The sequence below is a fragment of the Nostoc sp. genome (genome assembly GCF_036916985.1).
Taxonomy (GTDB): domain Bacteria; phylum Cyanobacteriota; class Cyanobacteriia; order Cyanobacteriales; family Nostocaceae; genus Nostoc.
Window position 1 is genome coordinate 1 of sequence record NZ_JBALFD010000019.1, and the last position, 57,671, is coordinate 57,671.

Genomic DNA, 57,671 nt, shown 5'->3' on the forward strand with positions numbered 1-57,671 from the left:
GATGATTTTTGCGTCATATCTCATATTCTATAACCCAGTGTGTACCAATTTAAATTCTGATTTTTTGTTTCTACCCCGATTTACCGAGCGGATACCATAATATTTAGGTTGAAAATACTCAGCATCAAATCGATCGCTCTCTACAGTTTCACTAAAATTTGCTACATAAGTTTTCTGTGTAGACAAGTCCAAGTTATCTAGACCAAGTTCGTGCAGCAATAAAGCCTCGGCTTCAGCATAAATATTTTCACTGTCCCTATATCGACTGAGTGCAACAAAGACTTGTTTTCTAATTTCTGCTTGAAGGCTATAAGGTATGAACGGTATCTTTAGCCTTTTTAGTCCTTCCAAATTAATTCTTTGCTGAATTCCACCCTGGCTTTCGCGCTCTCTTAAAGCAATTCCTATTTTTGACTCAAGATATGCAGCAACAAAATACGGATCAAATTTAGAATCTTCTTCGATTCTAATTATTGCAATTGCTCGATTCGCTGTTAATATATCAAAGCTTTCTGGAACAATTGCAATATTACCAATTGTTCCCATAATAGACAACAATATATCATGTGGCTGAATATGTGAACGTTTAATAGTTCTAAAATAATCGTCTGAAACGTAAATAGGATCGGAGTTATCAATACGAAAGTTTTTTAGATCCTTAGCACGTAGATATCTTTTTCCTGAATCAAAAAGCTCAGGCAGTACCGCATGATCGCCGTCAGAAATCCATGCAATAGAACCTAGCTCGACATAGTTTTTCTGTTCTAAAGATGAAGAAATTTGTAGATAGAAAGGTTTATAGTACTCTGCATCTAGCCGATCAGCTCCTTCCAGTTTCGATTTGAAAACAATGCTCCAAACTGCCAATGCTCAATCCTCCTTTTGCTGAAACTGGCTCAATAACCAAGTTCCAACTTCAGACTGACTCATTTCACGGCTACGGCGTAAAGCTTCTTCTAAAATAGACATTGCCAATCCAGGCAATACCTGTGATTCTTGAATACGTTTACTGCCTTGATCTGCGATCGCATAAGCGATGATTTGAGCATTTGTCACATCCACCACCCAATATTCGGCAATACCTAATTCTTCATAGAGCGATCGCTTTGTACCCAAGTCATCCAACAGAGATGTTTTAGCAATTTCAATCACCAAATCCGGTGCAGGATACCGATCAAGTTTGACAATTCCTGTACCTGCTGGGATAACTTGGGCACGTTCTCTGAGGTAATACGCTACATCGGGCTGACAATCCTGAATACCAGTTTTACGAAAGGTAGTGGTGTCTAAACCTCTTGCCTGAATCCCTTTAAGTGCTGCAAATAGAGTCACTGCAAAAATAATTACAATATGGTCTTGACCATGATCAAAACTAACTGGTGGCATCTCCAGCCTCATATATCCTTTGTAGTAGTAACTCTTTCCCTTCTCGTCGAGCAAGTTGGTAACTATCTGCTCATACTCTTCCCAAGAGGTGTAAATCCATGTATCTGTGGGTAACTGGGTTTGTAAATCACTCATTGCTTAACCCTCCCGCCAAAACGAAAACTTTTGTTTCTTGGCAAAGTCTACAAATGCACTTGCAATCTCATTTAAATCGTGATCAATAATCATGTGTCCATGATCATCAATCATAGGCTTCCCGTCCACCCCCGGCTTGTAAACATATTCACCAGAGTTATCCTTACCACTGTTTTCACTGGTGGCAAAAAATATAGGATAGTCCTTGAGTTGAGGACAGTAGTGCTTAGAATTTGGATCATCGTTCCACTTTTGCAGGAACAAAACACTGGTTTTTGTACCAGTATGCGGTTTAAAAGTGTTCCCATGCAGCCCTACTACTGCTAAAATTCTGGCTCTCTCACTAATCCAAGAACGCACATGAGCATCAGAGATATTATTAAACCGTCCTTGAGGAAGCACAATTGCCATTCGCCCTCCCGGACATAAAAACTCTAAATTCCGTTCGATAAACAATACGTCTCGGCTTTGCTTTGTTTGCCAGCTTCCTGTATTTTCATAGCGTTTGTTAGCAATGGCACTAGCCTGTTCTTGACGTTCTTCAGGATCAGCTAGCGCCTCAACATCAATAGCTTTCCATTTCTTTGCAAGTTCATACTGATACAGAATTTTGCTATCTACAATATCTCCCGCGAATGGTGGATTGGTCATCAATACATCAAAGTTGAAGTAGCGGAAATTTTCTTTGTTCCACTCAGCATCAGCGCGATTCTCAAATTGTACTAAGCGGCGGCGTAGGGCAACTCGTATTTCGTCACTCCAATTTCTCGGATCAAGGGTATTGGCTCGATAGACGTTAGTTTTGCCATCACCTGCAATTAAATTAAGCGCTTTCGCAACCTTTACACTCCGGGCATCAAAATCAATGCCATACACCATTTCACTTGCATATTCTGCTTGATCTTTAGTGGGGCCATCTGCTGTCATTTCTCCACCCCAGACGTGAAAAATGGTATGAACTGTAAACCCACAACTTCCAGCCGCAGTGTCAATCATATACTCTTCCCATTTGGGATTGAGCATTTTGACACTCATATCAATGACATGGCGGGGAGTGAAATATTGCCCCTTCGCTCCCTTGTAAACTTGCGTTACCAAATATTCAAAGGCTTCATCAATGACTTGTAAGTTGGAGTTAAACAGCTTAATGTCTTGCAAGAACGAAACACACACAGCCAAATGGTCGGGGGTTAAATCGATGTTTTCTCCCGGTAGAAATACACCCTGCCATTTTTCTCTAGCTGCATGAAATAGCCGATTAATTTTGTCATATAATTCTTGACGAGTTTCACCAGCCGCCCGAAAATCTACAACTTTACCCGGTCGCCGCTTTGCTTGTGCCTCGTCATAGAGTTTAGCGTAAATTAACTTAAATACCTCTTCAAACTGATCAACCCCAGCGTTTGCTAGAACCAAGTTTTCCAAATCTAAAATAACATCCCGCAGAGAAAGACGTTCTACAACCAGCTTGTTACGTTTCTCAAGCTCTTGCAAAGTCACACGCTCATTAATGACTTCAGCTAGCGTTTGGTTTGCATGGGGTAAATCAGAAATACTGCGGTATATATTCGGGTCTTCCCGATGCAAAATGACAATTTCACCACCATTTGTCCAAACTGCAATGGGCGCACCTTCAGCATTACAGTAAGATTTCAGTTGTTCTAGACCATCTCGACGCTTGGGCTTCTTGACTTCCACAATAATATATGCGGTGTTGGGATGATCCTTTTCAGAAATCACGATATCTGCTCGTTTATCCCCAACACTAGAGCCAAAATAGACTCCCTTTTCTACAGCAATTCGAGCAGTTGGGTAGCCGTAGGTATGAATTAAGCGGTATAAAAACAGTTGGCGAACAATTTCCTCTGGTTTAGCCGGACGCTCTTTACCATCTACAAAATCTCGGAGATAAGGTTTCCCTTTTTTGTCAAAGAGTTCAAGTGCTGCAATTTCTTTTTCTGGATCAAATATATCTAGAGCATAATCAGTAGATTTTAAGATATCGATTAAGGTATAAATTGGAGTCGTCTTATCTGCCATGAACTTAACTTTGATTGTCAAAGCCTTCTTATTATCGACCCACAAGTGCTGAATTATCAACTTAAAGGCTCTGACTCCAAGGTTTAGGGCTACAACGGAAGTAAGAAGAACAAATGTTACATTTTTCTAAACTCAAATTTTAAGTTTTGGAACTAACTCATTAACTTTTTAATCAAGATGCAAGTACAAAATGGCAATGTGAGTGTTATTTTATTGAGTTGACTTTATAAATTTTCAACTTTTAGTAATTAAAATACCAACATTGAGCCTCTAAACTCGCAAGTCCGACCTTTTTGCTCGAACGTTGAGCCTCTGAACTCGGAAGTTGCACCTTTTTGCTCGAACGTTGAGCCTTTGAACTCGGAAGTCGCACCTTTTTGCTCGAATGTTGAGCCTCTGAACTCGGAAGTTGCACCTTTTTGCTCGAACGTTGAGCCTTTGAACTCGGAAGTTGCACCTTTTTGCTTGAACGTTGCGCCTTTGAACTCAAAAAAAGAAGCTCATAACTCGGAATGTCGTGCTTTTAACTCTAACATCCAAATTCTGAGCTTTAAAGTTACACTTTTCAAGTGCAATTACCGAGCTATTTTCTACAACGCTGCTTTTTGAGACTTGGATTTTCCAGGTTTACGAGCAAATCGTTGCCCCATTTCCACAACCACTGCATCTAAACCTGCACCTTGTCCACTAGCTTTAGCATAGTTATACACCTGCAACGCGGCTGCATAAGCCTCACTACCGACTGCAAGAGATGTATCATCGACCAACTCTTGTAACTGCGTCAACGACAACAAAACCGGATACAACGCTTCAAATAATTGCACATCCTTCCGCATCTCTTCTAAGTCAAACGATCGCGGTAAAAACTCTGGATTCTGCGCCGCCACCTCTAATGCTTTGCTGACAAATGCCCGACTCTTATCTCCCATCTTGGGTAAAGTCTTGCGATCGTCGGCACTCAAATCAACTAAAAATGGTAGCTTTTCTTTAATGGTGGCGATCGCTTGCAACACAGCATTTCTGTCTGTTGGTGCCAATGTTGCACTAATTTGGGTCGTAGACATAGAAATCACTCTCCAGTAAGTTTCTTTCATCTAGAGTGCCCAGATATACAACCAAAATTTCCATTGGCAGAGCAAAGTTGGTCATCGTCAAATAATTTTGGATTTTGAATTTTGGATTTTAGATTAAGGGATGCGATATCAATCCAAAATCTAAAATCTAAAATCTAAAATTCCCCAACAATGCCTTATTAGGCGTTAACTCGCTCTCAAAACGACTGTAAACAAGTTGGGTTGGATACCAAGAAGAAAACCAGTACAAATCTTGAATAACTTTGCCAGAACTATTCCCATCTGCAAACTCAAAGTGAACCAGACCTAAATTATTTAATCCAACTACTTCTCGCCCCTCCTGAAACCAACGAAATGTCCAAAACATCAGGGGTTGTAACCATTTCCATTTAGCATTTTCGGCTCGTTTCCAGGGAGCTACCAAGGATAATATATCTGCTGTGCAATCAGAAGTCTGAACACTGTTTCGAGGTATCCATTCCAGCACACCATGCCAGTCAGAGTTGGTCAACATCTGGCGATTATGGTGTAATTGTTTCTCTGAAATTTCTACCATATTGGGTGGGTTGATCCAGCCTATCCAATGTCGCAACTTTTCTGGTAACAGCCAATCTTTCAATCGTGTATGAATCAGCCGCGTCATAATCTCTTCATTCTTCAAGGCACTAGCGGTTAACTGCACTAATACAGACTGCAATTTGGAATGGGTGTGTGCATAAGACAAGTGAGCAACAGAACTGTAGTGGATATCTCCAGATAAAATAACTACTTGTTGACGTTCCTCAAACAAGGTGGTTAGGAATTTCGCCAGTGCTTCAACATTAATGTTCCAGGCATCTCCAACATCAGTTGAAAACACTTTCTCCTGTTTTAAATGCCAATGATGAATCCAATCAATCACTTGTAATCCAAATACATTGGTGGGTGCAATCACAAATGTAGTTTGAATCTGAGTTTGTTCAGCGATTTCTTGTAAAGGTAAAACTAGTTGTTGCTCAAAGGCTTTTGGACACAACAGCATCGGCGGCGCAATTGGTTTTTGATCGGCTGGATAACCCCGCCAAGTCCGCGTATCCAGCACAATTACTTCATGGCGATCGCTCCTAACTATATAATGCCAAGTTAGTGCTTCAGGATGTCGATCTAGAATAAATACTGGGCCGTCTCGGACTAAAATAGGTAAGTCTGTGTGGGGATCGTTGGCTGGCATACCTACATAATTAGCGATCGCTTCATCAGCCTTTGCATCTCTCCCTTGGGAAGCTGACCAAGTTTGGGCAGCCGCCAACAGCTTTTCACCTGGTTTCCCTTCTACAAATTGCTCAGGTGTATTGCCCCAAGCTTGAAACACCGTGTAAGCTAACAAGGCATTTTGGACTATGCGTCGCCCCAAGGGACGCCCCAATACTCGCAAACACCAAGCTTGGTTTAAATTCCAGTCATCAGTAACATCATGGTCATCAAAGATGCTGTACATGGGGATATTGGCAAGGGCGCGGCGCACTTTCCAAAGCGTGTAAATGAATTGTCGCAAATGCTTGACTGCCTGATTCCAGTCTTTGATAGCATGGCGATCGCGCGTTACTTGGTGTCCTTGGGGAAATGCGATCGGCCAGCACACTGGCGACCAAGCTAGTAAATAAGTGGCGTAATACTCGCCCAGGCTGAAAAGATGACTGTTAACTTTCTCGGCTTTATTATGTAATCCTGCGGTTAAGCCAGCTTGATTTGTCGCTACATCAGCCCGTTCTCCGGGGGGTAATTGCTGGGGGGTACAATACACTCCATTCACCGGAAGTTGTTCTTCCCAACCCAAAAGGGCATCCCCAAGAGTACTAGCAACCCACAACGATGGATCTGCGATATCATCTCCGTAAATTTGATCTCCCGTGAGGAACAACTGGTGAAGGCGGTTCTGGGGTTGATTCGCTGATGCTTGAATTAAACTGTCGAGAATCGGCAGTGCATCAAACCCATGACCATGAGGTTTACGACAGGAAGCATGGACAATTTGCAAATCTTGAAGATGATTTGGCGGCAGAGCAAAAGTTGGTTTTTGATGATCAAAGTAGCTAATGCTGACTGTCGGATGAGAGTTTGAGCATAATGCTTGTTGCATTTGCAGGGTTTGGTCAGCAATAGTAAATCGGAGGTCGTATGCATAGATGTGACCTCCCGTGAGGCAATGTCCAATTTTAGACCGAGCCGCGATCGCAACTACATGAAGATACTTACCCAGAGCAATAGTAGAGCGTTCTCCCTCAAATAAACAATTTCCTAGTGCTTCACCATCATTTGTTGTGTCATAAACCTTAAGTTCTACCTGACAAGACTGTTTCAGTGCTACCCATACCGTCACTGACTCAGGCTCAGTATGTTTGAGGATTGGCCCCGCTAAAATCAGTGGCAGTTGTTGTAAAAACTCGTCCCCAACTTGATACTTCATTGCAAACAGTTGACAGAATGGTAGTGTTTTGGATGATTATGCTTTATTTATAATCCAATCACCAAATGGGGACGAGTGTATTTGGAAGTCGTCAATCTGATTGTGTCTATACCCCATAGAAATTGTAAACACCGCCCAACAGCAGGAAATTATACAATTGATAGAAACGATATTAATTTACAAATTGCCGCACTTGAGTCGGGAGGAGATAGGGAAAATGTTCGGATTAAGTGAGTTAAAGCAAACTAGATTTTACCAAGAAGTTTTTGCAGAGGGTAAAGAAGAAGGTAAACAGGAAGGCAAGTTAGAAACAATACCTCAGCTATGGGCGTTAAGATTGAGCATTGAACAGATATCCCAAGCATTAGGTTTGGACGAACAAGTTGTTAGGCAAGTTGTACAACCAAAATCATAAGATGATGGAGAGTACCTAAATGGTTTGCTGGTTTTGGCAATTCACTATGGAGATTGCATAGAAGAATGTTCTGTGGGACGGGTGAGACAACCATCCCACAAGAGTCAATTTTGAATTAGTTCCGAGCAATACCTTCTTCCCGCGCTGCACGTTGTACAGCAGCAGCAACAGCAGTGACGACACGCTCATCAAAGACTGAAGGAATAATGTGTTCCCGATCTAAATCTGAGGGCTTGACTAAGGAGGCGATCGCACTTGCGGCTTCCAGGTACATTTTGATGGTAATTGTCTGTGCCCGACAATCTAAAGCACCACGGAATACCCCAGGAAAAGCTAAAACGTTATTAATTTGATTTGGGTAATCACTGCGACCGGTCGCAATGACAGCAACATCTTGACTGATTAATTCTGGCTGAATCTCTGGAATGGGATTTGCCATTGCAAACACAATAGGATCTTTCGCCATCGATTGCACCATTTCTGGTGTCAAAACTCCCGGTGCGCTGACTCCAATAAACACATCTGCCCCTTGCATTGCACCCGCTAATGTGCCCTGACCTTTCACAGCAAATTCAAGTTTTTCCTCTGTCAAATCGGTGCGACTGGTAGAGATAATCCCTTTAGAGTCGCACATCCAGATTTTTTCTGCCCCAGCTTTACGAAGTAACCGAGCGATCGCCACTCCCGCCGCCCCAGCACCGTTAATCACAATCTTGATTTCTGCTAAGGATTTATGTACCAGTTTCAAAGAATTAAATAACGCTGCCAAGGTGACAATTGCTGTACCGTGCTGGTCATCGTGAAAAACGGGGATATCTAATTCTTGGCGTAATCTCTTTTCAATTTCAAAGCAGCGAGGTGCAGCAATATCCTCTAAATTCACCCCCCCAAACACCGGAGCAATATTCTTAACTGTCTGGATAATTTCTTCTGTATCTTGGGTGGCGAGACAGATGGGAAAAGCATCTAGCCCAGCAAATTCCTTGAATAGCATTGCTTTGCCTTCCATGACTGGTAGGGCGGCGGCGGGGCCGAGATTTCCCAAACCCAAAACGGCACTACCATCGGTGACAATGGCAACAGTGTTTTGTTTGATGGTTAAGTTGTAAACTTCTTCTGGGTCTTGAGCGATCGCTGTACAAATGCGACCGACTCCGGGCGTGTAAGCCATTGCCAAATCGGAAACACTCTTCAGGGGAATTCGGCTGGTAATGCTGATTTTGCCACCACGATGTAAATTAAAGGTGCGATCGTAAACACTGAGTAACTTGATGTCTGGTAATGCTTTGACTGCTTGCACAATGGTTTCAGCGTGTTCGGTGCTAGCAGCATCCACAGTCAGATCGCGGGTGGATTCTTTGCGAGTTTGCTCGATTAAATCAATTTGACCGAGATTACCGCCAGTGGTGGCGATCGCCTGGGTTATTGATGCCAACATCCCTATCCGATTGGGAATCTGCAAGCGCAGTGTCAAACTAAAACTAGAATTCGGTGTGAGGTTTGCCATATTGATTTAGGATTTTAAGTTTTAGATTTTATATTGAATTGAGACACAAACTAAAATTTGAGCTTAGTAATCAGTGGAAACAATTTTTATTTATACCAACGCGTCTACTAATATAAATGAGTAACAATTTAGTAATTGTACCCAAATACACCAGATATTTTTTTAAAATTTTATCTCTGTAAATATTTGTACTTGGTAAAGCACTTGCTTGTATTAACGTGAGTTCGACGAACCTCTCCCTGCCTTGAACTAAAGGTTCAAGTCTGTCCCTCTCCGACTCGGAGAGGGACGGTTTTGCGTAGTAAAACCAGGGAGAGGTTTTTTGATTGAGCAAATTGGGTAGATATCATATAAGCAATGGAATTCACGTTGTATTAAGTTTTAGTCAGCTAAATGCTCAATAAACTCCGTATGTTCTTTTGAATTTAACCTTTGTTGCAGCACTGCTAAAACTGTAGTCATATCTCCTGTAATCAGTGAGGTGACAGCTAACCACAAACCTGGAAATACCCTACTTTTAATTACACCATCTGCATCCGCTACTAGTGGCAAATATTCACCATTTTGCAAACAGAACCAGTCGAGTTTATTCTCTAGAGTCTTCCAGACGATGTATTCCTGTACTCCGTTGCGGCGGTAGGCGCGTTTTTTGTCATATAAATCAATAGATGCACTACTGGCAGCTACTTCTGCTACTAATTCTGGTGCGCCCTCTATGTAATCATCTTTATCGATCTGCGCTTGTCCCTTAGCTGGTTTATCTATCAACAGCAAAACATCAGGCTGTGGTTCATTGTCTAAATCTAAGCGCACAGTAGCATTATCGCCTAGAGCTACGCCTGGGGTGAAAACTTGATACACTCCCAACCAAGTAATTAACTGTCCATGAGGTTGACCATGACTTCTAAAACGCAGAGGTGATGCCACGTAGACAACTCCTTCAATTAATTCTGCTTTTTTATTGGGCATTTCTGTATGGGACTTCCAAATAAAAAAATATTCCAAAACTGACACAAAAATCCTCTTAATCTCTCCTCTCTCTGTGTTCTCTGCGTCTCTGTGGTTCGTTTTTTAGGATAATTTATTCCTTGGAAATCCCTATAACGACGCTCGAATTCGTGGCGGGTTAAGCGATCGCCACTTTCTAAGGGAGGGATAAAAGCGCTATTATTGAAGCCATGTTCCACAGAAGTCGTCATTTCTTGATTCCTCATCCGCAGAAAGTTGTAGCTTGAATCTAACATAGCAGAGTGCGATGTCTTCTCCTGGAAAAATTGGTTTTTAGGTAAGGAATTTCCAATAAATAAATTATTACTAACTTGTGGGGTGGGTGTCTTGCCATTAGTGTCCCCTTAAGCCCAAACCCCTTTAACCTTTTCCCAAAACTAAATTCTGAGTTCAAAATGCAAAACCCAAGTAGTATTGAGCGTCGTGGCACAGCGCATCGCGTTTCGCGTCTCCCCTTGGGAGAAGAAATACGAAGTCTGTTTACAAGCCCCTAAATTTATTTATGGGAATCATTAATTTTGAATTTTGTTAGCGAGTCATCGAGCGTCATTTTGAATTCGAGCGTTCGCCCTTGGCATCTCGTAGAGAAGCGACGTGACTCCTGAATTTTGTTTCTATAAATACATTATGAAAATATTTTTTTGTTAAATAACTAACTTTTAAAAGTTTAATATTTATTATTTTGACAATTCATAAAAATTTACTTAAGCTAAAAGATAGGTTAAGCAAATCAACAAACGACAGCGATTTGATTTAGCTCCATCAAGAATTGCTGTCGCAGGCTATTGGCATAAGGAAATGAATCAAAACTAAAATTATTCCATGTAGGCAATTCAACCAGATTTGGCTACAAAAAGCTAAGACATGATTAAGCATATTGCACCGCGCAGATATTGAACAGAATCAGATCAATTATGGATGGATACTTGTGGTGGTGTTAGTGAGTGTCCATCAATTATTGAAGTTTGACTAGCGATTTTAGATTTGGGATTTTCGATTAGGGTGTTCGGATTTATCTCTCGTCAGGGACGGAATAAATCTAAAATCCAAAATTGGCACATCCAAAATCCACAATTTATTGAACAAAGTGCGGTAGATATGTCCAGGAGAAGACTATGCTTGAGTATTTTACATCTTTGAACGACCACAATTTACCTTATCCAGATACGGTTCACCCCATCGTTGTCCACTTCGTAATTGCGATGGTTTTGTTTTCCTTTGTCTGTGATGTAATTGGCTATTTTACTGGTAAATCCAGTCTTTTTGAGGTGAGTTGGTGGAATATGTTAGTTGCCACGATCGCCATCTTCGTCGCGATTATTTTTGGTCAGTTTGAAGCAGGGTTGGCACAGCCTTATAGCCTAGCAAAATCGGTGCTAAATTTGCATACGCTAATTGGTTGGTCGCTTTCAGGAATTATCACAGCGCTGACAGCTTGGCGTTATGTAATTCGTGCGCGCAATCCGCAAAAAGTACCGATTTATTATTTAGGAGCCGGACTAGTTTTAACCCTAATAGTTGGCTTACAAGTATACCTCGGCGATGAACTTGTTTGGGTATATGGATTGCATACCGTACCAGTTGTGGAAGCAGTAAAGGATGGTCTGTTGCGATGAACTCAGAATTAATTAACCAATTAACCGACTCTCTAGGCGCAAACGGATTACCTTACACAATTCCCATTCATCCCAACTTAGTCCATCTGACAATAGGTTTGTTCATCATTGGGATGACCTTTGATATTGTTGGTGTTCTGTTCCCCTTCCAAAAATGGGTCTTCAAATTTTTGGCAATTACTGTGGAACGTGACAACTTATTTGCTGTTGGCTGGTACAACATGTTAGCTGCCAGCATCATCACATTTTTCACAGTAGCAGCAGGGTTTTACGAAATGCTGTTGGCAACACCACCAGCTGATATGAAAAGTGCCTGGGGATTACAGGCAATGGAAAGTATGCTTTGGCATGGTGTAGGTGGTGTGTTCTTATTAGCGCTGATTGTTGGTATGACCATCTGGAGAGCTTGGCAGCGCTTCGTTTGGGGCAAACAAGAATATAAACAGACAGATAGAGAAGTGCAATGGATCTATCTGTTCGCAGGCATCGCAATCATGTTCATTCTGTACATCCACGGCACACTAGGAGCGCAACTAGCCGCCGAATTTGGTGTACACAATACAGCAGATAATTTGCTGCGATCGCACCAAGACCTCAATACAACACTCAAGTAAGTATTAGTCATTTGACTAATGCCCCATGCCCAATTCCCAATTCCCAAAGACCATGAAAATCCAGAAGATTTTAAATATTTTGACGCTGCTTACAGGCGCGATCGCAATCACTGTTATTAGTCTCTGGATCGGCAAGCAGGCTTACTCCTGGCTTCCTCCCCAAGCAGCAGCCGAGTCCAAACTAATCGATGATTTGATTAGCTTCTTAGTAACCCTCGGTGCCTTCATCTTCTTGGGAGTAACAAGTACTCTGATGTATTCTGTGATCTTCCATCGGGCAGTCAAAGATGACTTCACTGACGGCCCTCCGATTGAAGGTAATGTCACCTTAGAAGTTGTCTGGACAGCAATCCCAATTCTGTTAGTGTTTTGGATTGCAAGCTACAGCTACCAAGTTTATGAACAAATGGGAATTCAAGGCCCATCGGAAATGGTTCACCTGCATAATCCATTGGGAATGCAATCGGCTTATGCAGCACCAGCTAACGCCTTAGCAGAACCCGTTGAGAAAATTGACGTACTAGCTAAACAGTGGGCGTGGGTTTTTCACTACCCAGAAAGAGATATTACCAGTACTGAATTGCATTTACCAAGCGATCGCCGAATACGTTTAGCACTAAAATCACAGGATGTTTTGCACGGCTTCTATATTCCTGCATTCCGCCTCAAGCAGGATATTATTCCTAACCACGCGATCGACTTTGAATTTACTCCCATCCGCCCCGGCAAATACCGATTGACCGATTCTCAATATAGCGGCACATACTTTGCCACGATGCAAGCGAATGTAGTCGTCGAATCTCCTGAAGATTATCAGCAGTGGCTAGCCCAAGCTGCAACTCAAGAGCCAACCCCAGCAAAGAATCAAGCGGCTGCTGAGTATGCTCAAACATCCCATCAATCAGTCCAAACAGGTTGGGTTACAGTTCCACCTGCTGCACCTCCTCTAGTCAATTCTCCTGGTTGAAAGGAAAGTAACCATGACCAATGTTCCTATTGAAGGTATCCTTCTCCCAAATGAGAAGCCTAACCACGAATCTCCGGGTAACTGGAAAGAATACTTCAGCTTTAGTACTGACCATAAAGTTATTGGTATCCAGTATCTCGTTACCTCATTCTTGTTCTTTCTCGTCGGCGGTATCTTTGCGATGGTGATGCGGGGAGAACTGATGACACCCGAATCAGATTTAGTCGATCGCACCGTCTATAACGGAATGTTCACCATGCACGGCACTGTGATGCTGTTTTTGTGGACATTTCCCTCACTCGTTGGTTTTGCTAACTATCTAGTGCCTCTGATGATTGGGGCGCGAGATATGGCATTTCCCCGCCTGAATGCCGTCGCCTTTTGGATGGTACCAGTAGTTGGGATTTTGATGATGGGTAGCTTCTTTGTCCCTGGAGGCCCTGCCCAAGCCGGTTGGTGGTCTTACCCACCAGTCAGTCTCCAGAATCCCACAGGTAACTTAATTAATGGTCAAGTTATCTGGTTGCTAGCGGTAGCAATATCCGGCGTATCCTCAATTATGGGGGCAGTCAATTTTGTCACCACCATCGTCAAGATGCGGGCCCCAGGCATGGGCTTCTTCAAAATGCCCTTGTTTGTCTGGGCAGTATTTAGCGCCCAAATCATCCAACTATTTGGACTTCCAGCACTGACAGCTGGTGCGGTGATGCTGCTACTTGACCTCACTGTTGGCACCGCCTTTTTCGACCCCGCCAAAGGTGGAAATCCAGTAATGTTCCAGCATTACTTCTGGTTCTACTCCCACCCCGCCGTTTACGTGATTATTTTGCCTGTCTTCGGCATTTTCTCAGAAATCTTCCCAGTTTATTCACGTAAACCCCTATTTGGTTACAAAGTAGTTGCCATTTCATCCATCTTGATTGCCGTAGTTAGCGGCATTGTTTGGGTACACCACATGTACGTCAGTGGTACTCCTGGCTGGATGCGGTTGATTTTCATGCTGACAACGATGTGTGTATCTGTCCCCACAGGAATTAAAGTATTTGCTTGGGTGGCAACTATTTGGGGCGGTAAACTGCGGCTAAATACCGCCATGCTGTTTGCCTTGGGCGGATTAATCATGTTTGTTTTTGCTGGCATCACAGGCATCATGCTTTCCTCCGTGCCCGTTGATGTCCACGTTAACAATACTTACTTTGTGGTGGGACACTTCCACTACGTCCTTTACGGCACCGTGACGATGGGCTTATTTGCAGCCATCTATCACTGGTTCCCCAAAATGACTGGGCGGATGTACTCCGAAAGCTGGGGTAAAATCCACTTCTGGTTAGCCTTTATCGGCACCAACCTCAACTTTTTGCCCATGCACCCCTTGGGATTGCAAGGGATGTTACGCCGAGTTGCTTCCTACGCCCCAGAGTACCAATTCTGGAACATCATCGCTAGCCTCGGCGGATTCCTCTTAGGAATGTCCACCTTGCCCTTCATCTTCAACATGGTGATTTCTTGGATGCAGGGCGAGAAAGCACCTGCTAATCCTTGGCGGGCAATCGGACTAGAGTGGTTAGTTTCTTCACCCCCCCCAGTAGAAAACTTTGAAGAAACTCCCATCATCATCTCTGAACCCTACGGTTACGGCAAATCAGAACCCTTAACAGCCAACCTCCCAGAATAACGGCAACCATCGGGAAGACGCAAAAACCCTCCGCGCACCTTTGCGCTTCCCTCCGCGCACCTACCCTGCGGGAAGGCAAAGCCTATGCGTTTCAAACTCCCCCTCAAAAACCAAAATGGACAGCTATATCAATTCCCACGAATTGCCCCACACAGCCGCAGAACATACCCACGACGAAGAAGGCAACAAAATGTTTGGCTTCATCGTCTTCCTCCTCTCAGAAAGCGTTATTTTCTTGAGTTTTTTCGCCGGATATGCCATCTACAAAACAACAACACCTAACTGGCTACCAGCAGGTGTTTCTGGACTAGAAGTAAAAGAACCGGCAATCAATACAGTAATTCTTGTTGCGAGTAGCTTTGTAATTTACTTAGCAGAACGCGCCCTTCAACGCCACGACTTAGTAAAATTTCGCCTATTTCTCTTAGCGACAATGGCGATGGGAACTTACTTTTTAGTTGGCCAAGCGATTGAATGGAACGGCCTCGCCTTTGGTTTCACTTCCGGGGTATTTGGTGGAACGTTCTATCTGCTTACAGGCTTCCACGGTTTGCACGTGTTCACTGGTATCCTGTTGCAGTTGATAATTTTGGTACGTTCTTTCCTACCTGGCAACTACGATACAGGTCACTTTGGTGTCAATGCAACTTCATTATTCTGGCACTTCGTCGATGTTATCTGGATTATTTTGTTTATCCTTATCTATGTTTGGCAGTAAAGATTGATGTAAGGAAAACCCACAGAATTTATCTGGGTTGGTGTATGGGGCATTATTAATTACTTTTATGCCCCATGCACCATTTATTTTGTTATTCTGGTTGGTGCAAATGGTTGCTGTTTCAGCTACTATTTTTCAGCTACTTGTGCTTCTGCTGTTAACCGAAAGACAGATTTTGGGAATACTAAATTTAACAGCTTAGGCACTTAGTTATGAAAAAGGAGATTATGTATGGCTGCACAATACAATCATCTAACTATCAAATATCTCAAGCTAATCAATCATATTGCTTGTAAACGAAAAGAATGGTCTCATGATAAGGATGACAAGGAATTTGATTTAGGATGGGTAATAAATGAAGATAGTGGGAAATTAACAAAAGAGGACAAAATAAAACGTAAGAAAGTAGATGCCAAAAAAGCTATAAAAGGCGATCTCATACTCTTATGTCAAAACAATCACTTTCATGGTCATCATGCAACCCATATAGTTGAAATAGTAGATGAACCTCATGAGGCTAAATACAGAGATGATACGTGGACACGTCGAGTTAGGATAATATGGAGAGCCGAAAACCCCTGGGAAAAAGCACCACTCACAGAAGATGTCATTGGTAAGAAATTTTCATTTCGTAGTGGAAACTTGGTTAGCGTTGATGCAGCAACTATTGACTTGAATTTAGACAAGTTGAAATTTAAATAAGCTAGATCAAGAATAGCTAAATGTAATCAGAATCTCGTTTATTCTCTCTGTGACCTCTGTGCCTCTGCGGTTTAAAAGTAATTTATCTAACCACAGAGACGCAGAGAACACAGAGGTTAGAAGTTAAAAAGGGGTTTGATGGTGCGATTTGGCGATTTGTATCACCGGAATTTCAATCCAAAATTCTGTACCTAACCCCGGCTGAGAATCACATCTCAACACACCACCGTGTTTATCTACGACAATCTGGTAACTAATTGATAATCCTAAACCAGTGCCTTTTCCTACTGGCTTTGTTGTGAAAAATGGATCGCAAATTCTTGCCTTTAGGGATTCAGGTATTCCTGGGCCATTGTCTCTTATGCGAATGACTACACTCTTGATATTACCTTCAAGTTCTCCGAGAGCAGTACGGATAGTAATTTGACTGCTATGAGTTGTTGATTGAGATTCCCTATAATCTTCTAAAGCATCGATCGCATTGCTTAAAACATTCATAAATACTTGGTTTAGTGGCCCAGCATAGCACTCTACTAAAGGAAGGTTGCCGTATTCTTTAACTAATTTTATCGCTGGACTTTCTGGTTTTGCTTTCAAGCGATGCTGCAAAATTAGCAAGGTGCTATCAATGCCCTCATGGATATCAACAGGCTTTTTTTCTGCCTCGTCAAGGCGAGAAAAATTCCGTAAACCCAAAACAATCTGACGGATACGATCGACCCCAACTTTCATGGAAGATAGAGTTTTGGGCAAATCCTCCATCAGAAATTCTAAGTCGATTTCGAGTGCGCGATCGCGAATCTCTGGGTTAGGGTTGGGAGCATTTTGCAAATAGAGGTCTAATATACCAAGTAAATCTTGGGCGTAATTATTGACATGATTGATGTTCCCATAAATGAAGTTCACAGGGTTGTTAATTTCGTGAGCAACACCAGCTACCAGTTGACCTAATGAGGACATTTTCTCAGTTTGGATCAGTTGGGTTTGAGTTTGCTGTAAATCATGCAAAGCTTGAACCAGTTTTTCTGTCTGTTCTTTGGTTTGATTATGTAATTGGGCTTGTTGGAGTGCAACCCCAAGCTGATTAGCAATTTGAGTAATAAACTTAATTTCTGAGGCTTCCCAATGGCGGGGTGCAGAATTCTGGTAAGCTGCTAGTAAGCCCCATAGCTGTTGCCCAATAAATATGGGTGCGATCGCATAAGCCCTTGCTTGAATTTGCTCTAGAACTGCAATGTGGCATTGAGAGTGGCCAGCTTCATAGATATCATCGACTGCAAAGCTTTCATTGTGACGATATCGCCCACCTTGGGTTTCTTGTAAATAGCTATCTTGCCAAACTGTCTTAATATCTGAACCGACTAACTTTAACCAGTTATCACCTACAAACTCAGCGATATATTCACCACTCCAATCAGGCTCGAAGCGGTAGACTGCAACTCGATCTGCTTGTAATGATTTACAGATTTCCTGGGTGGTTGTCTGAAAAATTGCATCTAAGTCTAAAGATTCTCTAACTTTCGCCACAACTTCAAACAATACCCGTTGTTGTTCTGCTGCTTGTTGCAAATCTAATGTCTGTTGTCGTGTCTGAGTGAGTAAATCAGCTTGCTGGAGTGCTACGCCCATTTGAGCCGCAATCTGACTGAGAAAGTTAATTTCAGAAACTTTCCATTGTCGAGGCCCAGTGTGTTGATAAGTTGCCAACAAACCCCAAAGTTTTTGTCCAACAAAAATTGGCGCAAGCACAAAAGCGTAAATTTGAAACTGCTCTAGATTGTCGATATGACACTGAGTAAACCCCATCTTGTAGATGTCATCGACTGCAAATGTTTCATTGTGGCGGTAACGTCCTCCCTGTGTGTCTTGTAAGTAGGTGTCATTCCAAATTGTATTAATACCTAGTTCGGACTCATTCGACCAGTATGGACTAGCAGCCTCGAAATCCCCGACAAATTCACCACCCCAATTAGCATCGAAACGATAAACAGAAACGCGATCGGCTTTGATTAATTGACAAACTTCTTTAGTTGTGGTTTGAAAAATTGTATTTGTATCCAGAGATTCCCGAATTTCGGCAATAACTTTAAACACAGCCTGTTCTTGTTCAGCTGTTCTTTGTAACTCAACTGTGCGTCTTTTAACTTGTTTTTCTAAATTTTCATTGAAGACTTGTACTTGTTGCTGTAGTTCATACTGCTGAACTGCGGAAGCAAAGTGTTTGCCAAGGTTTCTAGCCAGTTCAATCTCTTCAGTTGTCCATTTTTGAGCTTGTGCTTTTTTAGATTCGCGCCAAACCTCAAAGGATCTTCGGGGGTACAGTTGCCTTTGATCGCCCTCATGCTGCCCCGCCCATAAAGTTTCTGTATCTACTTCATTGCGGAAAATACTTAAGTAGCCCAGCAATTGCTGACGATACTGGAGTGGGATCATCAACACGCTGCGAATTTTAGTTGGTTGAAAAGCTACTTGCAAACTTCGCAAGCCAGGAGTGTTATATATATCTGAAATCGGCCAAACATCGTAGTTAGTGAACTTGTAGTGTTCGTGCCAGATACTATATTGCTCGATCAGTGGATATATAGTTTGTTCTGGCATCACTGGTTGCTGTCCACAGATATAAAGCTTGATACAAGTATTTCCTGGTATTAAGCATTCTGTTAAGCTGGTCACGTTGCCATTGTGGAAATCAAAAGCTTCATTTCTAATGCACAGTCTGCCACCAACACCATTAAAGGCAGCAACAGCCGCTTCTAGGGCTGGCTGTAAGACAATCGTCGGCAGTGAATGTAGTAGGGTAGCAATGCGGTTAACGATCGCTTCTCGTTCGGCTGTTTTGCGAACTTGAGTGAGAAGGGTACTTTGAGCGATCGCGATCGACAGCTGCTCGACTACCATTTGTATTGCTTCTAATTCATATTCTGAAATCAAACGCGCTTGAGAATTATGAGACACTAGCAGCCCCCAAAGTTGGTCTTGATAGAGAATAGGCGCTATTACAGAGGATTTTACCCCCATTGCCGTCAGATATTCAATATAACAGGGGTCTACAGGGCGGTAATGGATCTCCTCTGAGACAGTTTCTCCATTATCCAAATCACGCAGGTGAATTTGACCAATCTCTTTAGTCTCAACATTCACAACCGAACGCACTCGTGATTTGATAAATAGTTCACGGGCATAAGATGGAATGTCATCGCAGGGAAAATTTAGCCCCAGTAGCGACGGCAAACAATTTTTATTAATCGATTCAGCAATCACTTGACCACTACCATCGGGATGAAATTTGTAAATCATCACTCGATCAGTTTTTAGTAGCGATCGCACCTCTGCCGTTGTCCCTGTGATAATTTCTTCTAACTCTAAGCTGCGTCGGATACGGTTTGTAATGCGGCGTAGAAAACTTTCTTCATCACGACATAAGGGAAAATCTTGTTCAGGATTGGAAGCCATTGCTATAACAAAATAAATTAATAATTTGAAAACTGACATAATTAAATCTAAAGACATTCTGAAATTTATTTCATCAATTTGTCTTCAGTAAAACTACGGTCAAATCATTAATAAAAATATTTTTTTGCCTTTTCTCAAAATTCACCAAAAAATCATAAAAACAGACGCTAAAAAAGTTGCGTCTGTACTAGCTATAAGAGAAAGTTCTTGCTTTTTAGTTTTAACTTTTTGTTGACAGACTAATGTTCAACAAAATTAAACTCTTGTGTTGTCAGCAAAGCGGATTTTTAGATAGTCATCTTCCATCTTTGCTCCGGCTGGTTGCAGTGCTGCTAAGGCTTGTGGCAAAACTAAGTTACGACGATGGTTGCCAATAGTAATGTTTAATTCGTCTCCGGTTTTACTTAGCTGAACTTGGTCTTTAGGGATACCAGGTAAGTAAAGTTCTAAGCTGTATTGGTTTTCCTCTTGCACTACTCTAAGAGTTGTTTCTTTGTAATAAACTTGAGTAGGATCTTCATCTTGATAAAGAGTTTCTTTCAGACGTTCTAAGGAAGCTAATCCACACATCTCCTCAGAAAATAGGGGAACTTCTTTCACAGGCAGAGGGTGAAAATCATCATGAATTTCCTGGCGATATTGCTCCTGACTTTCCTTCCAACGTTGAAAAAATGGGTCTTGGACTTCGCGGGGAATAATCCGATTAGCTACTACTAAATCTGTTGCAACATTATACAAACTCAGATAAGCATGGGCACGGAGAGACTCTTTAATCACCATCTTTTCAGGATTAGTTACTAGACGCACTGAAGTTTGAGTATTATCTGTTAATACTTTTTCCAGAGCTTCAATTTGTTCATAAAACTCATAAGGTGCGTCCATTACCTCTTTATCAGGTAGCGAAAAACCAGCAATTGGTCTAAAGAAAGGTTCAACCAGGGGTCTAAGCGCCACTGAGATGTTTTGAAATGGCTTGTAAAAACGCCGCATATACCAGCCACCGACTTCAGGTAAACTCAGTAACCGCAGTGCTGTGCCGGTGGGGGCTGAGTCGATAATTAAGACATCAAACTCACCTTCATCGTAATGGCGCTTCATCCTTACCAAGCCAAAAATCTCATCCATGCCTGGTAAAATTGCCAATTCTTCCGCCTGTACGCCGTCTAAACCCCTTGCCTGTAAAACTTGGGTAATATAACGTTTCACAGCACCCCAGTTTCCCTCCAGTTCTTGCAGCGCATCTAGTTCAGCACCCCAGAGATTTGGGCGAATTTTTTGGGGTGCATGTCCCAGTTCCATATCAAAACTATCTGCCAGGGAGTGGGCGGGATCGGTACTCAAAACCAATGTCTGATAGCCTAGTTCCGCACAACGGAGTCCAGTTGCAGCAGCGACGGAAGTTTTGCCCACGCCGCCTTTACCGGTCATTAAAATTACACGCATAGATGCTTCTGTCCTACCTGAGGATTTTTTACATTTATTTACATTATCGACTGTTTAAGGAAAATAAATGTTGTTTCATTGCGTCTAGGCATTAATATAAGTATTTAACCTAAATCATCCGTTGGCTTTTGCTGCAATAACCGATCCAGCTTAGTTTCCAGCGCTGAGAGTTTTTTGAGAATTGTGGGGCGATCGCCATCAAGAGAAATTAGTAAATTAGTTATCCTCTCTTGGATGTTCGCTAATTGTGCTACTGCATTCTGAATTTGGAGCATTCCTTCTCGGAGTTCTTGGCGTTCCTGACGTGCTTCCGCCATTTCATCTAACATAGCTTGGACTGTTTTAGCGTTACTCTCAATTAGATGTTTGAGTTCTTTATCAGTCATTGCGATCGCACTTTGAAGTTGAGTTTATGATGAATCATAAAAAAATTAATTAATATCCGCATTATTAACTCTTTCTCCCAACAGGATTTTCAGCTTTATAGCGGATTGATTTAGTATACCAAATATTGATACCAATTCTCCATAGGCAATAATTTTTGGGAAGTTAGTAATCAAAAAATTACCATCTCAACAAGTCAAGTTCAAGGCGATGTAGCACTACGACGAACTTTGATTAACTCAGCACAGATACTAACTGCAATTTCTTCTGGTGTTAAAGCACCAATATCTAAACCAATTGGTGCATATATTTGATGAAAAAATTCTGAATTGTAACCTTCATTTTGCAATATTTTGTACACAGTGCTTACCCGTTTATTGCTGCCAACCATGCCCATATATTTTGTTTGATATTTGCATAACAGGCGTAAAGCTTCTAAATCTTGTAGATAACCTCTAGTAACTAAAGCGACATATAAATTAGTATTTTTATTTAATATTTCTTGAATTGAAGTGATGGGTTGTGCTAGCAGCAGCAAGGCTCCAGGAAATCTTTCTTTTGTGGCAAAGTCTGAGCGATCGTCTTGTACAATAACTTGAAAACCTGCTATTTTTCCAACCTGCGCTAAAGAAACAGCAATATGCCCTGCACCAATAATCAAAAGTGTTGGTGGTGGTAGCAAAGGTTCAATTAATGCTGTAGTGTATAGAGATGGAATTACTTGTGTTTCTAATATTAAATAGGGTTTTTCATCTGTATTAAAGGGCGTGATCATGGTTCCGTAACGCCCAGATGTTAAACTATCTATAATTTGATTAACTAAGTTTAAGTGTTCACTGCCTGACCATAGCTCTAATAATACCTGCATTGTGCCACCACAAACGCCTTGAGTTTCTCGTTGCGGCGCACCAGATAAATCAATTTCTACAAATTGTTTTTTACCTGTTTGTAGTACTTGTAAAGCTTGCTGATAAACTCTTGCTTCTCCAGCACCACCACCAATTGTTCCAAAGGTTTTACCATCGGCGTTAATAAACATTTTCGCCCCTACTTCTCTGGGTGTGGAACCTTTAGTGCTGGTGACAGTGGCTAAAACTACAGCACTGTTTTTTAAGGTTTTTGCTAGTTGTTGGTAGAAGTCAAGCATCCATGATAAAGAACCGCAAAGGACATTCCCTCGACGACGCCCAGGTTTAACATCCCAGATTTTTTGGTGACTAATTTACCTAGTGTTGCCAAAATTACCTGTTTAGTTACCATTAGACTATCACTAATGATTAAGCTAATTGTTTGGATGTTCATCCTTTGTAACCATAGGTGGAGCTACTTCCGCCAAATGTTGTTCTTGGGCTTGCATTTCCAGTAATTGGGGAATCGTCACAAATCTATAACCTTGGGTCTTTAGACCTGCGATCATTTCTGGCAAAGCCTTGACAGATTTAGAACGGTTGCCACCGCCATCGTGCATCAGTACAATTGCACCTGGTTTTGCATATTTCAGCACATTTTTGATCAGCATTGGCACTTGAGGCGAACGCCGTTCGGCATCTCCCGATTCTTCTGACCACATCATGATAGCGTACTTCTCATTTTTGGCATATTCGGCTAATCCATTATTCAGAAAGCCGCCAGGGGGACGAAATAGAGTAGTTTTCTCTCCAGTAGTCTTGTAGATGATCTCTGCTGTACGATCAATTTCACTAGCCGCGGTAGCTACGTCCATACGGCGATACCAATGATGCCATGTATGATTACCAATTACGTGACCATCAGCAGCGACTTGCTTGGCAACTTGGGGAAAATATTTCACCATTTCCCCAATCATGAAGAATGTGGCCTTGATATCATTTTTCTTCAAAATTTCTAAAATCTGTGCCGTATTTTTGGGGCCTGGACCATCATCAAAGGTTAAGGCGATGACTTTCTCGTTTGCTTTTAGTTTCCCTTGATAAACGATTGTTCCCTGAAAAGACTTGGGAACTTCATTCATCGGGTCTGTAGCTGGACTGATATGTTGTGCGGATGCACTCATCAGCTTGTTCTGACTTGCTTTAGCACTCTCGCTTTTTGGCTTTACAATTCCCAATAAATGCTCAAATCCACTGGTAGTTAAAAGCAAACTGATACCCAAACTACTAGCACCAGTAACCAATGTAATGATGATTAGTTTCTGTAACCAAGATAATTTACGGCTAGACACATTAAATATCCTCAAATATTAGTTACTGGGTACTGGGTACTGGGGATTGGGTACTGGGGATTGGGTACTGGGGATTGGGTACTGGGGATTGGGTACTGGGGATTGAGATTAACTCTTCCTTAGTCCCTAGTCCCTAGTCCCCAGTCCCTAGTCCCCAGTCCCCAGCTTACGTATAAAAGTACTATCAGCTAATTATAGAGAGCTAGTCAAATAATGCGATCGCTCTTTATTTCAGCATACACTGCCAGCTATCCGGGATATATCTTGCAGGGGTGGAATTCCCGACGATTTTCTGATTCTTAATTATTTATTTAAGTCCATCAAATAACGAATGGGCAAACAAAGCGGCTTGAGTGCGATCGCGTAAACTCAACCGACTTAGAATATTAGTAACATAATTCTTGACAGTATTTTCTGAAAGAAACAAAGATTCAGCAATTTCACGGTTATTGGCTCCACAAGCAATTAACCGTAATACATCTAATTCTCTGGGTGTGAGTTGCGCCAATTCTGGAGGGGGTTGCATAGACGAGGCAGGGGCAGCAATTGGCGTGAGTGCTTTCTCAAATAATCCTGGGCCCAGTAGGGTTTGTCCCTTGTAGACGGATCTAATTGCCAACATTAATTCATCTGGTTCGGTGTCCTTGAGCAAATAGCCCTTTGCACCCAACCGCATCGCCTGAAAAACATACTCATCATCATCGAAGGTGGTAAGTACGAGAACCTTAATGTTGGGATATTGTTGAGCGATCGCTTTTGTAGTGGCAACTCCATCCATTACGGGCATTCGGATATCCATTAGCACAATATCGGGTTGCAGTGCGGCAATCTGTTCGAGTGCCCGTTGCCCATTCTCCGCCTCACCAATTACCTGCATCTCTGCATTCGACTCAAGCATACTCTTAAGTCCCTGGCGAATAAGATGCTGATCGTCAACTAATAAAATCTGAATCATCGGAGTTACTTAAAAAGCCCTAAGTAGATCATGCGTAAATAATTATCGTTGGGATAAGGCAGGGGGCAGGGGGAAGGAGAGATTGAGCCTGTTTACTTTTCTTTACACAGTTTGGTTTTATTGTGCCGACCTACTTAACAGAAGCTTTGATAGTGGCAAAGAAACAGAAATACAGCAACCTGTTCCTAGTTGACTGTGGAGATTTAACTGGCCGCCTAGTGCAACCGACCGTTCTCGCATTCCTTGCAGTCCAAACCCAGTTGTATTTTGAGTGGGGTTAAACCCTTTTCCATTATCTTCGATTGACAAATGAATCATTCCCGCGTGAGCCAGAAGTTTAACGGTGACACTTGTCGCTTGAGCATGTTTGCAAATATTTGTCAGCGATTCTTGCACAATACGGTAAAGGGCGGTGTTTACTTCTGTTGGTAAAGTATGCGGTAGATCAATTTTACACGAAGGTTCAATACCTGTGGTTTGCTGAAAATCTGTCAGCAGCTTTTCAATGGCTGATTTGAGAGATTGCCCTTGCAAAGGATTTGAACGTAAAACAGAAAGCGATCGCCGAATTTCTAGCAGCGCCTCAGCCCCCAATTCTTTCGCCTGTTTGAGAAATGTCAATGCTTTATCATTATTTGATTGCCAGAACAACAGAGTATTATTTATTTGAATGGTTTGGGCAGCGAGAGTATGTCCTAACCCATCATGAATTTCGCGGGCAATGCGGTTGCGTTCTTGCAAGGTTGCCTGATCTTCAATTCTGAGTGCATACTGACACAGTTGTTGATTGATAATCTCTAATTGCTGATGGGCAATTTCTAACTGCGCTCGACTTTGGCGCTCTGCAAGCAGGGCATTTATTAACAATAAAGCGAATACTAACGTTAAGCTAAACAATAATATATTACTTAATCGCCAATCCCAAGACATCGCGATCATCTTATCTCGCATAAAATTCTCAGGTACAATCGGTCTTAATAAAAGCAGTGTTCCATGAGAGAGCAGAGATAAACCCAAGACAACCAACTGTCCCGATCGCTTAAATATCAGACAACTCCGCATTACCAGTACCAGACACAGCAGCAAAACTGAGCGAGGAGATAAGCTATGTTGAATCGCTGGCAGCCAAATTAAAACTAATTCCAGGGCTGTATAGAGTAATTTTGTTTCTAGCTTTACCATTGGTAGTCTTAAGCCCATCAAGCTAAAAGTGGCGATCGCCATAACTCGTAGCAACAACGACCAAGACAACTCAAATGGCAACAGAATTTCCATGAACGCTGCCGTAGCTAATAACAGCCACTCTAGGTAAAGCAATAAACGAAACGATGGGTAGGTCAAGCTAACCATAGAACTATTCCAACTTAATGGTCTTTGTGATAAAACCATAGGTATTTTCACAATTTTAGAGGGAAATATTGAACTGGGGACTGGGGAGTAGGGAGGGGAAAGCAGGAGAGCAGGGGGCAGGGGGCAGGGAGAAGAGGAAATTGGGGGGAATAAAAGGAGATTTTTCTTCATCCCCCTTGCACCCCGCACCCTGCTCCCTTGCCTCTTCATCCCCCCAATCCCCAGTACCCATTCCCCAATACCCATTACTCTTCTATATAACGAATCTATCTCTGGTATTGATAGAGCCGTTCCGACTGATTAATTATTTCTAAATTAGGAAAAAAGTCACAATCACTTGAGTACTTTTTTACTGGTCAGGTTAGGAATTCTAGCTCATGTGCAAACCCATCACAGCTTTTAAGATTAGCTGGTGTGAGTCAATCAGCAATTTTTAAAACATCTTCTAAATAGTTAGAAGCTGAAATTTACTCATAACAATGGTATTACACACAATCAAAACAAGAGAAGTAAATGATTAAAAAACAGATAATTTTACCAACCATACTACTTGCGACTATCCTCATTGGGGGAATGACAGGTTGCAGCAATTCTAAATCTCCAGATGTCTCCCAAGGGGATGACTCTGGCACAAAGGTCTCTGATACTTCTACGACAAACTCTCCGGCATCGAATACGCCAGAACGCGCTCAAAAGCGCGAAGAAATTCGCAAACAAATCGAAGCAGTTCTGACCCCAGATCAGGTAAAGGAATTGTCAGGAAAATTGCAACAAGGTGAAAAAATGCGTAAAGCAGTGTTGAGCCTGAATCTAACGGCTGATCAAAAGACTAAAATTCAGGATATTTTTAAGACTGCCTATCCCCACCGCAAAGGTAAATCTCAAGATAATTCCTAATAGTTTGATCGAGACAGAATTCAGAATTCAGCCGTCAGAAGGGGCTAGACCCCGCTACGCTAACAGAAGTCATTATCTGCGACTGAACATATTCAACCCTTCATTGATTGCATTCTGAATTCTGCATTCTGAATTCTATATTCTTCTTCAAGATTTAAAGTATGCTTAAACAAAAATTTCTCGTCAAGATAGAGTTAGCTGTTATAGCAATAATGCTTTTAGTAACTAACCTCTACGCTTCCAAAGCTTTCGGTAAAGCCGAACCTAGCCCTCAAAAGCTCGTGGATGAAGTGTGGCAAATCCTAGATAAAAATTATGTTGATGTCAGCTTTAACCATCAAGATTGGAAAGCAATTCGACAGCAGTATCTTGGCCGTTCCTATAGTTCTAATCAACAGGCTTATGGGGCGATTCAAGAAATGGTGGCAAAATTAGGCGATCGCTACACTGAGTTTTTCGACCCGCAGGAATTTAAAGCTCTAAATAATGATCTTTCTGGCAACCTCAGCGGTGTAGGGTTGGAACTGGCACAGAATGAAAAAACTAAAGCCTTAACCGTTGTCGCCCCCATTGCCGGAACGCCTGCTTTTAAAGCAGGTATTTTACCAGACGATATAATTGTCCAGATTAACGGTCAAATTACTCAGGGGATGAAAATTGAGGATGCCGTGAAGCGAATTCTCGGCCCGGTGGGAACTAAGGTAGTACTCACAATTCAACGGGGTAACCAATCGCAAACTTTCAACCTTACCCGTGCAAATATTGCCATCTATCCTGTAACTTATAACACGCAAACAACGCCAGCAGGCAAGATTGGTTACATTCGTTTACCAGAGTTTACGGAAACTGCTGCCGCAGAGATGCATCGAGCAATTGAAGCATTAGAACAACAACAGGTGCAGGGCTACGTTTTGGATCTGCGTTCCGATCCAGGTGGACTGCTGGATGCAAGTTTGCAAATTGCCAGTATGTGGTTGAAGCAAGGAGCGATCGTATCTTTGGTAAATCGAGACCAAGTTAAAGATAGTTACAATGCTTCAGGACATCCTCTTACCAACAAACCCTTAGTGATACTGGTCGATAAGGGATCTGCTAGCGCCAGCGAAATTCTGTCAGGAGCGCTGCAAGACGATCATCGCGCCAGATTAGTCGGGACTCGCACCTTCGGTAAAGGTTTAGTTCAAGCCGTAGAGCCACTGGAAGATGGTTCGGGGCTGAAACTAACGATCGCTAAATACTACACACCAAAAGGTCGAGATATCAATCATGTCGGCATTGAACCAGATATTACTGTGGAGTTAACCGAGGCACAACAGAAAGCATTACTACAAAAGCAAACCTTGGGGACATTAGCCGATCCTCAGTATGCTAGCGCCGTTGCTGACCTGAGCAAATTAATTCAGTCTGGAGGCGATCATGTGAGTTTAAAGAGTGGGAAATGAAGGAGGCAGGACAATACGGTTCGGTTAACAAAGTTATCTGTTGAGGCGAGCAGGGGGAGAGAAATTGCTTAACTAATAACTTTCTTTCCTCCCCTGCCTTCCTTAATAAACACTGTCGTGAACAAGTCAGGAATCGTATCTTTCCATCATGTCAAGCCGCAAAGCCCAACGACTTCAAATTTGTGAACCAGTCCCAGGTCTGCAAATCCTGGTTAAACTCAGTAACACTCCTTTAGTGCGGACAATCATAATTACTGTTACCCACCATCAGCTAGCAATCATTGGGGTTGTATTTGTTGCTACTCTAGTTTTTTCTATGCGGGAAAATGCCCCCTGGCTGACAGTACCGAAACAGGTAGCGATTGAATTTTTTTCTGCTGTATCCCAATCCCTAGCCGCTTTATTGGGAGTGTTAATTGTTTTTCTCACCTTTACTAGTCAGTTGATTGCTCAAAGGAGATATGAAGACTACTATACACTTCAGATTCAGATTGACCAACTCATTCGTCTAACTCAGTCTCTTCCTCCCGAACTTAGTAATTTTGATGAAACTTTGATAGCCCTGATTAACTATTTAGTTCCCTTGCATTTAAAGGATTTTCCAATTTGGGCAACTAGCTCTCAAGTATTACCTTGGGACAAGCTTTTAGAGAATTTCAAGAATGAACATGAATTGATGCTGGGGCAGCAAAAATTTTCCTTAGCTACCCATCTACACCAACAACAAATTTCACTTGTCATCAATAACATGGAAGAAATACTGGAGAGATTCTCTCGGCTTTACAATCGTATTTTAGAGATGAGCCGTTTCATTCTGGCGATTGTAAAGTTGTCCTTTCTCCTGGGAGTTTCCCTTTTATTTTTGCTGTTATTTGGCATTATCGATTTGCAAAGGGAGTTTCCCGATCTCAGCCTACCTGTAATTGTCTCTTTAGCAATTTGGGTATTGATTGCTCTTTTAGAGTTAGTACTTGACACCTGGTTTTTTTATAAAAACCTCTATAGCTCTTCGAGTCAGTATTTGCGCTTTTTTCCGAATAAAAAATACCCTAACTAATAGGTAGAAGCCAACTTACCATGAGTAACTTAACATTCACACACACCAAATTTAGTAACACAGGTAAAGCATCTCAATCTACAACTGATACAGTACGTAGTTATCTTAAAGAAATTGGTCGGATACCTCTATTAACCCACGAGCAAGAAATTTATTTTGCCAAACAAGTTCAGCAGATGATAAAAATACTTGCTGAATCAGAAAAACTTACTGTTGAATTAAAGCGTACACCCACACTGGTAGAATGGGCTAACCAGATGCAGTTAAGTGAACAAGAACTACTTCAGCAGCTAAATCAAGGGAAAAAAGCCAAGCAGAAAATGATCGCGTCTAATCTCCGGCTTGTGGTGTCAATTGCCAAGCAATATCAGAGACGCAACTTAGAGCTTATGGACTTAATTCAAGAAGGTACTTTGGGTTTGGAGAGAGGAGTTGAAAAATTTAATCCGGCTTTAGGATACAGATTTTCAACCTACGTTTACTGGTGGATTCGTCAAGGAATTACCAGAGCGATCGCCCAGCAAGGACGCGCGATTAGATTACCCATTCACATCAATGAAAAGTTAAATAAAATTAAGCGTGTTCAGCGAGAATTATCTCAAAAGTTAGGTCGCATTCCCACTAGTACAGAAATTGCTAATGCACTTTCTTTAAAGCCTAGTCAGATTCGAGAGTTTCTAATTTTGTCTCGCCAAACTATCTCTCTTGATATTCGAGTTGGATCGGATAGAGATATACAATTACAAGATTTAATAGAAGATTACAGATATTCTGATAATGCCTATACCACTGGAGAATACATCAATCAAGATGTCGAAAGCTTATTGTCAAATCTGCCTCAGCAGCAACAAGAAATATTAACTTTGCACTTTGGATTAATAGACGGAAATGGACTTTCGCTAGAACAGATTGCTCAACGTATGGGTATTAGCCGAGAACGAGTTAGGCAGATAGAGAAACAAGCTCTCAGCCTTCTAAATCGACAGCTAAGTAAATAATATGACATGACATAAAGATCAGAATTCAGATTAATAAGCTAAAATCCACTGGAGGTTCTGATGAACCATGAAATTTCTAACGAGAGTTTAACTGAAAATAGTAACGAGAATTTGACTGAAAATAGTGTGGAACCGAAGCTACCACAATCGCCAAAAAAGAAAAATATTGGTTTGGTAATTTTGGGGGTGGTATTGCTGGCTGGACTGGGTTTATTTGGTATCCATGCAGGTGCAGCGAAGACAGATAAAACTGGAAAATCTGGTCGTAATAAGCAGCAAGTGACACCTGTAACTGTAGCAATGGTGACACAAAAAACTGTTCCGGTGCAATTGCAGGCGATCGGTAATGTGCAATCGGGGTCTACGGTTGCGATTACACCCCAAGCTAGCGGACGGATTATTGGAGTTTATTTCAAGAAAGGTCAAGAGGTGAAAAAGGGACAACTTTTATTTACCCTAGATGACCGATCGCAAGCTGCTGCAATCCAGCAAGCTCAAGGTACTGTAACGAAAGACCAAGCCTCAGTACAACAAGCTAGAGATGCCTTAGCTAGAGATTTGGGTCAGGTAGACCAAGCTAGAGCAACTTTAATTAAAGACCAAGCACTAGTCCGACAAGCCCAGGCGAATTTAGCCAAGGATCAAGCACAAGCAGAATTTGCTCAAGGACAGAGCGATCGCTATGGCGCATTGTATAAGAAGGGCGCGATTAGTTTAGATCAAGCACAGCAATACGTCTCCAACAGCAAATCGGCTACAGCAACCCTCCAAGCAGATCGAGAAGCGATCGCTAATGCTGAAGCAGTTTTGAAAAGCGATCGCGTGGCGCTGACTAATGCTGGTGCAGTTGTCAAAGGCGATCAAGCTGCGATCGCTAATGCTCAAGCCGTTGTCATTTCTGACCAAGGAGCATTAGACAATACCAAAGTGCAATTATCTTACGCCAAAATTTATGCGCCGATTGATGGTCTTGCTGGCAATATTCTGGTAAATCAGGGCAATGTGGTGCAAGCCAACAGCACGACTCCATTGGTAAATATCACCCAAATTCGCCCGATTCAAGTTGCTTTTTCCATTCCCGAAACAAATCTGCCCCAAGTGCAAAAGTATATGCAGAATGGCAAGCTGAAGGTAGATGTGACGTTCCCAGATAATCCATCTCGTTCGATACCAGGTACTTTGACGTTTGTCAATAATACAGTCGATAACACCACGGGTACAATTCAACTGATTGGCGACTTTGACAACACTCAGGGACATTTGTTTCCTGGTCAATTTGTCAACGCAACGCTAACGCTGACCGAAGAACCGAATGCAACGGTTGTTCCTTCCCAAGCTGTGCAGAATGGCCCCGATGGACAGTTTGTATTTGTAGTTAAGCCAGATATGACAGTGGAAAATGTTCCAGTTACAGTTAGCAGCACCATTCAGGGGCTAGATGTGATTCAGAAAGGGCCGCAACCAGGCGATAAAATTGTCACCGATGGTCAAGCGAACCTTGTTTCTGGCAGCAAAATCCGCGTCAAAACAGCTGGCAATGACTCAAGTGCAGAGAAGTCTAGAAGAGGCGGGGAGGCAGGGGGCAGGGGGCAGGGGAGAGAATCCTCGAAGTCAAACGGAGGTGATTCATGAATCTCTCAGAACCATTTATTCGCCGCCCGATCATGACGACTCTGGTGATGACGGCGATTTTGATCTTCGGTTTCATGAGTTATCGCCTGCTGCCAATCAGCGATTTACCAAGTGTGGATTATCCCACAATTCAGGTCAGCGCTTCCAGACCAGGAGCTAGCCCCGAAACGATGGCAGCATCGGTTGCTCGTCCTCTAGAGAAGCAATTTTCCAGTATTGCGGGACTCGATTCGCTCAACTCAACCAGCACTCTGGGACAGACTCAAATTACCCTGCAATTTAACCTGAGTCGAAACATTGATGATGCGGCACAGGATGTGCAAGCCGCGATATCGGGAGCATCGGGGCAAATTGCGACTGATTTACCCAATCCTCCGACCTACAGCAAGGTTAACCCCGCCGATCAACCGATTCTCTACCTTTACTTAGATTCTCCCACACTACCCCTTTCCCAGGTAGATAATTATGCCGAGACTTATCTGGCGCAAAAGCTATCTACAATCAATGGGGTGGCACAGGTAGCTGTCTACGGTTCCCAAAAGTATGCGGCTCGAATTCAACTCGATCCGCAGCAATTGGCTACGCGGCAAATTGGGTTAGATCAGGTGGCGACGGCGATTCAACAAGGTAACGTCAATTTGCCTACCGGCAGTCTTTCGGGAAATCATAAGAATTTTACAGTTCAAACTAACGGGCAACTTGAGGATGCGGCTGCTTATCGTCAGCTGATTGTCTCTTATAAAGATGGAATGCCCATCTATCTAAATCAACTGGGTAGGATTGTTGACAGTGTAGAAAATGACAAAGTAGCAAGCTGGTACAACAACACCCGTGCCATTATTCTCACCATTCAAAGACAGCCTGGAACCAATACGGTAGAAGTCGTAGACACCATTAAGAAATTGCTCCCGAATTTGCGAGAGCAGATTCCGAAATCCGTGGAAATTGGGATTCTGTATGATGCGTCTCAGTCAATTCGAGATTCAGTGGATGATGTCAGATTTACGTTGATTTTGACGATCGCTCTAGTTATCTTAGTCATTTTCATCTTTTTGCGGAACCTCTCGGCGACGGTGATTCCCAGTTTGGCGTTACCCGTTTCGCTGATTGGTACTTTTGCAGTGATGTATTTGCTGCACTATTCACTAGATAACCTCTCGCTGATGGCGTTGACCCTTTCGGTGGGCTTCGTCGTGGATGATGCGATCGTTATGCTGGAAAATATCGTCCGTCATATCGAAATGGGGGAACGTCCAGTAGAAGCGGCGTTGAATGGGTCGAGAGAAATTGGTTTTACCATTCTATCAATGACCCTTTCCTTAGTTGCAGTCTTCATCCCGATGTTGTTCATGAGTGAAGTACTGGGACGATTATTTCATGAATTTGCTGTGACGATCGCAGTGGCAATTCTCGTATCTGGTTTTGTCTCTTTGACTCTGACTCCCATGTTGTGCAGCCGTTTTCTGCGTCCTGTAAATCATGCTAATCAAAGTCGGTTATATCAAGCTTCGGAATATGTCTTCGATCGCTTCCTCGGTTTGTACGATTGGAGTCTCAAAAAAGTCTTAAAATATCATCGCACCACGATGATTTTATCTGTCTTTCTCTTGGCGGTGACAGTTGGGCTGTTGATGGTAGTTCCCAAAGGCTTTATTCCAAGCGAGGATACCGGGCAAATTACAGGCGTTACCCAAGCAGCCCAAGATGCATCCTTTGATAATCTTGTCCAGCATCAGCAGACAGTTGCTAACCTGATCCGTCAAGATCCAAATGTAGATGCAGTCAACTCCAATATTGGGGCGGGAGCCAGTGCTAATGGCAGTGGGGCAGCAGTTGCAGCCAATTCTGGCAGTTTGTTTATTCGGTTAAAACCGCGATCGCAGCGTCAACTTGGGGCTGACGAAATCGTGCAAAATTTGCGAACCAAACTCGCCACTGTTCCAGGTATTCAAGTATTCTTGCAAAATCCGCCAGCGATACCTATTGGCGCTCAACAAAGTACAGGACTTTATCAAGTTGCGCTCCAGAGTTCTGATGTCAAACCCTTACAGGAATATGTTCCTCAACTTGTGGTCAAAATGAAGGAGATGACAGAACTTCAGGATGTCAACAGCGATTTACAATTTGCTTCCCAGATTCAAATTGATATTGACCGTGATAAAGCCTCAACTTATGGTATTACTGCCGAGCAAATCGAAAATACCCTCAGAAGTGCCTACGGTTCCTACCAAGTGTCAACCATCTATGCAGCGACTAATGAGTATCAGGTGATTTTGGAATTAGCACCCCAGTTTCAGCAAGATATAAATGCTTTGTTGGCATTATACATTAACTCCAGCACAGGAGTTGCAGTACCTCTGAAGACATTCGCCAAACTATCTCAGGGAGTCAGCCCGTTAATGGTCAATCATAACGGTCGGATGAACGCCGCGACTATTTCCTTTAACCTCGCTCCTGGTGTGGCCTTGGGAAATGCCAACGAAGAGATTGAAAAAGTGATTAATCAGGTGATTCCTGCCAGCATTAGCACCAGCTTTCAAGGTGCAAGCCAGGTATTTCAAAGTTCACTGCCGAGTTTGGGTTTATTGTTAGCGATCGCCATCCTCGTAATTTATCTGATTTTGGGTGTTCTCTATGAGGATTTCATTCACCCAATTACGATTCTTTCTGGTTTGCCGTCAGCAGGTTTTGGGGCATTGTTAACGCTGATAATATTCCATGTCGAACTGAATGTTTACTCCTTCATCGGCATTATTCTCTTAGTGGGCATCGTCAAGAAAAACGGCATCATGATGGTGGATTTTGCTATTGTTGCCCAGCGAGAAGAAGGGAAAAAACCGTCTGAGGCGATTTATCAAGCCTGTTTGGTGCGTTTCCGTCCAATTATGATGACGACAATGGCAGCATTAATGGGAACCTTGCCGATTGCGATCGGATTTGGGGCTGGTTCCGAATCCCGCCGTCCTCTAGGGATTGCAGTTGTGGGCGGACTGGTATTTTCTCAAATATTAACCTTGTATTTAACACCCGTGTTCTATATATATATGGAATCATGGCGGAAGAAGCTTAATCAAGTTAAGTTTCGGCGGGTGTTCTCATTTACAGGGGAGCGATCGTAATGTTCAATAATGGAAAAACCAAGACTCAATCTGATTTTCTAAATTATGAATTAAACACTTATGTCAGAGATTAAAAATGCATTAGATAGAATTCATTACTGGTTTCAAGAAAATCATCCAGTAAAGATTGCATCATTGGCATCAGGTTTAAGTCCATTAGAAATAGATAATGTGTTGAGTACCCTATCTTTTCAAGTATCCCAAGAAGTTCGAGAAATTTATGAATGGTCAAATGGATACCCAATGGATAACTGTGCAGATGATTGGATATTTTATCCTATGTTTCTTCTAAGTTTAGAGTCAGCAGTGTCAGAAGCTCAAACTTGGGAAGAGGAATATGAAGAAATAGCCCTGATGTATAAGTATGCAGGTAAACCTGTCTTGCCAGTCTGTATGTCAGATATCGAGTTTTTAGCAGTTGTCGCGACAGATGATGAACAAACAACTTCTCCTGTAATTCATATCTCCGAAATTGTAGAAATTTCACTGCGATACACCAATTTAACAGCCATGATGTTGACTCTAGCAGAATCTTATGAGACTGGGGGATTATTTATCGATGGCAAAGGTTACATAGAGAAAGACGAGAAAAAGTATGCTGCTGCATATCGAAAATACAACTCACAAATTACAGACTTAGCTCTCGAAAGATTTCTGAAAATATTTCCTGAAGATTCCTCTTGGCAAACCGTAGAACTACTTTATAACGACCTATATATGAGCAATAGCTATGGAATAGAAATTCCCCCAAATAATCTGAAAAATAAAGTAGTTAATACTCTTCTGAATCTGCTGCAAGACGAAAAATATGATTCCGGCTTTTCTGTAGTATTAGTACTCGAAGAACTTCGAGCAGTAGATGCATTAATTCAAGGACTTCAACACCCTAGCAAATGGGTTCGGAGTCGGTCGGCCTTTGCTTTAGGAAAAATCAAAGCATTTGAGGCTGTGGAGTTTGTATCGCAGCTTTTAGAAGATCCAGATCCAGTTGTTAAAGAAGCAGTGAAGGAGGCGTTAGATATGTTTAGAAATCAAAGATAGGCTTTTTGCACCTATTACAGATTGATCAAATTCACGTTGAAATTATATTTAGCGATCGCTACCACATTTCTGGGAGAACAAAACTCATGAACCTTTCAGAACTCTTCATTCGTCGTCCAGTCATGACCACCTTGGTAATGATGGGTATCCTCATTTTCGGTCTCATGAGTTATCTACTGTTACCCATCAGTGCCCTACCCAACGTTGAATATCCTTTTATATCTGTCTCTGCTAGTCTTCCTGGTGCTACCCCGGAAACAATGGCATCTTCGGTGGCCGCACCCTTAGAAAGACAGTTTACCGAAATTGCCGGACTCAATTCATTCAATTCCACCAGTTCCACAGGCAGCACCAATATCTCTCTACAATTTGACTTTAGCCGCAGAGTGGAAGATGCCGCCAAAGATGTCCAGGCAGCCATCTCAGCCGCAGCCGGACAACTGCCCGCCGGAATGCCTCACCCGCCTACCTACCGCAAAGTCAATCCATCTGTCTCACCGGTTATCTACCTCTATATGTATTCTGAGACACAGCCAATCTCGACAGTAGATGAATACGCAGAGGTAACAGTTGGTCAACCCATCTCAATGATTGATGGTGTTGCTCAGGTACAGGTTTTTGGTCAACAGCAATATGCAGTCCGCGTCCAAGTTGACCCGCGAGAGTTGGCATCGCGGGGAATTGGTCTAAGTCAGGTAAAAACTGCAATTCAACAGGGAAATGTCAACTTGCCAACCGGTAGTCTCTCTGACACTTACAAAAATTATACGATTCAGGCGAACGGTCAACTCACCGATGCTGCCGGCTATCGCCAGCTAATTGTAACTTACAAGGATGGTGCTACCGTGCGCCTCCAGGATTTGGGACAGGTAATTGACAGTGAACAAAACGTCAAAGTCTCCAATTTATATAGCGATCGCAAGGTAACAAACCGTCATTCTGTTGTTCTCGCCGTGCAGCCGCAACCGGGTGCTAACACTGTAAATATTGTTGATGCCATCCAAGAACTTTTACCTACACTCCGCGAACAAGTTCCCAAATCCATTGAGATGGGGATTATGTACGATCGCTCCCAAACTATCCGAGCCTCTGTCAACGATGTAAAATTTACCTTGGTTCTCTCAGTATGTCTAGTTGTCTTGGTGATTTTCTTATTCTTGCGTGACATCACGGCGACACTGATTCCCAGTTTGGCGCTACCTGTGGCGATCATTGGCACTTTTGCGGTGATGTATCTATCGGGCTTCTCCCTAGACAACCTCTCATTAATGGCGTTAACCCTTTCCGTGGGTTTTGTGGTAGATGATGCGATCGTGGTGTTGGAAAATATCGTCCGTTATCGGGAAATGGGCGAATCTCCCCTAGACGCGGCATTAAAGGGATCGAGGGAAATCAGCTTCACTATTTTGTCAATGACTCTCTCGCTGGTGGCGGTGTTTATCCCCATCATGTTTATGAGTGGAATCATCGGTAAATTATTTCATGAATTTGCCGTGACGATCGCAGTGGCAATTTTGGTTTCGGGTTTTGTTTCTCTTAGTCTCACCCCCATGTTGTGCAGTCGTTTCTTAAGTTCACCCCATCAGCACAGACCAAATCGGCTCTATCAATTTTTAGAAGGGGGATTTGATTTACTACTGCGGGGATATGATTGGACGCTCAAGCCCATCTTAAAATACCGCCTGATGACATTGATTGGTTCTGGCATTCTGCTGGTAATGACCGTCTATCTGTTCGTCATCGTTCCCAAAGGATTTATCCCTACAGAAGACACCGGACAACTGATGGCCAACACCAAAGGGGCACAAGATATTTCTTTTGATGATATGCGCCGTCACCAGCAAAAGGTTGTTGATATCATTCGTCAAGACCCCAATATTGAAGCCGTTGACTCGATTGTGGGTGCAAGTGGGCCCAATGCCTCAGTCAACTCCGGGCGAATTACAATTCGGCTCAAACCACGCGATCAACGTAAACTCAGTGCTGACGAAATCATTCAAGAGTTAACCCCCAAATTAAGACGTGTAGTTGGGGTTAAGACATTCCTCCGTTCTCCGCCAGCCATTCCTATCGGTGGTCAACAAACTAATTCTACTTATCAGTTCACCTTGCAGAGCTTGAATTTACAAGACCTGCGCCAATATGTTCCTAAACTTCTAGAGAAAGTCAAAACCCTACCAGGACTCCGGGATGTTGACAGCGATTTACAACTCAGCACTCCCCAAATTCAAGTCCAAATTGACCATAACAAAGCCGCCACTCTTGGGATTACTGCCCAACAAGTTGAACAAACCCTCAGCGCTGCCTATGGTTCCAGCCAGGTTTCCACTATCTATACTCCAAATGACCAATTTTATGTAATCTTAGAAGTGAAACCGGAGTTTCAGCGAGATCCCAGCGCCCTATCGATGCTCTATGTGCAATCGAGTACGGGAAAACAAGTACCTCTGAGTGCCATCGCTAATATTACCCAGAATGTCGGCCCCCTCACTGTTACTCACGTTGCTCAACTCCCCTCTGCGACTATCTCTTTTGACACCCTCCCAGGAACGTCTCTTAGTCAGGCTACAGATGCTATCAAGCAAGCAGCTAGTGAGTTGCTACCATCAACAATTACCCCCAGCTTTCAGGGTTCAGCCCAAACCTTCCAGCAGTCCTTCAATGATTTAGGGGCGCTGTTGTTGGTATCCATTTTAGTGATCTATCTAATTCTCGGTATCCTCTATGAGGATTTCATTCACCCAATCACCATTCTTTCCGGTTTACCTTCGGCGGGTTTTGGTGCATTACTGACGCTGCTAATTTTCCAGGTTGATTTAAATCTTTACTCTTTTATCGGCATCATCCTGCTGGTGGGCATTGTCAAGAAAAATGGCATTATGCTGGTGGACTTCGCTATTGAAGCGCAGCGAAAGGAAGGAAAAAATTCCTTTGATGCCATCTATGCCGCTTGCTTGATTCGCTTCCGCCCGATTATGATGACCACGATGGCAGCTTTAATTGGTACACTCCCCATTGCTTTGGGGACAGGAGTCGGTTCCGAAGCGCGTCGTCCTTTGGGGATTGCGATCGTTGGTGGGTTGCTGTTTTCTCAGATATTGACTCTCTATTTGACTCCAGTGTTTTATATTTATATGGAGGCATTACGGAAAAAGCTCGGACAACCGAAGTTTTACCGCTTTTTCTGGAAAAAGAATTCAGGAGTCAGAAACCAAAATTAAGATCATATCCGGTTAAAAAACTTATCTTAAGGTGGCAAGGCAATACTTCTCTGTTAAGCACTTTTAACTCAGAATCGGGTTTGGGGAAAAGGTTAAAGGGGAATGGCACTAAGTTAAGATACAGCCCTTGTGCTGACTGGTTCCCAGCCTCCAGGCTAGGAACCCATTCTGGGAGGCTCCGCCTCCTCTTTCTTGACCAGAGGCGGAGCCTCTCGGAATACATTCCCAGCCTGGAGGCTGGGAACGAGGCTACTTGGGCTTTTCTTAGTGCCATTTGGTTAAAGGGTAAGGAGTAAAGATTTTTTCTTTTCCCTTTCCCGTTTCCCTTTTTCCCTTAACCGAGAAGTATTGGGTAGCAACTATAGGACTCATATCTGATTTTTGAACAAGATTTCAGATAAAACCCTTATAAAACAGGCTTTTCAGTCTCAGTATGTTTTCAGAAATCAAATCGGAGTCCTATATAATACCAACTTTAACTAGCGATTAGGGATTGAGGATTAGCAACAGCTTACTAGATAATCAACGGCTCAAGTTCCCGATTATGCCATTGCCGCTGATACCATTCGGCAATCAAAGGACGGATAATAAACTTAGGCTGTCCATCGCCTTTAACGTCAATGCGTAAACCTGAATAAGGTCGTCGCTTCTGAGAACCTTGACCACTGCGACCAATGAAGAGATGCGATCGCGCCACTAATCTATTTTCTTCCATCAAATCTGCTCCCTCAATTCGCTGGCGGCGCAAACTAAAGCCACTACCGCCACAAACAATCCAGTGGATATGAGAATCAGCGTGTCCTGTATCCATTGTCTCAATGTGTTCCAAGCAGTGTGCGTGACCGTTTAATACTAAATCTACCAAGGGACGCCCCTGAGTTAGAGAACCGATTTCTTTGGCTACCGCATCCAACACACCACGTAAGCGATCGCGAACGATCAGAGTTTGTGCTTGTTGCCACTTTGTCGCCTCAGTTACATAAGGTGGATGATGGAAATAAATCACCCTTCCCCGAACTTCACTATTATTCCAAGATGCAATTAATCTTTGTTTAAGCCAGTCTAATTGTTCGATATCAGTTAGCGTTGTTTTATTAGTAGCTAATTGTTTATCGATATCAACAATCAGTTCTTCAATTTGTGACATCTTGGCGTGGAAGTCATCTAATTGGTCGGCTTCGCTGGGATTTTCGGGACGAAGTTTTGATGAATTTTCAATGATTTCCAACTTTTCTTGCTCGAAATCTTCACGGCGTTTTTCTAAGAGTTTGCGATTAGCGTCACCTTCTTTGGTTTTAGGTAGCGGTGGTGGATCGTTAAATGTATTAGAATCCAAGGCAAAAAAATCAATCCCGCTATAGCGAAAAGTGTAGTAGCGATTGGGAAGACGGGTAAATTGCCCAGGCTGATATGAAAGACAACGACCTGTATCTGTCTTGGCTGTGTAGTATTTATCTAAGTGGCTGGCTAACTCTCCCGGAAGCTGAAACGCCTTCAGATAGTCCAGAAATGCCCTTGCGTAAGCGTCACCGGTTCCTGAGCCATGCAGTCCCACATCTAAGTCTAAGCGCGATCGCAACAGGTGACGAATGGGTAATGTTGTTAAGGATGCCAAGCTCAATAGAATCGGCAAGTTATAGTAATCGTGATTTCCCGGTACAGGTAAAATGGGCAGCTTAAAAATCATCCGATCGTAAGCAACCTGTTTGGAATGCTCTGTACCCACAAGAAACTCTTGGTAAGGCTGGATGAAGTTCTGTTGATAGTATTCACTCGATCCCACTAAATACATCACATCCCCGGTATGCAGCATAAAACGGGATTCGTTGTGATGAGGCAGCATGAGTTCAGCCACCTGTCGCTGGGGATTGTGTCCCCGATGCTTGCCGGAACCACTATCACCTACAACTAAAAATGAGAATTCAGAATTATTGTCTGTTTGACCATCCTCCAACACCAGCCGAGTTTGGTCGATGTTTCGTTCCACAATTAACGGATCTTGCCACCGTACCCGCTGATTCATTTTACGAATTTTGTTAGCGATCGCTGGATCGGATACAAGTTTCAATGCAATCTACTCCTGAATTTTTTACATAGAGATGAGGGAACCAGGAAGAAGCAAGGGAGCAGGGAGAAGAGGAAATTGGGAAAAAAGGAGAAAGAGGAGATTTTTCTTCATCCCCCTTGCACCCCGCCCCTCTGCCTCTTTTCAATGCCCAATTCCCTCATTCTTCTGCTGTGTCTTTCATCTCAATAGTCAGATTAGGGAGTCCTTCTAGTTTTTCTGTAGGTTCAACTTCTTCTACTAATGGCACAAAAATTCTTAAGCCTGCTGGTACACACTTAATTTCTACTGGTGTTGTGCCCACTATTTCACCATCTAACACAACCTTTTGTGGTGGTTCAGTCGTAATTTTAAATTGTTTGGCTCGCAGGAAACCAATATCATTCCGTTCTGTGGCGTTACCTGTAGAAGCCGTTTGAAATAGATGAAATGTTGCAGCGATCGCTCCTGCTTTATTGGCTGGAGCTACAATCGTTAAATCTAATAACCCATCATCATAAATCAGACCTGCTGGCCCTTGAGCCAAAACTGAGGTGGCAGGCGCGGCATTTGCGACTGTTACCGCACAGGCACTAGTTTTAACTATCTTGTCTTCAGTTTCAATTTCAACATCAAAATTATGTAAATTTCTCAATTGCTGGATTCCTGCCAAGATATAGGCCATTATCCCAAAGCGATTCTTGGCATCGCGGTCTGCCAATTCTACAGTTTCAGCCTCAAAGCCAATACCTGCTAAGAGTACCATTGGCCGATCGTTACAATAGGCTACGTCGACATGGCGGGTTCCTCCCTCCAAAATTGTCTCACACGCACCTGCGATCGTGTCAGGGATACCTAAAGCTGTGGCAAAAGCGTTTGCTGTGCCGCGAGAAATGATCCCAAATGGAATATCAGTACCCACTACAGCCGCCGCCGCCGCTGAAAGAGTACCATCTCCCCCCGAAGCAATGATTGCATCTACCCCTCGTTCTACTGCTTGATATGCCAGTTGGTCAGCGTCGATTTCTTCAGTTGTGAAATAAATATCTAGGTCAATATCTGGCTCTAATATTGCCCGAATTTCTGCCAGTTCTATATCTGGGTCGCCCTGACCCGCAACAGGATTGAAGATGAGACAGGCGGAACGATTCATAAGGTATTACAAGCTTGGATCATTAATGAAGATACCAAATTATTCTTAGCATTCCTGTAAATTTTCAGCTTCCCTTTTGAGGTGGAGTTTTCTGGATATATTGGCCTTCAGGGTGATGTGCGATCGCATCATGCACCAAGAAAAATGAGAACCTTTAACTTGCCACTGCACGCCTTTGGCATTTCCGCAATGCAACCTACACACCCTGGATATCTACAAACTTCTCTCCGGGGATTAACTGAACGATATTGCAATATAAACTAACTACTTAAAATAAATTGTAACTTTGTTGAAAAATAAGCTATTTACTAAAATCGAAGTTAACCAAGAATCTTATATGTATGCAACAAAATTAGATTAAATTTAATTAATAAACTTTAACATATATTAGCTGAACTACTTGATGTTGTAAAATAAACAGTGGATTTTGTCGATTAACAAATTCAATCATAAATTGCCCATATTTGGTAGCGAAGACCAAAACAATTGGACACAATCAGCATTTTCATTGCTCTAAATTAATATTACGGATGGGTCTAATTGACAAACCACTCATTTTGGTATTATTGCTTTTTCTTCTTCGGTATCACTCTTGCCCGATACTTTCTAATTGCTGGGGGGGCATACTTGCTCTTTTATTTAATTCTAGGAAAGTCGCTTGCCAGCAGGAGTTTGCATTTGAAGCCGTTGATGAGTTGTTCTATTAAAAAAGATATCGAATTATCAGTACTCTCCGCAGTAGTTTTTGCTATTTGTGGAGCGTTTATGATCTCAGAGTATAGTTTGGGAGCAACACTGTTATATAGTGACTTATACAAGTACGGACTGTGGTATTTAGTAGTTAGCTTTATTGCAGTACTCGTTCTTCAGGATACTTACTTTTATTTCATCCATCGGGTATTTCACCATCCTCGAATTTTCAAATGGATGCATTATGGACACCACCGTTCAGGAGAGCCAACCCCTTGGAGTTCTTCTGCATTCGACTTCCCAGAGGCGGTTGTACAAGGACTTTTCTTTGTAGGTGTAAGTTTCATAGTTCCACTACATTTTATCACCTTAGTTGCTGCACTGATAGCTATGACAGCATGGGCAGTATTTACCCATCTTGGATTTGAGGTATTTCCCTCTTCATCTAAGAGTTACTGGATTGGAAAATGGCTGATTGGTTCTAGGCATCATTCAATACATCATCGTAAATATAAAGTGCATTATGGTTTGTATTTTACGTTCTGGGACAAACTGCTGGGTACTGAAGACCCTAATTATCAAAATGAAACCCACACAATGGAGTTTTGATTTCTTAATAAATCGAAGTTTACCACGCCATTCATAACCTGCATAGGTGGGTTTTATGTTAAGGGCTACTGGCAACAATTTTGGGTTTTGAGACGCGATAAATCGCCGTCTCTATAAGTTTTTTGTTGCTCATTCTGATTTCTGCAACTTTTAATCGCTGGGGATTATCATTGCTATTCATCTTGATTTTTAGTTTTTTGATGAGCAAACCGAATTCCTACAAAAATATCATAAATAAACTCTAAAAAGTCTTTTTTTTGTAGTAAGCCTGAAGTTTGATAACAGCCTTTTTCATCTAGCAGAGGTTTCATCAAATAGTATGTAGACTGATATTTGTACCAGGGAATACAAGTCCATAAGTGATGGATCAAATGATAGTTTTGTCCTAAAATCAGGATATTAAGAATTGGGTTAGGGTAGACGCGGGCATTTTTCCAGCGATCGCGTTCAACAAAAGGACGATGGGGCAAATAATCAAAAAATAAACCTAGTATTAATCCCACTATCCCAGAAGGTACAACCCAAAAATTGAGAACGTACATTAAAAAATGATATTGAATTGAGATATAAACAATTGCAACAACAATCAAGCGGCTAATAAACCATTCCCATAGCTCATATTTGCGCCACAATCGCCGTTGAAAGAAAAACACCTCATGGGACAAAAATCGAAATGCAATTAGCCACAACGGACCACCTGTAGAAACAAAATGATCTGGGTCATCTTTCGGATGGTTGACATGAGCGTGATGCTGCAAATGTACTCGCGTAAACACGGGGAAAACAAATCCAAGCATCAGGGCGCTACCATGCCCTAGAATGGCATTAATTACTCGATTGCGGTGAGCAGATTGGTGACAAGCATCATGAATTACTGTCCCAGAACAATGCAAGGCAATCGTGTTAAAACTAAAGCACAACCAGTCTGGCCATTGCCAAAGCCAGTAACCACAATTAGATAACACCAACACTGTCACAGATGCCAAGAACAGTAGTAGCGTCGGATTAAAATCACCAGGAGGCGCTAACAATTCCTTTGGTGGAGCTTTCAGCAGCTTATGTGCTTCTGAAGTTACCGTTCTAATTTCTGTATCTACTACGTCTTTAAAAATGACTTCCAAGTTATTGCCATTTAGCTTTTTATAGTCATCAACGGCTGGGTCGATGATGATTAGGCTTTTGTCCGGGATGTCAAAAAAATTAGGATCTAAAGAGGTCATAATTTTCCTGGTCGTGATTCGTTGATAAAATGGGCTTTAAATCCCAAACTCAGCCAGCACAGAATATATATATTTCTTGCCCCGATTAGAGAGATAAAAAGATTGAAAATTTAGCCAATACTCTTCTATATCTAGATTAGATATGGCTTGTAGGAAATAGCAGATAGAGAAAATTTTAAATTCCTTTCTACTTACTTGTGATCCTAGCAACAACGGTATACATATTTTGCTTTGATCTCGACATTTATCGATTTGCCAAGGCAATGCTTTTCCGATGTGCTGAGATTATGCTGTATTATTGCTTTTGTGAAAAATAATTTTCAACAATATAAAGAATACAGTTATTTGAATGATAAACGCAAGAGTTTTGTCGTAATCTGAGGTATGTGAAAGTATTTTAAACATAGATATCATACTTCTAACAAAATGTATATTTTATTTGCTTAAAGAAACATTTTATCCTTTTTTCTAGGAAATTTATAAGTATATATACTAGCGATCGCTTTCCCCCCCTTTAGATTCTCTAAAACTCCACAGGTTTTATACTCTTGGGGATATTTTTACCTCTAGCTGCGGCTTCTAGCCATTCAAGATGTATATTTGCAAAATTTGGATGCTCCCAAATTAAGATTCTTGACTTATTAACTAATTCATGTAGTTTGGTGGGATAAAGTCAAGATGAAGACTTACGCGGTATACAAATCAACATTAAGTACGAAATAATCTATGCGTTATCTATCAATCTTGCTAGTAAATATACTAGCTTTTAGCAGCTTATATACTCCTAGTGTTACAACAGCAAACACAACATTGAATTTACCAAACATGCAGTTAGCTCAAAAGCTAAACTGCAATAATGCTCAAACTCAAGCAGTAATTAATGAATGTGCGAAGTTATCTTATCAGAATGCAGATAAAAAACTGAATCAAGTTTATCAACAATTGGTATCTACATTAGAAAGGTCTAGAAAACAAAAATTGATTACTGCACAGCAAGCATGGATTAAGTTTCGAGATAATAATTGTGAATTTGAGACAAGTAAATATGAGGGCGGAAGTATTTCCCCCACAATTTATTTTGGTTGTCTAGAAAATATCACAAAACTGCGTACCCAACAATTACGAGAATATCTCAAACCCGACGCTTAAGCGTGAAGTAAGGGTGCATAGCTATGCAGCGAGAGGGACTGACAAATAAAAAAATATTCAATTAACTCTTGTGGGGTGGGCGACACGAGAGGCATATAAACTGGGCGGGCAAGATGCCATAGGTGTCAACTTAACGTGAAAGCAAGTCTAGAACTAGCTTTTAGATTCCCTCGTTCCCAGTCTCCGACTGGGAATGCAAGTCTATGAGGCTCCGCCTCTCTTTACTGGCGGCAGAGCCACCTTTGAGTTGCATTTCCAGCCTCCGGCTGGAAACGAGGTTTTAAAGGAGTTTGAGCTTAAGTTGACACCTATAGCAAGATGCCCACCCCACAATATTGAATGAATTCCTATATAGCTGCTTCCCGTTACGAGCAGGACTATAATTGGTCGAGTTGCTTGAGACGGTAGCCTATACCGTGAACTGTTTCAATAAAATCTTCAAAAGCTCCGGCTGCTTTGAGCTTTTGACGCAGGCTTCTCAGATGAACCTTCACAGCATGTTCTTCTGGAGGAGAATCTAATGACCAAATATGTTCAATAATCACGCTGCGACTCAGGACACGACGACCATTTCGCAGCAGTAACTCTAAGATTCCGTACTCTTTTGGGGTTAAATGTAGCATATTTTTTCCATAGCTCACTTCATAAGTGCTGGGGTTGAGGTGCAGATTGCCCCATTTCAAAATCGGCGGCGATGAAACATTACCCCGACGAAGCAAGGCGCGAATTCGGGCAAATAGTTCTTGTAAATCCACGGGTTTAACGACATAATCATCGGCTCCGGCATCAAGCCCGGTAATTTTATCGCTAACGGTGTCACGAGCAGTGAGCATAAGAACAGGCATACTATAGCTGTGCGATCGCAACCGATGACATAAACTAATTCCATCGAGTTCTGGCAACATTACATCCAGCAGCAGCAAATCATAATCCAGCATTTTGGCTTGATTCCATCCTGCCTCGCCATCTGTCACCACATCAACCGTATAACGCTGATCTGTCAGGGCTTCTGCTAAAGTTTCGGCAAGGCGTAAATCATCTTCAACTAAAAGAATTCGCATAATTTTTTAAAGATACTTGGTTATATTTCAAACAATCGGCAAATTCTCATTGAGAAAATATTGCAAAAAGTAACAATTTCTCGATTTGGTTGCTTCTTTCCGATTTCTTTACTATTTCCTGAGTAATTTCCTTACTTTTGAGATGTAACTTTATATTTTATATGGGTTTCTAATAACCTTCTTCAGATGTTTCAAACAAATGGACTTTGAACTAAGTTCACCTTTAGGTATCAGCCTGTTTAAAGAGACTCACTCAAATTTTAGAAAAGGCAGAATCAGCAATTAAGCATTTTTCTGTTAACCTGGAACGCCTCTAAATTAGACAAAAATTTATTTATCCAAGAAGTTTATTGATTGAATAATCTATATAAACTTTGCATTTTTATCAAGTTACTTGAAGCAAAATAATGTTGCCGCCACAAGCGCATAAGAAGCTCCAATGTTGGATAAGAAGCCGCCATTTAATCTGCTCCGGCCATTTTTTTATATTTGAGACTATAGACTATTCTTGCGTTGAGAGATTTAACGAGTGTATAGCCGCTCTAGGAGGTACATTAATTTCCGTTGAGCCAGTTGACAAAATTTGGATGGGCGAACATCGACAGGTTTTTCTTTATCGTGTTAAAGCCAGTTTATTTACACCTTGTCATCAGTTAAGACAATACTGGTTTAAGTATGGCAGCTTTTACACTAGATTTGATAAAAGTTGTTAATTGAAAAGGAATTCTGAATTCTTCTTCAATCTGTATTTCTCACTCTGCTTTCATCTTTAACCAGCTAAATAACTGTTCTACTGTCAACTCTAAATCAACCCCATCTATAACGGTCAATCTATCTTCTTTATGACAAAATTCTGGTTGTTGATGTGGTTTAAACACGAGAACTGAGCGGTCATCAGGATCAATCAACCATCCAAGCTGACAACCATATTTTAGGCAGTGTAAGATATTGCTTGTAACTCGATTAGAACTCTGATCGGGAGAAAGAATTTCAATTGTCCAGTTTGGAGCAATTAGCACATCATCTACAGGTTCTCCGTTCTCGTCAAACTCAATTTGTTGCCAACGAATAACCGCTACATCTGGAACAATTGACCGACTACCAAAAGTACAACGCAACTCTGGAAAAGCATAAGCAATTTGCCTTTTCTCTGTGACTTCATTAATCCCATGAATCAATTTAGCTTGAAGGCGGGAGTGGCGCGTTTTCGGCATTGGTTTCTGGATAATTTCACCATCAATATAAATACTTGCAGGCTTGGTTTCTGGTAACTGGAGAAACTCATCTAGGGTTAGAGATGCAGGCTTTGTAACACTCATAACTTCTGCTACTCCAAAACTCTTACATTCAGTTTATCAGCGATCGCCTCTTTGATTTTTGAAAAAACTCAGTATATTTTATTCCTTCTTGCCAAATTACAAAGACACGATAAATCGCCGTCTCTACAATAATCAGACGCAATTCGTCGCGTCTCTTACCTTAACTGAACAGTATTGCGAGTGATTCAGGAATCAAAGACGCTCGATAGCGCAGCGTTAGCGACGCAGGAACGTCTGACTCGCTACCGCTTCGCTATCGAATTGCTATATATGATAATGCGGTTAACTGCCTCACTTTCCTGATCCAGATGAATCACTACACTCCCAATTCCCAATTCGTCTAATCTGTCACTCGTATGCTCATGCCCGATTTTAGTATTATCAATTTCAACCCTATCGGTATTGGCTTTAGCATTATTACCTTGGGAGTAATTTACTATTTTCTCAATCTAGAAGTAACTAGGCGACAACGGGTAGAAGCCATCCTGCGGCAACAAACTGAGCGGGAGCGACTAGTAAGCCAGATTGCTCACCATATCCGTAAGTCTTTGGAGTTAGAGGAGGTTCTTACTACCACTGTTGCAGAAGTACGTGAGTTTCTCCAAGCGGATAGGGTGTTAATTTATCGCCTCTGGGAAAATGGTACAGGTAGCGCAATAACTGAAACAGTTCTACCTGAATATACAAAAATTTTGGGAGAAACCTTTCCGCCCGAAGTGTTTCCTAAAGAGTATCATCAAGCGTATTCAATGGGAAAAACCCGGGCGATCGCTAATGTCGATCAAGCTGATGTCGAACCTTGTCTAGCAGAGTTTGTAAAACAGTTTGGTGTCAAAGCTAAGTTGGTAGTGCCAATTTTACAAGAGAATCGGCAAGGGGATAAACAACAAGATAGCAAAACACCAGCTTCTACCCCTTATCTTTGGGGTTTATTGATTGCTCATCAGTGCGATCGCACCCGCGTATGGGAATCTTGGGAAATTGAGTTAATGAAGCAACTTGCTACCCAAGTAGCGATCGCCATCCAACAATCGGAACTTTACAAACAGCTACAAACACTCAACGCCGAACTAGAACACCGCGTTCAACTGCGGACTCAAGAGTTAGCTACAGCTAATGTCTCTCTCCGAGCCGAAATTGCTGAACGTCAGCGCACCCAAGCCGCGTTGCAAGCTTTGATTACTGCCTCTCCTCGCGCCATCTTCACACTTGATTTAGCAGGCAACGTCAAAATCTGGAATCCTGCTGCTGAAAAGATGTTTGGTTGGACAGAGGCAGAGGTAATCGATCATCCTAATCCCATTTTTTTAGATGACCAATTAGAAGAATACAACACTCTTCAAGAAAGTATATTACAAGGAACAACTTATACCAGAGTGGAATTACATCTTTCTAAAAAAGATGGCACTGCGATCGATATAGTTTTTTCCGCCGCTCCATTGCATGATAGCGACGATAGTATCAACGGTATGGTAGCAGTGATTGCTGATATTACACACCAAAAGAAGCAAGAAGAACAGGTGCGGCTATTGCAATCTGTAGTTGTAAATACTAATGATGGTGTAGTTATTACTGAAGCACAACCAATTGGCAAACCTGGGCCGCATATTATTTATGTTAATGAAGCATTCACCAGAATCACAGGTTACAGCCCGGAAGAAGTTTTGGGTAAAACACCTCGTATTCTTCAAGGAGCGAAAACAAGTCGAGTTGAACTCGATAAAGTCTGGAATGCTCTATCTCATTGGGAATCAGTCACAGTTCAGGTAATTAACTACCGTAAAGATGGTTCAGAATTTTGGAATGAATTCAGCATCGTTCCCGTAGCCGATCAAACTGGCTGTTACACCCACTGGATAGCAGTACAACGTGACATTACCGGACGCAAAAGGCTAGATGAAATTCGGATGGCACTAGAGCGAGAGAGAGAACTTAGCGTTCTTAAAACACGCTTTTTTTCAATGGCATCTCATGAGTTTCGTACTCCTCTAAGTACTGCCTTAGCAGCAGCCCAATTGCTAGAGAATTGTCAAGATGAATGGGATAACTCTTCTAAGCGACTGAGGAACTTGCAGCGGATTCAACTTTCCGTCAAAAATATGGTTCAAATGTTAGACGATATTTTGACTATCAATCGAGCCGAAACCGGAAAACTAGAATTTAATCCCAAACTCATAAATTTAGAAGAATTCTGCGCTTATTTTGTCGAAGAAATGCGCCTCAGTACAGATGAGAGGCACACATTGAGTTTTGCTTGCCAAGGAAAAGCTGTTAATGCTTGGGTGGATGAAAGGTTATTGCATTCCATTCTGTCTAATTTGCTGCTGAATGCGATTAAATATTCTCCTGAAGGAGGAAATGTTAATCTGAGGCTGGTGTTTAAATCAGATACGGTGATTCTCCAAGTTCAAGATCAAGGTATTGGGATTCCCCTAGCAGATCAAAAGCAGCTATTTCAGCCGTTTCATCGTGGCAAAAATGTCAGAAGCATTCCCGGCACAGGATTAGGCTTGGTAGTAGTGAAAAAGTGTGTAGACTTACACAAAGGTTATATTAACATCGCCACAGAAGTAGGAATTGGTACAACTTGTGCGGTAATACTGCCATTAGAAGGTAAATAAATCTTAAGTAAAGTTTTGGGTAAAAGCATAGCGTTTTTAATGCAAGGAGAGCATTGGCATTGTTAGCCGACGCATTGGCATTGTCACCCGACGCATTAGTATTGTTAGTCAGCGCATTGGCATTGTTAGTCAGCGCATTGGCATTGTCAACCGACGCATTGGCATTGTTAGGTGACGCATTGGCATTGTCACCCGACGCATTGGCATTAGATTTCTTGCATAAATACAACGTGAGTTCGACAGACCTCTCCCTGCCTTGAACTAAAGTTCAAGTCTGTCCCTCTCCGACTCGGAGAGGGACAGGTTTTGCGTAGTAAAACTAGGGAGAGGTCTTTTGGGTGGACATGATATTACCAGTCGAACTCACGTTAAATCAAAAATAAAGAACCCCAGCCCGCACTTGCTCACGCAAACGCTCTCCTCCCCTTACCAACTACGGTGTATACACAAGTCTGAAATAGCTTGGAATTTCGGTTTGAACTCTGGTTTTACCCCACCCTAACCCTCCCCTTATAAAGGGGAGGGAACAAGATTTTCCGGTTTCCCCCCTTTACAAGGGGGGATTAAGGGGGGTAATTCGACTTGTGTGTACACCGTAGCTTTACCAAGGAGTGGGGTGTGGATTTTTGCAAGAGGTCTATTATCACCCGACGCATTAGCATTGCAAGATTTTGCCAAATTTAATTTGCTTGCTTGAAATTACTCAAACCAGCTTTTAGTAAAGAATTGTAATCCAAAATCCCAAATCCAAAACCCAAAACTTCCATGAGTCCCTGACTACGGTAGTCTAGATGAGAGTGAATTTATCGCCTCGTTTGATATATTGTTTTATGACCTCAGTTGTTTCTAGTCCCCCACGCACTATTCGGATTGGTTCACGTAAAAGCCAACTTGCTCTGGTTCAGACCTACTGGGTACAAGAGCAACTCCAGAAAAGCTATCCTGATATCACTTTTGAAGTCCACACCATGTCTACCCAAGGCGATAAAATCTTGGATGTAGCATTAGCGAAGATTGGCGATAAAGGACTTTTTACTAAAGAACTTGAACTCGGAATGATCAATCAGGAGATTGACTTTGCGGTTCATTCCCTCAAGGATTTGCCGACTAATTTACCAGAAGGGTTGATACTGGCAGCAATTACTGAACGGGAAAATCCCGCAGACGCATTAGTAGTGCATGAAAAGCACAAAGATAAACAAATCGATACATTGCCCGAAGGTGCGGTAATTGGAACATCTTCGCTGCGGCGGTTAGCACAGTTACGCCACCATTTCCCGCACTTTACATTTAAGGATGTCCGGGGAAATTTGATTACACGGTTGGCAAAATTAGATGCAGGCGAATATGATGCGCTGATTTTGGCAGCAGCAGGATTAGAAAGATTGGGAATGAGCGATCGCATTCATCAAGTTCTCCCCAAAGAAATCTCGCTCCACGCCGTTGGACAAGGTGCTTTAGGGATAGAATGCCGGGCTGATGATAGTGAATTGCTATCTCTGCTCAAAGCGATCGAACATCCCCAAACACGCGATCGCTGTCTGGCTGAACGCTCTTTTTTACGCTCTTTAGAGGGCGGATGTCAAGTACCTATTGGTGTAAATACAGAAATATCTGGTGATAATTTGACCTTAACAGGAATAGTCGCCAGTATAGACGGTCAAAAGTTCGTCAAAGATGCTGTCACTGGTCAAGCTAACAATGCTGAAGCACTAGGTATAGAACTAGCAGAACAGTTGCGGCAACAGGGAGCGCAAGAAATTTTATCAGAAATTTTTGCGGTGATTCAGCGCGGTTCCTGAGCAATTGGTGAAGCCGGTGTGATTAGATAAGAATTGATCGCCGTTGCACAAAATATGTGCCAGACGCGACAAATTCCGTTGGTCGGGATTCAGAAAGTTAATTTGACAATATAGACTCAGAGAAGCAAAAATTACCATGCGGATTCTATTTGTTGCAGCAGAGGCAGCACCCATTGCCAAAGTAGGAGGAATGGGTGATGTTGTCGGGGCATTACCTAAATTTCTGAGAGAAATGGGGCATGATGTACGGATATTCTTGCCTTACTATGGCTTCCTGCCAGACAAAATGGAAATTCCCAACGAACCCATCTGGCGGGGATCTGCCATGTTCCAGGAATTTGCTGTTTATGAAAGCATTCTGCCTGGTACTGATGTTCCCTTGTACTTATTTGGACATCCTGCCTTCCTACCGCGCCACATTTATTCTGGAGATGGTGAAGACTGGCGGTTCACCTTGTTTGCCAACGGTGCAGCCGAGTTTGCCTGGAATTACTGGAAACCAGAAATTATCCACTGTCACGATTGGCATACGGGTATGATTCCTGTATGGATGCACCAAGATCCTGATATCACTACAGTTTTTACCATTCATAATTTGGCTTATCAAGGGCCGTGGCGTTGGTATTTAGAGAAAATTACTTGGTGTCCTTGGTATATGCAGGGACACAACGTAATGGCAGCGGCGGTGCAATTTGCCAATAAGGTAAATACAGTTTCGCCCACTTATGCCGAGCAAATTAAGACACCTACTTACGGTGAAACATTAGAAGGTTTGCTATCCTTTATTAGCGGTAAATTATCTGGGATTATCAACGGCATTGATACCGAAATTTATAATCCAGAAAATGACAAATATATTGTCCAAACCTTTACTGCTGATACTTTAGATAAACGCAAAGCCAATAAAATTGCTTTGCAACAAGAACTAGGATTAGAAGTCAACTCCAAAGCCTTTTTAATTGGGATTGTTACTCGATTAGTGGAACAAAAAGGCATTGATTTGATATTACAAATTCTCGATCGCTTCTTATCTTACACAGATGCCCAATTTGTGCTGTTGGGGACAGGCGATCGCTATTATGAAACTCAGATGTGGCAATTGGCATCCCGCTTTCCCGGACGTATGGCAACTTACTTGCTGTATAACGATGCCCTGTCCCGCCGGATCTACGCTGGTACTGATGCCTTCTTAATGCCCAGTCGTTTTGAACCATGCGGTATTAGCCAAATGATGGCTTTGCGCTACGGTTCTGTACCCATTGTCCGCCGTACAGGTGGATTAGTTGACACCGTAACCCATTATGACCCTGAAAATGTCGCAGGTACGGGTTATTGCTTTGATCGCTATGAACCGCTAGACCTTTTCACCTGTATGATTCGGGCTTGGGAAGGCTTCCGTTTCAAACCGCAATGGCAAGAACTACAAAAACGCGGCATGAGTCAAGATTTTAGTTGGTATCAATCTGCCAAGCAGTACGTGAAATTGTACAGGTCAATTTACGGTTTGCCAGAAGAAGAGGAAACCCCACAACCAGAGTTAGTGTTAAACGAGGTAGTCACTAGCACCAGTAGTAAGTAAAAGGGCGGTTAGAAACCACGTCTACACAGACAAAACCCACCTCCGTGGGTTTCAAGCCCTCAATCTTTCCTTAGTCCGCGGAGGCGGCCTACCCTGCGGGAACGCCAAAGGCGAATGTTTGTGTAGCCGTGACTTCCAGTCGCCAGGGCATGAAATTGACACTATTGATTACTTGTTGCTTTGACCCTAATTAACCAATCACGATCGCGATCGCAAATTTCTCGACCAGATGAGTCTCCTAAGCGGTCTAGTGCTAATAAACAAGCGTATTTCAAATCCCAAATCGGCGTATTCAGGCAAATTTTGAGTTCAGGAATTGCTCGTGAATCACCCAATTCAGCAAGAGCGATCGCACTTGCAGCACGAGATTTCTGAAATTGGGGTTCGCGGTTGTGCAGGTTTTCCACCAACAAATCGTAGGCGGGAGCATATTTCAGCCAGCCGAAAAGTTTCATGACATGATAATGAGCGCCATAGTCGTTATATGCTTTGTCCCCATAAGTTACTAAAAGTGCTGCTGGTGCTTCTTGCGGGTAGACATCCAATAAGGTTTTTGTCGCTAAATAACACCGTCCAAAATCGGTTTCATAGAGTTCATTAATCACAAAATCTAGGACAGGGGTAGCATCATACTCATGTACTAAATCAAGGTGATTGGGATGATCGTAGAGTACTTGTTCTAAGTAAGGTTGAATTTCTGTAAAGGTAATTTCACCACTAGGAACCCCTGCATCCAAAAGCATCCGCAATCCTCGCAACCGGAACACCAGAGATACAGGACAACGGGCGATTTCTGGGATGGCTTTGTAGTAGCGGGAATCAATCAAGTCTTGAATGCAACCGCGCCGGGCATTGACACTGGAACTTTGCAGCAGCGCCATCACCTCAGTGATTTGGGAATAATCACCCGTGAATCGGCAAACTGTAGCGATCGCCGCACTACGGGTAGGTTCATCCTCAACTTGGGTAAATTTCCGTACACGCTCTAGGGAAGGCTGATAGTCAGCGTTCGCTAAAGTGTGAATAATCACTCGATAGATTTGACCTGGCTTATCCAGCAGTTGCGCCACTTCTTCGAGAATTTCTGGATCTTTCGTGCCGATTTCCCCGAGCGCCCACACGGTATTCTCAACAGTATAAATATCATCATCTTTAAGGCACTGCCGAATGACAGGTAAAGCTGATTCTGCTTGCAATCGCCCCAAACTTTCCACAGCTTTGCGTCGGACAATGCGGTGGTCTAACTCATCAGGGTTACTGGTTTCAATCGCCCGTACCAAAGCTGCGATCGATTGCTCAGTGGGAAAGTTAATTAAATGGGAAACAGCAATATACTTATCAGAAGCATCTTCGAGTTGTTCTAATGGTGTATCAATAATTGCGATCGCTTCTTCTTCTGTTAGCCCAAACATTTTAAAAAAACGTTTATCCATTGATCTGTAAATTGCTCTTGGATAATTTTAGAGATCACTTTTACCATCGTACTAGGGACTGGGTACTGGGGATTGGGATCTATTTGGGGATTGATTGAAGCATCAAAAGTGTCTACGTAGCTATTTGAGGATGATAGGAAAAAATATGAGTGATTATTTAGATGACTATGAATTTAATAACCTCGATTTTTATAGAAAAAATCATGGTTTACAGCTTTATTACAACTGGTCTGGGGAAATTTGGTGGCAAGAAACACCAGAAAAATCAAAAGAAAAATTGTTCTCTATTATTGGGATGAATGCTACCAAAGTATTTCTCAAACCCGATCCTGAGTACGGCGAAGTCGGATATCGCATTAATAGAGAGTTGGGTTTATTTTGTGACCCAGATACTCAAGAGATTTTGCACTTTTGGAAGTCACCAACAGCGAGTCAACCAGTACCAGTAGTACACATTGCTAACCGCATTGTCCAAGGCTTAGTCAAACCAAAGAAATTTGTTATACCCAAAGGCAGCGGATATATTACCTCTGTCATGGAAATTCCTTTAGAATACCCGCATCCTTTAGCAGGAGATAGCAAATATTCAGACTATTGTCCTGGAGAAAAGTTTAGGGGAGTTGAATACTTTATCTCAAATACTTGCCGACCCGATGCAACTGATGTCCCTCCAGCTAAGTGGGCGAGAGACTGTCCTTGGTTGCCCTGGATGAAGTTAGGATATGCTCATCCAGCGAAATTAAGATTTGAAACCACAATATTTAGAGTAGATTCTTTTGAACAGCTTCATCCTAGTTTGGTCAAGCTGGTGAGGGATAAAGTACCAATTTATGAATTCACGCCGACGGAAAGTGATGAGCCGAATGTGACAAGCATTCAATACTTTAAGAAAAACTTTGAATCCTACTTACAGGGAGATATTTTTCCACTTGAGGAAACCTATTGAGCGGTTTTTGCTTGGCAACTTTTGAAAATTTACATCAAAAAGCTTTACCACTGGTAACTCTATCTGAGAAGATCGGAATATATGCTTTTGTCAACTATTAGTTAGTTGCCTCTTGCCAATTGTTCAATTTTATGTAGCAGCGAAGTACTGGTCTTTGGCGAGTAACCAAATATAAACACTTTTGGAACGCTAGACCACACATCATTCATATAAACACACATTTAGGAAACAAAAGTTATGGATGAAACCTCAGAATTGACAACAACCAATAACGTCACCGCCCAAGATGTAGCAGAAGTGATTGCAGAACTTGAGCAATATCGGGAACGTCTAGTTCAAGAAACTACGGAAACAGCAAAACGGGCTAAGTTAATGAAAGTAAGCGTCATGGCAAAACTGGAGCCTGAGCTTGCCAAGATTGATTCTGCTCTCCAGGAACTCCGCGATCAACAAGTTGCCCTGAGTGTCAGCAACTAGTCATTCAATAATTTAACTAGAAGTTATATGCTCAACTCCGAAACTCAATCCGGGGCAGATTCGTTAAATCTGTC

45 protein-coding genes and 2 pseudogenes (1 of these 47 running past the window's edge) are annotated in these 57,671 nt (G+C 42.3%); 25 read left to right on the forward strand and 22 right to left on the reverse strand.

All coding sequences use genetic code 11. From position 1 onward, the window contains the following. Positions 1–27: 27 nt before the first annotated feature. The 5 genes from V7L07_RS07415 to V7L07_RS07435 form a co-directional block, all read right to left on the reverse strand. Positions 28–867 carry a restriction endonuclease subunit S gene (locus tag V7L07_RS07415; RefSeq protein ID WP_335056430.1) on the reverse strand — a complete coding sequence of 280 codons (840 nt, stop codon included), beginning with the start codon at positions 865–867 and terminating at the stop codon, positions 28–30. Positions 868–870: 3 nt separating this feature from the next. Next, positions 871–1,521 (reverse strand): Uma2 family endonuclease, encoded by a 651-nt coding sequence (locus V7L07_RS07420; RefSeq protein ID WP_335056432.1) that lies wholly within the window; start codon positions 1,519–1,521, stop codon positions 871–873. Between the two features lie 3 nt (positions 1,522–1,524). Continuing rightward, entirely contained in the window at positions 1,525–3,561 is a 2,037-nt protein-coding gene (locus V7L07_RS07425; RefSeq protein WP_335056434.1) for an N-6 DNA methylase, read from the reverse strand. Between the two features lie 590 nt (positions 3,562–4,151). Next, entirely contained in the window at positions 4,152–4,625 is a 474-nt protein-coding gene (locus V7L07_RS07430) for a hypothetical protein (protein WP_335056436.1), read from the reverse strand. Positions 4,626–4,782: 157 nt separating this feature from the next. After that, entirely contained in the window at positions 4,783–7,080 is a 2,298-nt protein-coding gene (locus tag V7L07_RS07435) for a PhoD-like phosphatase (RefSeq protein WP_335056438.1), read from the reverse strand. A 100-nt stretch (positions 7,081–7,180) separates the two neighbouring features. Between V7L07_RS07435 and V7L07_RS07440 the strand changes: the two are divergent. Together V7L07_RS07440 and V7L07_RS07445 are read left to right on the forward strand one after the other, a co-directional pair. Then, positions 7,181–7,291: pseudogene (locus V7L07_RS07440) on the forward strand (DUF2887 domain-containing protein); the annotation flags it as partial. A gap of 6 nt (positions 7,292–7,297) precedes the next feature. Further along, positions 7,298–7,495, forward strand: coding sequence for a hypothetical protein (locus V7L07_RS07445; RefSeq protein WP_335056637.1), 198 nt, complete (start codon positions 7,298–7,300; stop codon positions 7,493–7,495). A gap of 115 nt (positions 7,496–7,610) precedes the next feature. On the opposite strand, the gene V7L07_RS07450 is transcribed toward V7L07_RS07445, so the two are convergent. Together V7L07_RS07450 and V7L07_RS07455 are read right to left on the reverse strand one after the other, a co-directional pair. Next, a complete protein-coding gene (locus V7L07_RS07450; RefSeq protein WP_335056440.1) occupies positions 7,611–9,002 on the reverse strand; it encodes a malic enzyme-like NAD(P)-binding protein in 1,392 nt (463 codons plus the stop codon). A 381-nt stretch (positions 9,003–9,383) separates the two neighbouring features. After that, positions 9,384–9,977: pseudogene (locus V7L07_RS07455) on the reverse strand (Uma2 family endonuclease); the annotation flags it as partial. 1,148 nt (positions 9,978–11,125) lie between these two features. Between V7L07_RS07455 and V7L07_RS07460 the strand changes: the two are divergent. From V7L07_RS07460 to V7L07_RS07490, 7 genes are all read left to right on the forward strand, one after another. After that, positions 11,126–11,626 (forward strand): DUF2231 domain-containing protein, encoded by a 501-nt coding sequence (locus tag V7L07_RS07460; protein ID WP_335056442.1) that lies wholly within the window; start codon positions 11,126–11,128, stop codon positions 11,624–11,626. Beyond that, positions 11,623–12,240: a DUF2231 domain-containing protein gene (locus V7L07_RS07465; RefSeq protein ID WP_335056444.1), complete on the forward strand. Its 618-nt coding sequence runs from the start codon at positions 11,623–11,625 to the stop codon at positions 12,238–12,240. Before V7L07_RS07460 ends, V7L07_RS07465 begins: the two co-directional genes overlap by 4 nt. A 52-nt stretch (positions 12,241–12,292) precedes the next feature. Next, complete coding sequence (locus tag V7L07_RS07470) at positions 12,293–13,207, forward strand: cytochrome c oxidase subunit II (RefSeq protein ID WP_335056625.1); 915 nt, start codon at positions 12,293–12,295, stop codon at positions 13,205–13,207. Between the two features lie 13 nt (positions 13,208–13,220). Beyond that, entirely contained in the window at positions 13,221–14,882 is a 1,662-nt protein-coding gene (ctaD, locus tag V7L07_RS07475) for a cytochrome c oxidase subunit I (RefSeq protein ID WP_335056446.1), read from the forward strand. Positions 14,883–14,997: 115 nt separating this feature from the next. Continuing rightward, positions 14,998–15,600 (forward strand): cytochrome c oxidase subunit 3, encoded by a 603-nt coding sequence (locus V7L07_RS07480; protein ID WP_334706725.1) that lies wholly within the window; start codon positions 14,998–15,000, stop codon positions 15,598–15,600. A gap of 67 nt (positions 15,601–15,667) precedes the next feature. Next, positions 15,668–15,802 carry a hypothetical protein gene (locus tag V7L07_RS07485; RefSeq protein ID WP_335056449.1) on the forward strand — a complete coding sequence of 45 codons (135 nt, stop codon included), beginning with the start codon at positions 15,668–15,670 and terminating at the stop codon, positions 15,800–15,802. 29 nt (positions 15,803–15,831) lie between these two features. Beyond that, the gene (locus V7L07_RS07490; RefSeq protein ID WP_335056451.1) at positions 15,832–16,302 is read left to right on the forward strand and encodes a hypothetical protein; all 471 of its coding nucleotides are present in this window, start codon (positions 15,832–15,834) and stop codon (positions 16,300–16,302) included. Positions 16,303–16,425: 123 nt separating this feature from the next. On the opposite strand, the gene V7L07_RS07495 is transcribed toward V7L07_RS07490, so the two are convergent. From V7L07_RS07495 to V7L07_RS07530, 8 genes are all read right to left on the reverse strand, one after another. Continuing rightward, on the reverse strand, positions 16,426–19,755 hold the full coding sequence (locus V7L07_RS07495) for a GAF domain-containing protein (RefSeq protein WP_335056627.1): 3,330 nt from the start codon (positions 19,753–19,755) through the stop codon (positions 16,426–16,428). A 255-nt stretch (positions 19,756–20,010) separates the two neighbouring features. Continuing rightward, positions 20,011–21,198 (reverse strand): TRC40/GET3/ArsA family transport-energizing ATPase, encoded by a 1,188-nt coding sequence (locus tag V7L07_RS07500; protein ID WP_335056453.1) that lies wholly within the window; start codon positions 21,196–21,198, stop codon positions 20,011–20,013. Positions 21,199–21,302: 104 nt separating this feature from the next. Next, entirely contained in the window at positions 21,303–21,584 is a 282-nt protein-coding gene (locus tag V7L07_RS07505; protein ID WP_335056455.1) for a hypothetical protein, read from the reverse strand. Between the two features lie 200 nt (positions 21,585–21,784). Beyond that, positions 21,785–22,729, reverse strand: a complete 945-nt coding sequence (locus V7L07_RS07510; protein WP_335056457.1) for an XdhC family protein — start codon at positions 22,727–22,729, stop codon at positions 21,785–21,787. After that, positions 22,705–22,884 carry a hypothetical protein gene (locus V7L07_RS07515; RefSeq protein ID WP_335056459.1) on the reverse strand — a complete coding sequence of 60 codons (180 nt, stop codon included), beginning with the start codon at positions 22,882–22,884 and terminating at the stop codon, positions 22,705–22,707. The genes V7L07_RS07510 and V7L07_RS07515 overlap by 25 nt, the downstream gene beginning before the upstream one ends. Next, the gene (locus V7L07_RS07520; RefSeq protein WP_335056461.1) at positions 22,865–23,782 is read right to left on the reverse strand and encodes a polysaccharide deacetylase family protein; all 918 of its coding nucleotides are present in this window, start codon (positions 23,780–23,782) and stop codon (positions 22,865–22,867) included. Before V7L07_RS07520 ends, V7L07_RS07515 begins: the two co-directional genes overlap by 20 nt. 307 nt (positions 23,783–24,089) lie before the next feature. Then, entirely contained in the window at positions 24,090–24,737 is a 648-nt protein-coding gene (locus V7L07_RS07525; RefSeq protein WP_335056463.1) for a response regulator transcription factor, read from the reverse strand. Positions 24,738–24,854: 117 nt separating this feature from the next. After that, entirely contained in the window at positions 24,855–26,126 is a 1,272-nt protein-coding gene (locus V7L07_RS07530) for a sensor histidine kinase (protein WP_335056465.1), read from the reverse strand. A gap of 474 nt (positions 26,127–26,600) precedes the next feature. Here V7L07_RS07530 and V7L07_RS07535 point away from each other — a divergent pair, with 474 nt between their 5' ends. The 8 genes from V7L07_RS07535 (at position 26,601) to V7L07_RS07570 (ending at position 39,494) form a co-directional block, all read left to right on the forward strand. Continuing rightward, on the forward strand, positions 26,601–26,984 hold the full coding sequence (locus V7L07_RS07535) for a hypothetical protein (protein WP_335056467.1): 384 nt from the start codon (positions 26,601–26,603) through the stop codon (positions 26,982–26,984). A 161-nt stretch (positions 26,985–27,145) separates the two neighbouring features. Further along, positions 27,146–28,426 carry a S41 family peptidase gene (locus V7L07_RS07540; RefSeq protein ID WP_335056469.1) on the forward strand — a complete coding sequence of 427 codons (1,281 nt, stop codon included), beginning with the start codon at positions 27,146–27,148 and terminating at the stop codon, positions 28,424–28,426. Between the two features lie 148 nt (positions 28,427–28,574). Next, positions 28,575–29,483 carry a hypothetical protein gene (locus V7L07_RS07545; RefSeq protein ID WP_335056471.1) on the forward strand — a complete coding sequence of 303 codons (909 nt, stop codon included), beginning with the start codon at positions 28,575–28,577 and terminating at the stop codon, positions 29,481–29,483. A 20-nt stretch (positions 29,484–29,503) separates the two neighbouring features. Continuing rightward, on the forward strand, positions 29,504–30,481 hold the full coding sequence (locus V7L07_RS07550) for an RNA polymerase sigma factor, RpoD/SigA family (RefSeq protein WP_335056473.1): 978 nt from the start codon (positions 29,504–29,506) through the stop codon (positions 30,479–30,481). A gap of 60 nt (positions 30,482–30,541) precedes the next feature. After that, on the forward strand, positions 30,542–32,113 hold the full coding sequence (locus tag V7L07_RS07555) for an efflux RND transporter periplasmic adaptor subunit (RefSeq protein WP_335056475.1): 1,572 nt from the start codon (positions 30,542–30,544) through the stop codon (positions 32,111–32,113). Further along, positions 32,110–35,232 (forward strand): efflux RND transporter permease subunit, encoded by a 3,123-nt coding sequence (locus V7L07_RS07560; protein ID WP_335056477.1) that lies wholly within the window; start codon positions 32,110–32,112, stop codon positions 35,230–35,232. The genes V7L07_RS07555 and V7L07_RS07560 overlap by 4 nt, the downstream gene beginning before the upstream one ends. A 60-nt stretch (positions 35,233–35,292) precedes the next feature. Continuing rightward, positions 35,293–36,273 (forward strand): HEAT repeat domain-containing protein, encoded by a 981-nt coding sequence (locus V7L07_RS07565; RefSeq protein ID WP_335056479.1) that lies wholly within the window; start codon positions 35,293–35,295, stop codon positions 36,271–36,273. A gap of 86 nt (positions 36,274–36,359) precedes the next feature. After that, positions 36,360–39,494, forward strand: coding sequence for an efflux RND transporter permease subunit (locus V7L07_RS07570; RefSeq protein ID WP_335056481.1), 3,135 nt, complete (start codon positions 36,360–36,362; stop codon positions 39,492–39,494). A 514-nt stretch (positions 39,495–40,008) separates the two neighbouring features. Here the strand turns inward: V7L07_RS07570 and V7L07_RS07575 are convergent. Further along, on the reverse strand, positions 40,009–41,562 hold the full coding sequence (locus tag V7L07_RS07575) for a metallophosphoesterase family protein (protein ID WP_335056483.1): 1,554 nt from the start codon (positions 41,560–41,562) through the stop codon (positions 40,009–40,011). 157 nt (positions 41,563–41,719) lie between these two features. Continuing rightward, complete coding sequence (locus V7L07_RS07580) at positions 41,720–42,691, reverse strand: YegS/Rv2252/BmrU family lipid kinase (protein ID WP_335056485.1); 972 nt, start codon at positions 42,689–42,691, stop codon at positions 41,720–41,722. Positions 42,692–43,456: 765 nt separating this feature from the next. Here V7L07_RS07580 and V7L07_RS07585 point away from each other — a divergent pair. Next, the gene (locus V7L07_RS07585) at positions 43,457–43,990 is read left to right on the forward strand and encodes a sterol desaturase family protein (protein WP_335056487.1); all 534 of its coding nucleotides are present in this window, start codon (positions 43,457–43,459) and stop codon (positions 43,988–43,990) included. A 58-nt stretch (positions 43,991–44,048) separates the two neighbouring features. Here the strand turns inward: V7L07_RS07585 and V7L07_RS07590 are convergent, their stop codons facing one another. Both V7L07_RS07590 and crtR read right to left on the reverse strand, forming a co-directional pair. Next, positions 44,049–44,171 (reverse strand): hypothetical protein, encoded by a 123-nt coding sequence (locus tag V7L07_RS07590; protein WP_335056489.1) that lies wholly within the window; start codon positions 44,169–44,171, stop codon positions 44,049–44,051. Further along, positions 44,164–45,210 (reverse strand): beta-carotene hydroxylase, encoded by a 1,047-nt coding sequence (crtR, locus tag V7L07_RS07595; protein ID WP_335056491.1) that lies wholly within the window; start codon positions 45,208–45,210, stop codon positions 44,164–44,166. The genes V7L07_RS07590 and crtR overlap by 8 nt, the downstream gene beginning before the upstream one ends. 726 nt (positions 45,211–45,936) lie before the next feature. Here crtR and V7L07_RS07600 point away from each other — a divergent pair. Beyond that, positions 45,937–46,359, forward strand: a complete 423-nt coding sequence (locus tag V7L07_RS07600) for a lysozyme inhibitor LprI family protein (protein ID WP_335056493.1) — start codon at positions 45,937–45,939, stop codon at positions 46,357–46,359. 377 nt (positions 46,360–46,736) lie between these two features. Here V7L07_RS07600 and V7L07_RS07605 read toward each other — a convergent pair whose 3' ends face one another. Then, entirely contained in the window at positions 46,737–47,420 is a 684-nt protein-coding gene (locus V7L07_RS07605; protein ID WP_335056495.1) for a response regulator transcription factor, read from the reverse strand. Between the two features lie 752 nt (positions 47,421–48,172). After that, positions 48,173–48,739, reverse strand: coding sequence for a Uma2 family endonuclease (locus V7L07_RS07610; RefSeq protein WP_335056497.1), 567 nt, complete (start codon positions 48,737–48,739; stop codon positions 48,173–48,175). A gap of 362 nt (positions 48,740–49,101) precedes the next feature. Here V7L07_RS07610 and V7L07_RS07615 point away from each other — a divergent pair, with 362 nt between their 5' ends. The 3 genes from V7L07_RS07615 to glgA all read left to right on the forward strand — a co-directional run bounded on the left by V7L07_RS07615 (position 49,102) and on the right by glgA (position 54,741). Next, positions 49,102–51,360, forward strand: coding sequence for a sensor histidine kinase (locus V7L07_RS07615; RefSeq protein ID WP_335056499.1), 2,259 nt, complete (start codon positions 49,102–49,104; stop codon positions 51,358–51,360). Between the two features lie 830 nt (positions 51,361–52,190). Then, positions 52,191–53,162, forward strand: a complete 972-nt coding sequence (hemC, locus tag V7L07_RS07620; RefSeq protein ID WP_335056501.1) for a hydroxymethylbilane synthase — start codon at positions 52,191–52,193, stop codon at positions 53,160–53,162. 136 nt (positions 53,163–53,298) lie between these two features. Next, complete coding sequence (glgA, locus tag V7L07_RS07625; RefSeq protein ID WP_335056503.1) at positions 53,299–54,741, forward strand: glycogen synthase GlgA; 1,443 nt, start codon at positions 53,299–53,301, stop codon at positions 54,739–54,741. Between the two features lie 161 nt (positions 54,742–54,902). Here glgA and V7L07_RS07630 read toward each other — a convergent pair whose 3' ends face one another. Continuing rightward, positions 54,903–56,174 (reverse strand): HEAT repeat domain-containing protein, encoded by a 1,272-nt coding sequence (locus V7L07_RS07630; RefSeq protein WP_335056505.1) that lies wholly within the window; start codon positions 56,172–56,174, stop codon positions 54,903–54,905. A gap of 145 nt (positions 56,175–56,319) precedes the next feature. On the opposite strand from V7L07_RS07630, the gene V7L07_RS07635 reads away from it, so the two are divergent. From V7L07_RS07635 to V7L07_RS07645, 3 genes are all read left to right on the forward strand, one after another. Then, positions 56,320–57,120, forward strand: a complete 801-nt coding sequence (locus tag V7L07_RS07635; RefSeq protein WP_335056507.1) for a DUF1838 family protein — start codon at positions 56,320–56,322, stop codon at positions 57,118–57,120. A gap of 237 nt (positions 57,121–57,357) precedes the next feature. Beyond that, the gene (locus tag V7L07_RS07640; RefSeq protein ID WP_335056509.1) at positions 57,358–57,597 is read left to right on the forward strand and encodes a hypothetical protein; all 240 of its coding nucleotides are present in this window, start codon (positions 57,358–57,360) and stop codon (positions 57,595–57,597) included. Positions 57,598–57,624: 27 nt separating this feature from the next. Beyond that, positions 57,625–57,671, forward strand: the 5' end (the start) of a protein-coding gene (locus V7L07_RS07645; RefSeq protein WP_335056511.1) for a HEAT repeat domain-containing protein. It continues 862 nt past the right edge of the window; 47 of the gene's 909 nt are visible here — the first part of the coding sequence; its start codon is at positions 57,625–57,627; its stop codon lies beyond the right edge, outside the window.

Excerpts from the sequence above, each read along its gene's own strand:
- V7L07_RS07420 (WP_335056432.1), bottom strand. The coding sequence starts at position 1,521 with ATGAGTGATTTACAAACCCAGTTACCCACAGATACATGGATTTACACC.
- V7L07_RS07425 (WP_335056434.1), bottom strand. The coding sequence starts at position 3,561 with ATGGCAGATAAGACGACTCCAATTTATACCTTAATCGATATCTTAAAA.
- V7L07_RS07430 (WP_335056436.1), bottom strand. The coding sequence starts at position 4,625 with ATGTCTACGACCCAAATTAGTGCAACATTGGCACCAACAGACAGAAAT.
- V7L07_RS07435 (WP_335056438.1), bottom strand. The coding sequence starts at position 7,080 with ATGAAGTATCAAGTTGGGGACGAGTTTTTACAACAACTGCCACTGATT.
- V7L07_RS07445 (WP_335056637.1), top strand. The coding sequence starts at position 7,298 with ATGTTCGGATTAAGTGAGTTAAAGCAAACTAGATTTTACCAAGAAGTT.
- V7L07_RS07450 (WP_335056440.1), bottom strand. The coding sequence starts at position 9,002 with ATGGCAAACCTCACACCGAATTCTAGTTTTAGTTTGACACTGCGCTTG.
- V7L07_RS07460 (WP_335056442.1), top strand. The coding sequence starts at position 11,126 with ATGCTTGAGTATTTTACATCTTTGAACGACCACAATTTACCTTATCCA.
- V7L07_RS07465 (WP_335056444.1), top strand. The coding sequence starts at position 11,623 with ATGAACTCAGAATTAATTAACCAATTAACCGACTCTCTAGGCGCAAAC.
- V7L07_RS07470 (WP_335056625.1), top strand. The coding sequence starts at position 12,293 with ATGAAAATCCAGAAGATTTTAAATATTTTGACGCTGCTTACAGGCGCG.
- ctaD (WP_335056446.1), top strand. The coding sequence starts at position 13,221 with ATGACCAATGTTCCTATTGAAGGTATCCTTCTCCCAAATGAGAAGCCT.
- V7L07_RS07480 (WP_334706725.1), top strand. The coding sequence starts at position 14,998 with ATGGACAGCTATATCAATTCCCACGAATTGCCCCACACAGCCGCAGAA.
- V7L07_RS07485 (WP_335056449.1), top strand. The coding sequence starts at position 15,668 with ATGCCCCATGCACCATTTATTTTGTTATTCTGGTTGGTGCAAATGGTT.
- V7L07_RS07490 (WP_335056451.1), top strand. The coding sequence starts at position 15,832 with ATGGCTGCACAATACAATCATCTAACTATCAAATATCTCAAGCTAATC.
- V7L07_RS07495 (WP_335056627.1), bottom strand. The coding sequence starts at position 19,755 with ATGGCTTCCAATCCTGAACAAGATTTTCCCTTATGTCGTGATGAAGAA.
- V7L07_RS07500 (WP_335056453.1), bottom strand. The coding sequence starts at position 21,198 with ATGCGTGTAATTTTAATGACCGGTAAAGGCGGCGTGGGCAAAACTTCC.
- V7L07_RS07505 (WP_335056455.1), bottom strand. The coding sequence starts at position 21,584 with ATGACTGATAAAGAACTCAAACATCTAATTGAGAGTAACGCTAAAACA.
- V7L07_RS07510 (WP_335056457.1), bottom strand. The coding sequence starts at position 22,729 with ATGCTTGACTTCTACCAACAACTAGCAAAAACCTTAAAAAACAGTGCT.
- V7L07_RS07515 (WP_335056459.1), bottom strand. The coding sequence starts at position 22,884 with ATGAACATCCAAACAATTAGCTTAATCATTAGTGATAGTCTAATGGTA.
- V7L07_RS07525 (WP_335056463.1), bottom strand. The coding sequence starts at position 24,737 with ATGATTCAGATTTTATTAGTTGACGATCAGCATCTTATTCGCCAGGGA.
- V7L07_RS07530 (WP_335056465.1), bottom strand. The coding sequence starts at position 26,126 with ATGGTTTTATCACAAAGACCATTAAGTTGGAATAGTTCTATGGTTAGC.
- V7L07_RS07535 (WP_335056467.1), top strand. The coding sequence starts at position 26,601 with ATGATTAAAAAACAGATAATTTTACCAACCATACTACTTGCGACTATC.
- V7L07_RS07540 (WP_335056469.1), top strand. The coding sequence starts at position 27,146 with ATGCTTAAACAAAAATTTCTCGTCAAGATAGAGTTAGCTGTTATAGCA.
- V7L07_RS07545 (WP_335056471.1), top strand. The coding sequence starts at position 28,575 with ATGTCAAGCCGCAAAGCCCAACGACTTCAAATTTGTGAACCAGTCCCA.
- V7L07_RS07550 (WP_335056473.1), top strand. The coding sequence starts at position 29,504 with ATGAGTAACTTAACATTCACACACACCAAATTTAGTAACACAGGTAAA.
- V7L07_RS07555 (WP_335056475.1), top strand. The coding sequence starts at position 30,542 with ATGAACCATGAAATTTCTAACGAGAGTTTAACTGAAAATAGTAACGAG.
- V7L07_RS07560 (WP_335056477.1), top strand. The coding sequence starts at position 32,110 with ATGAATCTCTCAGAACCATTTATTCGCCGCCCGATCATGACGACTCTG.
- V7L07_RS07565 (WP_335056479.1), top strand. The coding sequence starts at position 35,293 with ATGTCAGAGATTAAAAATGCATTAGATAGAATTCATTACTGGTTTCAA.
- V7L07_RS07570 (WP_335056481.1), top strand. The coding sequence starts at position 36,360 with ATGAACCTTTCAGAACTCTTCATTCGTCGTCCAGTCATGACCACCTTG.
- V7L07_RS07580 (WP_335056485.1), bottom strand. The coding sequence starts at position 42,691 with ATGAATCGTTCCGCCTGTCTCATCTTCAATCCTGTTGCGGGTCAGGGC.
- V7L07_RS07585 (WP_335056487.1), top strand. The coding sequence starts at position 43,457 with ATGATCTCAGAGTATAGTTTGGGAGCAACACTGTTATATAGTGACTTA.
- V7L07_RS07590 (WP_335056489.1), bottom strand. The coding sequence starts at position 44,171 with ATGAATAGCAATGATAATCCCCAGCGATTAAAAGTTGCAGAAATCAGA.
- crtR (WP_335056491.1), bottom strand. The coding sequence starts at position 45,210 with ATGACCTCTTTAGATCCTAATTTTTTTGACATCCCGGACAAAAGCCTA.
- V7L07_RS07600 (WP_335056493.1), top strand. The coding sequence starts at position 45,937 with ATGCGTTATCTATCAATCTTGCTAGTAAATATACTAGCTTTTAGCAGC.
- V7L07_RS07605 (WP_335056495.1), bottom strand. The coding sequence starts at position 47,420 with ATGCGAATTCTTTTAGTTGAAGATGATTTACGCCTTGCCGAAACTTTA.
- V7L07_RS07610 (WP_335056497.1), bottom strand. The coding sequence starts at position 48,739 with ATGAGTGTTACAAAGCCTGCATCTCTAACCCTAGATGAGTTTCTCCAG.
- V7L07_RS07615 (WP_335056499.1), top strand. The coding sequence starts at position 49,102 with ATGCCCGATTTTAGTATTATCAATTTCAACCCTATCGGTATTGGCTTT.
- hemC (WP_335056501.1), top strand. The coding sequence starts at position 52,191 with ATGACCTCAGTTGTTTCTAGTCCCCCACGCACTATTCGGATTGGTTCA.
- glgA (WP_335056503.1), top strand. The coding sequence starts at position 53,299 with ATGCGGATTCTATTTGTTGCAGCAGAGGCAGCACCCATTGCCAAAGTA.
- V7L07_RS07630 (WP_335056505.1), bottom strand. The coding sequence starts at position 56,174 with ATGGATAAACGTTTTTTTAAAATGTTTGGGCTAACAGAAGAAGAAGCG.
- V7L07_RS07635 (WP_335056507.1), top strand. The coding sequence starts at position 56,320 with ATGAGTGATTATTTAGATGACTATGAATTTAATAACCTCGATTTTTAT.
- V7L07_RS07640 (WP_335056509.1), top strand. The coding sequence starts at position 57,358 with ATGGATGAAACCTCAGAATTGACAACAACCAATAACGTCACCGCCCAA.